General features: G+C 69.2%; 53 protein-coding genes and 1 tRNA gene (2 of these 54 running past the window's edge). 28 read left to right on the forward strand and 26 right to left on the reverse strand.

The features are described 5' to 3' along the window. The 8 genes from EBN03_RS08055 to EBN03_RS08090 form a co-directional block, all read left to right on the forward strand. Positions 1–991, forward strand: the 3' portion of a protein-coding gene (locus EBN03_RS08055) for an acyclic terpene utilization AtuA family protein (RefSeq protein WP_122187253.1). It extends 725 nt beyond the left edge of the window; only the last 991 of its 1,716 coding nucleotides appear in the window; the start codon falls outside the window, past its left edge; its stop codon occupies positions 989–991. 73 nt (positions 992–1,064) lie between these two features. Continuing rightward, entirely contained in the window at positions 1,065–2,213 is a 1,149-nt protein-coding gene (locus tag EBN03_RS08060) for an acyl-CoA dehydrogenase family protein (RefSeq protein ID WP_122187254.1), read from the forward strand. After that, positions 2,210–3,808, forward strand: a complete 1,599-nt coding sequence (locus tag EBN03_RS08065; protein ID WP_122187255.1) for an acyl-CoA carboxylase subunit beta — start codon at positions 2,210–2,212, stop codon at positions 3,806–3,808. The genes EBN03_RS08060 and EBN03_RS08065 overlap by 4 nt, the downstream gene beginning before the upstream one ends. Positions 3,809–3,816: 8 nt before the next feature. Beyond that, positions 3,817–5,826 (forward strand): acetyl/propionyl/methylcrotonyl-CoA carboxylase subunit alpha, encoded by a 2,010-nt coding sequence (locus EBN03_RS08070; protein WP_122187390.1) that lies wholly within the window; start codon positions 3,817–3,819, stop codon positions 5,824–5,826. Positions 5,827–5,829: 3 nt separating this feature from the next. Then, the gene (locus tag EBN03_RS08075; RefSeq protein ID WP_122187256.1) at positions 5,830–6,993 is read left to right on the forward strand and encodes an acyl-CoA dehydrogenase family protein; all 1,164 of its coding nucleotides are present in this window, start codon (positions 5,830–5,832) and stop codon (positions 6,991–6,993) included. Continuing rightward, positions 6,993–7,769, forward strand: a complete 777-nt coding sequence (locus EBN03_RS08080; protein ID WP_122187257.1) for an enoyl-CoA hydratase family protein — start codon at positions 6,993–6,995, stop codon at positions 7,767–7,769. The genes EBN03_RS08075 and EBN03_RS08080 overlap by 1 nt, the downstream gene beginning before the upstream one ends. A gap of 4 nt (positions 7,770–7,773) precedes the next feature. Further along, positions 7,774–8,388, forward strand: coding sequence for a TetR/AcrR family transcriptional regulator (locus tag EBN03_RS08085; RefSeq protein ID WP_122187258.1), 615 nt, complete (start codon positions 7,774–7,776; stop codon positions 8,386–8,388). Positions 8,389–8,436: 48 nt separating this feature from the next. Beyond that, positions 8,437–8,509: transfer RNA gene (locus tag EBN03_RS08090), tRNA-Glu, on the forward strand. An 89-nt stretch (positions 8,510–8,598) separates the two neighbouring features. Here the strand turns inward: EBN03_RS08090 and EBN03_RS34500 are convergent. The 7 genes from EBN03_RS34500 to EBN03_RS08120 form a co-directional block, all read right to left on the reverse strand. Then, positions 8,599–8,751 carry a hypothetical protein gene (locus tag EBN03_RS34500; RefSeq protein ID WP_199742660.1) on the reverse strand — a complete coding sequence of 51 codons (153 nt, stop codon included), beginning with the start codon at positions 8,749–8,751 and terminating at the stop codon, positions 8,599–8,601. A gap of 139 nt (positions 8,752–8,890) precedes the next feature. Next, positions 8,891–10,300: an amidase gene (locus tag EBN03_RS08095; RefSeq protein WP_122187259.1), complete on the reverse strand. Its 1,410-nt coding sequence runs from the start codon at positions 10,298–10,300 to the stop codon at positions 8,891–8,893. Between the two features lie 98 nt (positions 10,301–10,398). After that, the gene (locus tag EBN03_RS08100) at positions 10,399–12,486 is read right to left on the reverse strand and encodes an ArnT family glycosyltransferase (protein ID WP_122187391.1); all 2,088 of its coding nucleotides are present in this window, start codon (positions 12,484–12,486) and stop codon (positions 10,399–10,401) included. 127 nt (positions 12,487–12,613) lie between these two features. After that, a complete protein-coding gene (locus tag EBN03_RS08105; protein WP_122187260.1) occupies positions 12,614–13,897 on the reverse strand; it encodes a bifunctional glycosyltransferase family 2/GtrA family protein in 1,284 nt (427 codons plus the stop codon). Between the two features lie 76 nt (positions 13,898–13,973). After that, a complete protein-coding gene (gene thiD, locus EBN03_RS08110; RefSeq protein WP_122187261.1) occupies positions 13,974–14,822 on the reverse strand; it encodes a bifunctional hydroxymethylpyrimidine kinase/phosphomethylpyrimidine kinase in 849 nt (282 codons plus the stop codon). Between the two features lie 19 nt (positions 14,823–14,841). After that, positions 14,842–15,633 (reverse strand): hypothetical protein, encoded by a 792-nt coding sequence (locus EBN03_RS08115; RefSeq protein ID WP_147471490.1) that lies wholly within the window; start codon positions 15,631–15,633, stop codon positions 14,842–14,844. Between the two features lie 245 nt (positions 15,634–15,878). Further along, entirely contained in the window at positions 15,879–16,715 is an 837-nt protein-coding gene (locus EBN03_RS08120) for a hypothetical protein (protein WP_122187263.1), read from the reverse strand. 396 nt (positions 16,716–17,111) lie between these two features. On the opposite strand from EBN03_RS08120, the gene EBN03_RS08125 reads away from it, so the two are divergent. Beyond that, the gene (locus EBN03_RS08125) at positions 17,112–18,416 is read left to right on the forward strand and encodes a family 1 glycosylhydrolase (protein WP_122187264.1); all 1,305 of its coding nucleotides are present in this window, start codon (positions 17,112–17,114) and stop codon (positions 18,414–18,416) included. Positions 18,417–18,465: 49 nt separating this feature from the next. Here the strand turns inward: EBN03_RS08125 and EBN03_RS08130 are convergent, their stop codons facing one another. Next, entirely contained in the window at positions 18,466–20,427 is a 1,962-nt protein-coding gene (locus EBN03_RS08130; protein WP_199742661.1) for a glycoside hydrolase family 5 protein, read from the reverse strand. Between the two features lie 346 nt (positions 20,428–20,773). Here EBN03_RS08130 and EBN03_RS08135 point away from each other — a divergent pair, with 346 nt between their 5' ends. Next, positions 20,774–21,817 carry an AraC family transcriptional regulator gene (locus EBN03_RS08135; RefSeq protein ID WP_122187265.1) on the forward strand — a complete coding sequence of 348 codons (1,044 nt, stop codon included), beginning with the start codon at positions 20,774–20,776 and terminating at the stop codon, positions 21,815–21,817. Positions 21,818–21,847: 30 nt separating this feature from the next. Here EBN03_RS08135 and thiC read toward each other — a convergent pair whose 3' ends face one another. After that, on the reverse strand, positions 21,848–23,485 hold the full coding sequence (gene thiC / locus EBN03_RS08140; RefSeq protein WP_122187393.1) for a phosphomethylpyrimidine synthase ThiC: 1,638 nt from the start codon (positions 23,483–23,485) through the stop codon (positions 21,848–21,850). Between the two features lie 259 nt (positions 23,486–23,744). Here thiC and EBN03_RS08145 point away from each other — a divergent pair, with 259 nt between their 5' ends. Then, the gene (locus EBN03_RS08145) at positions 23,745–24,080 is read left to right on the forward strand and encodes a hypothetical protein (protein WP_122187266.1); all 336 of its coding nucleotides are present in this window, start codon (positions 23,745–23,747) and stop codon (positions 24,078–24,080) included. Between the two features lie 3 nt (positions 24,081–24,083). After that, the gene (locus EBN03_RS08150) at positions 24,084–24,380 is read left to right on the forward strand and encodes an antibiotic biosynthesis monooxygenase family protein (RefSeq protein WP_122187267.1); all 297 of its coding nucleotides are present in this window, start codon (positions 24,084–24,086) and stop codon (positions 24,378–24,380) included. A gap of 87 nt (positions 24,381–24,467) precedes the next feature. Here EBN03_RS08150 and fahA read toward each other — a convergent pair whose 3' ends face one another. The 3 genes from fahA to EBN03_RS08165 all read right to left on the reverse strand — a co-directional run bounded on the left by fahA (position 24,468) and on the right by EBN03_RS08165 (position 27,682). Further along, the gene (fahA, locus tag EBN03_RS08155) at positions 24,468–25,655 is read right to left on the reverse strand and encodes a fumarylacetoacetase (protein ID WP_233608236.1); all 1,188 of its coding nucleotides are present in this window, start codon (positions 25,653–25,655) and stop codon (positions 24,468–24,470) included. Positions 25,656–25,740: 85 nt separating this feature from the next. After that, complete coding sequence (locus tag EBN03_RS08160; RefSeq protein ID WP_122187268.1) at positions 25,741–26,952, reverse strand: homogentisate 1,2-dioxygenase; 1,212 nt, start codon at positions 26,950–26,952, stop codon at positions 25,741–25,743. A 103-nt stretch (positions 26,953–27,055) separates the two neighbouring features. Next, positions 27,056–27,682 carry a TetR/AcrR family transcriptional regulator gene (locus EBN03_RS08165; protein WP_122187269.1) on the reverse strand — a complete coding sequence of 209 codons (627 nt, stop codon included), beginning with the start codon at positions 27,680–27,682 and terminating at the stop codon, positions 27,056–27,058. 203 nt (positions 27,683–27,885) lie between these two features. Here EBN03_RS08165 and EBN03_RS08170 point away from each other — a divergent pair, with 203 nt between their 5' ends. Further along, positions 27,886–28,851: an oxygenase MpaB family protein gene (locus tag EBN03_RS08170; RefSeq protein WP_122187270.1), complete on the forward strand. Its 966-nt coding sequence runs from the start codon at positions 27,886–27,888 to the stop codon at positions 28,849–28,851. 92 nt (positions 28,852–28,943) lie between these two features. After that, a complete protein-coding gene (locus tag EBN03_RS08175; protein ID WP_122187271.1) occupies positions 28,944–30,770 on the forward strand; it encodes an acyl-CoA dehydrogenase in 1,827 nt (608 codons plus the stop codon). A gap of 43 nt (positions 30,771–30,813) precedes the next feature. On the opposite strand, the gene EBN03_RS08180 is transcribed toward EBN03_RS08175, so the two are convergent. From EBN03_RS08180 to EBN03_RS08190, 3 genes are read right to left on the reverse strand one after another with little or no spacing between them, the layout of a single operon-like run. Then, positions 30,814–31,629, reverse strand: coding sequence for an exodeoxyribonuclease III (locus tag EBN03_RS08180; protein ID WP_122187272.1), 816 nt, complete (start codon positions 31,627–31,629; stop codon positions 30,814–30,816). 27 nt (positions 31,630–31,656) lie between these two features. After that, positions 31,657–32,622, reverse strand: coding sequence for an N-acetylglutamate synthase, CG3035 family (locus tag EBN03_RS08185; protein WP_122187273.1), 966 nt, complete (start codon positions 32,620–32,622; stop codon positions 31,657–31,659). Beyond that, entirely contained in the window at positions 32,609–33,217 is a 609-nt protein-coding gene (locus EBN03_RS08190; protein ID WP_122187274.1) for a peptide deformylase, read from the reverse strand. Before EBN03_RS08190 ends, EBN03_RS08185 begins: the two co-directional genes overlap by 14 nt. 120 nt (positions 33,218–33,337) lie before the next feature. Between EBN03_RS08190 and EBN03_RS08195 the strand changes: the two genes are divergently transcribed. From EBN03_RS08195 to EBN03_RS08215, 5 genes are all read left to right on the forward strand, one after another. Beyond that, positions 33,338–33,649 (forward strand): DUF3263 domain-containing protein, encoded by a 312-nt coding sequence (locus EBN03_RS08195; protein ID WP_122187275.1) that lies wholly within the window; start codon positions 33,338–33,340, stop codon positions 33,647–33,649. Positions 33,650–33,702: 53 nt separating this feature from the next. After that, complete coding sequence (locus EBN03_RS08200) at positions 33,703–34,296, forward strand: LytR C-terminal domain-containing protein (RefSeq protein ID WP_122187276.1); 594 nt, start codon at positions 33,703–33,705, stop codon at positions 34,294–34,296. A 126-nt stretch (positions 34,297–34,422) separates the two neighbouring features. Beyond that, positions 34,423–35,103, forward strand: a complete 681-nt coding sequence (sodC, locus tag EBN03_RS08205; RefSeq protein WP_122187277.1) for a superoxide dismutase[Cu-Zn] — start codon at positions 34,423–34,425, stop codon at positions 35,101–35,103. A gap of 16 nt (positions 35,104–35,119) precedes the next feature. Next, positions 35,120–36,259: a glutamate--cysteine ligase gene (locus EBN03_RS08210; protein WP_122187278.1), complete on the forward strand. Its 1,140-nt coding sequence runs from the start codon at positions 35,120–35,122 to the stop codon at positions 36,257–36,259. Between the two features lie 80 nt (positions 36,260–36,339). Continuing rightward, positions 36,340–37,695, forward strand: coding sequence for a phosphatase PAP2 family protein (locus EBN03_RS08215; protein WP_122187279.1), 1,356 nt, complete (start codon positions 36,340–36,342; stop codon positions 37,693–37,695). A 59-nt stretch (positions 37,696–37,754) separates the two neighbouring features. Here EBN03_RS08215 and mnhG read toward each other — a convergent pair whose 3' ends face one another. From mnhG to EBN03_RS08265, 10 genes are all read right to left on the reverse strand, one after another. Next, a complete protein-coding gene (gene mnhG, locus EBN03_RS08220) occupies positions 37,755–38,096 on the reverse strand; it encodes a monovalent cation/H(+) antiporter subunit G (protein ID WP_233608237.1) in 342 nt (113 codons plus the stop codon). Next, positions 38,093–38,353: a monovalent cation/H+ antiporter complex subunit F gene (locus EBN03_RS08225; RefSeq protein ID WP_122187280.1), complete on the reverse strand. Its 261-nt coding sequence runs from the start codon at positions 38,351–38,353 to the stop codon at positions 38,093–38,095. The genes mnhG and EBN03_RS08225 overlap by 4 nt, the downstream gene beginning before the upstream one ends. Further along, positions 38,350–38,871, reverse strand: coding sequence for a Na+/H+ antiporter subunit E (locus EBN03_RS08230; protein WP_122187281.1), 522 nt, complete (start codon positions 38,869–38,871; stop codon positions 38,350–38,352). The genes EBN03_RS08225 and EBN03_RS08230 overlap by 4 nt, the downstream gene beginning before the upstream one ends. After that, positions 38,868–40,469 (reverse strand): Na+/H+ antiporter subunit D, encoded by a 1,602-nt coding sequence (locus tag EBN03_RS08235; protein WP_122187282.1) that lies wholly within the window; start codon positions 40,467–40,469, stop codon positions 38,868–38,870. The genes EBN03_RS08230 and EBN03_RS08235 overlap by 4 nt, the downstream gene beginning before the upstream one ends. Before the next feature lie 22 nt (positions 40,470–40,491). Next, positions 40,492–40,887, reverse strand: a complete 396-nt coding sequence (locus tag EBN03_RS08240) for a Na(+)/H(+) antiporter subunit C (protein WP_122187283.1) — start codon at positions 40,885–40,887, stop codon at positions 40,492–40,494. Then, the gene (locus EBN03_RS08245; RefSeq protein ID WP_122187284.1) at positions 40,884–43,697 is read right to left on the reverse strand and encodes a Na+/H+ antiporter subunit A; all 2,814 of its coding nucleotides are present in this window, start codon (positions 43,695–43,697) and stop codon (positions 40,884–40,886) included. The genes EBN03_RS08240 and EBN03_RS08245 overlap by 4 nt, the downstream gene beginning before the upstream one ends. Before the next feature lie 40 nt (positions 43,698–43,737). Then, on the reverse strand, positions 43,738–45,159 hold the full coding sequence (locus EBN03_RS08250; protein ID WP_122187285.1) for a glycosyltransferase family protein: 1,422 nt from the start codon (positions 45,157–45,159) through the stop codon (positions 43,738–43,740). 167 nt (positions 45,160–45,326) lie between these two features. Further along, entirely contained in the window at positions 45,327–47,516 is a 2,190-nt protein-coding gene (locus EBN03_RS08255) for an AAA family ATPase (RefSeq protein ID WP_122187286.1), read from the reverse strand. Positions 47,517–47,578: 62 nt separating this feature from the next. Next, on the reverse strand, positions 47,579–48,271 hold the full coding sequence (locus EBN03_RS08260; protein WP_122187287.1) for an SIMPL domain-containing protein: 693 nt from the start codon (positions 48,269–48,271) through the stop codon (positions 47,579–47,581). Between the two features lie 69 nt (positions 48,272–48,340). Further along, positions 48,341–48,790: an SRPBCC family protein gene (locus EBN03_RS08265; RefSeq protein ID WP_122187288.1), complete on the reverse strand. Its 450-nt coding sequence runs from the start codon at positions 48,788–48,790 to the stop codon at positions 48,341–48,343. A 106-nt stretch (positions 48,791–48,896) separates the two neighbouring features. Here EBN03_RS08265 and EBN03_RS08270 point away from each other — a divergent pair, with 106 nt between their 5' ends. The 7 genes from EBN03_RS08270 (at position 48,897) to EBN03_RS08305 (ending at position 55,391) form a co-directional block, all read left to right on the forward strand. Beyond that, positions 48,897–50,570: an FAD-dependent oxidoreductase gene (locus tag EBN03_RS08270; RefSeq protein WP_199742662.1), complete on the forward strand. Its 1,674-nt coding sequence runs from the start codon at positions 48,897–48,899 to the stop codon at positions 50,568–50,570. Positions 50,571–50,610: 40 nt separating this feature from the next. Next, positions 50,611–52,089, forward strand: coding sequence for an ATP-binding protein (locus EBN03_RS08275; RefSeq protein ID WP_122187290.1), 1,479 nt, complete (start codon positions 50,611–50,613; stop codon positions 52,087–52,089). 2 nt (positions 52,090–52,091) lie between these two features. Further along, complete coding sequence (locus EBN03_RS08280) at positions 52,092–52,460, forward strand: UBP-type zinc finger domain-containing protein (protein WP_122187291.1); 369 nt, start codon at positions 52,092–52,094, stop codon at positions 52,458–52,460. Positions 52,461–52,556: 96 nt separating this feature from the next. Continuing rightward, the gene (locus EBN03_RS08285; protein ID WP_122187292.1) at positions 52,557–53,273 is read left to right on the forward strand and encodes a phosphatidylserine decarboxylase; all 717 of its coding nucleotides are present in this window, start codon (positions 52,557–52,559) and stop codon (positions 53,271–53,273) included. Continuing rightward, positions 53,270–54,139, forward strand: coding sequence for a CDP-alcohol phosphatidyltransferase family protein (locus EBN03_RS08290; RefSeq protein WP_122187293.1), 870 nt, complete (start codon positions 53,270–53,272; stop codon positions 54,137–54,139). The genes EBN03_RS08285 and EBN03_RS08290 overlap by 4 nt, the downstream gene beginning before the upstream one ends. Before the next feature lie 21 nt (positions 54,140–54,160). Beyond that, entirely contained in the window at positions 54,161–54,580 is a 420-nt protein-coding gene (locus tag EBN03_RS33630) for a hypothetical protein (RefSeq protein WP_147471491.1), read from the forward strand. A 70-nt stretch (positions 54,581–54,650) separates the two neighbouring features. Next, positions 54,651–55,391: a Clp protease N-terminal domain-containing protein gene (locus EBN03_RS08305; RefSeq protein ID WP_122187296.1), complete on the forward strand. Its 741-nt coding sequence runs from the start codon at positions 54,651–54,653 to the stop codon at positions 55,389–55,391. A gap of 80 nt (positions 55,392–55,471) precedes the next feature. Here the strand turns inward: EBN03_RS08305 and EBN03_RS08310 are convergent, their stop codons facing one another. Then, entirely contained in the window at positions 55,472–56,314 is an 843-nt protein-coding gene (locus EBN03_RS08310; protein WP_122187396.1) for a methyltransferase domain-containing protein, read from the reverse strand. A gap of 94 nt (positions 56,315–56,408) precedes the next feature. Here EBN03_RS08310 and EBN03_RS08315 point away from each other — a divergent pair, with 94 nt between their 5' ends. Together EBN03_RS08315 and groL are read left to right on the forward strand one after the other, a co-directional pair. Then, positions 56,409–56,702, forward strand: coding sequence for a hypothetical protein (locus EBN03_RS08315; RefSeq protein ID WP_122187297.1), 294 nt, complete (start codon positions 56,409–56,411; stop codon positions 56,700–56,702). Positions 56,703–56,879: 177 nt separating this feature from the next. Then, positions 56,880–57,151 carry the 5' portion of a chaperonin GroEL gene (groL, locus tag EBN03_RS08320; RefSeq protein WP_122187298.1) on the forward strand. 1,351 nt of this gene lie beyond the right edge of the window, so the window shows 272 of its 1,623 coding nt (coding positions 1–272); the start codon lies at positions 56,880–56,882; its stop codon lies beyond the right edge, outside the window.

Genomic DNA, 57,151 nt, shown 5'->3' on the forward strand with positions numbered 1-57,151 from the left:
CGGCGCGGTCACCGTCGACACGGTCAGCGCCCAGCTGATGTACGAGATCCAGGGCGCCCGCTACGCCGGACCGGACGTGACCACCCGCCTGGACACCATCACGGTCACCCAGCAGGACACCGACCGGGTCCTGGTCTCCGGCGTCACCGGTGAGGCCCCGCCGCCGCAGCTCAAGGTGTCGCTGAACACCCTGGGCGGCTTCCGCAACGAGATGGAGTTCATCGTCACCGGTCTCGACATCGAGGCCAAGGCCGCGCTGGCCCGCCACCAGCTCGACGCCGGGCTCACCGTCCGCCCCGCCGAGATCGAATGGACCCTCGCGCGGCTGGACCGACCCGACGCCGACACCGAGGAGACCGCCAGCGCGCTGCTGCGCTGCGTGGTGCGCGACAGCGACCCGAAGAAGGTCGGTCGCGCCTTCTCCGCCACCGCGGTCGAATTGGCGCTGGCCAGCTACCCGGGCTTCACCTTCACCGCCCCGCCCGGCGACGGCGCGCCCTACGGTGTGTTCACCGCCGGTTACGTCGACGCCGCCGCGGTGCCGCATATCGCGGTCCTGCCGGACGGCACCCGCGCCGAGATCCCACCCGCGAGCGAGACACTGGCCCTCGCCGATGTACCGGAACCGGCACTGCCACAGGCATTTCCGGCCGGACCGACCACTCGGGCACCGCTGGGCCGGGTCGCGCTGGCGCGCAGCGGCGACAAGGGCGGCAACGCAAATATCGGCGTCTGGGTGCGTACCGACGACGAATTCCGCTGGCTCGTCGGTGCTTTGACCGTCGACCAGCTGAAAGTGCTACTGCCCGAGGCCGCGAAGCTCACCGTGCACCGGCACGTGCTACCCAACCTGCGGGCCGTCAACTTCATCATCGAAGGCCTGCTCGGTCAGGGCGTCGCCTATCAGGCGCGCTTCGATCCGCAGGCCAAGGGGCTCGGAGAATGGCTGCGGGCCCGCTACCTCGACATCCCGACGGAGTTTCTGGCATGAACGGTCAGAGCGCGCAGGCGGCAGCGCAGCGTAACCACGCAGCGCTCCCGTTCATGCCAAAGGAGATACAGCCATGAGTGTGTGGACCACCCCCGAACGGCAGGCGCTGCGGGCGACCGTGCGCGGATTCGTCGAGCGCGAGGTGCGGCCGTACCTCGACACCTGGGAGCGCGAAGGTGCGCTGCCGCGCGAATTGCACAAGAAGGCAGGCGAACTCGGCCTGCTCGGGATCGGCTTCCCCGAGTCGGCCGGCGGCTCGGGCGGTGACCTCGTCGACGCCACGATCGTCGCCGAGGAACTGCACCTCGCCTCCGGCTCCGGCGGGCTGTCGGCCTCGCTGTTCACCTGCGGTATCTCGGTGCCGCACATCATCGCGTCGGGCAACCAGGAGCAGATCGACCGCTGGGTGGCGCCCACGTTGTCCGGTGACCTGATCGGCTCGCTGGCCATCACCGAGCCGGGCGCCGGATCCGATGTCGGCCACCTCACCACCACCGCGGTGCGCGACGGCGACCACTACATCATCAACGGCGCCAAGACCTTCATCACCTCGTCGACCCGGGCCGACTTCGTCGTGACCGCGGCCCGCACCGGCGGCCCCGGTGCGGCGGGGATCTCGCTGATCATCGTGCCCACGGACACACCGGGATTCACGGTCACCCGCAAGCTGGAGAAGATGGGCTGGCTGTGCTCGGACACCGGCGAGCTGTCCTACGTGGACGTGCGGGTGCCGGTGACCAACTGCGTCGGCCCGGAGAACTCCGGATTCGCCCAGATCGCAGCGGCTTTCGTCACCGAGCGGGCCAGCCTCGCGGTGCAGGCGTACTCGCTCGCGCAGCGCGCGCTGGACCTGACCGTCGAATGGTGCCGCAACCGTGAGACCTTCGGCCGGCCGCTGATCTCCCGCCAGCACGTACAGATGACGCTCACCGATATGGCTCGCCGCGTGGACATCTCGCGCGTCTACACGCGAAACCTGGTGGAGCGGTACAGCGCCGGTGAACTGAACTTGATCGCCGAGGTCTGCTTCGCCAAGAACACCGCGGTGGAGAACGGCGAATGGGTGGCCAATCAGGCCGTACAGCTGCACGGCGGCATGGGCTACATGCGCGAATCCGAGGTCGAGCGCATCTATCGCGACATCCGCCTGGACGGCATCGGCGGTGGCGCCAACGAAATCCTGACCATGCTCGCGTCGAAACTCCTGGGGTATCAAGCATGACCGTCTTCAAGTCCACGCTCGATGCGTCGAGCCCGGAATATGTGGCGGCCGCGGAGGCCATGACCACCAAGCTCGCCGAGGTCGAGGCCGAATTCGCCAAGGCGATCGCCGGCGGTGGCCCGGACAAGGTGGCCCGGCACCACAAGCGCGGCAAGCTGACCGCGCGCGAGCGCATCGAACTGCTGCTCGACGAGGACAGCCCGTTCCTGGAGCTGTGCCCGCTCGCGGCCTGGGGCAGCGAATTCCAGGTCGGCGCTTCGACGATCGCCGGGATCGGCATCGTCGAGGGCGTCGAGTGCATGATCGTCGCGCCCGACCCCACCGTGCGCGGTGGTGCCTCCAACCCGTGGACGCTGCGCAAGCAGTTCCGGATCAACGACATCATCCGGGAGAACCGCCTGCCGGTGATCTCGCTGGTGGAGTCGGCCGGTGCCGACCTGCCCACGCAGAAGGAGGTCTTCATCCCCGGTGGGGCGATGTTCCGTGACCTCACCCAGGCATCGGCCGACGGAATCCCCACCATCGCACTCGTTTTCGGCAACTCGACCGCCGGTGGCGCGTACATCCCGGGCATGAGCGACTACGTCGTGATGGTCAAGGACGGCGCCAAGGTGTTCCTCGCGGGGCCGCCGCTGGTGAAGATGGCGACCGGTGAGGACTCCGACGACGAGACCCTCGGAGGCGCCGAGATGCACGCGCGCACTTCGGGTCTGGCCGACTACATGGCCGCCGACGAGCAGGACGCGATCCGGCTCGGCCGCTCGATCGTGCGCCGGCTGAACTGGAAGAAGCAGGGCCCCGAGCCGCGCGCCGAGGTGATCTCGCCGCTGTACGACCCCGAGGAACTGCTCGGCATCGTGCCCAGCGACCTGAAGATCCCGTTCGACCCGCGCGAGGTCATCGCCCGCGTCGTCGACGGCTCCGACTTCGACGAGTTCAAGCCGCTCTACGGTTCCAGCCTGGTCACCGGATGGGCCGAGCTGCACGGCTATCCGATCGGCATCCTCGCCAACGCGCGCGGCGTGCTGTTCTCCGAGGAGTCGCAGAAGGCCACCCAGTTCATCCAGCTGGCCAACAAGAAGAACGTGCCACTGCTGTTCCTGCACAACACCACCGGCTACATGGTCGGCAAGGAGTACGAGCAGAAGGGCATCATCAAGCACGGCGCCATGATGATCAACGCGGTCTCCAATTCGAAGGTGCCGCACATCTCGCTGATCATCGGTGCCTCCTACGGCGCCGGCCACTACGGCATGTGCGGTCGCGCCTACAATCCGCGCTTCCTGTTCGCTTGGCCCAGCGCGAAATCCGCGGTCATGGGCGGGGCGCAGCTGGCCGGTGTGATCACCATCGTGCAGCGCGCGGCCACCGAGGCGCGCGGCCTGCCGTTCGACGAGGCGGGCGCCGAGGCCATCCGGGCGATGGTCGAGGCACAGATCGAGGCCGAGTCGCTGCCGATGTTCCTGTCCGGTCGTGTGTACGACGACGGCATCATCGACCCCCGCGACACCCGCACCGTGTTGGGTATGGCGTTGTCCGCCATCCACAACGCACCGATCCAGGGCGCCGAGGGCTTCGGCGTCTTCCGAATGTGAGCCGCGAGATGATTACGAACGTCCTGGTCGCCAACCGCGGCGAGATCGCGCGGCGGGTCTTCGCGACCTGCCGTCGGATGGGTATCGCCACCACTGCCGTCTACTCCGACGCCGACGCGCAGTCGCCGCACGTCGGCGAGGCCGACGCGGCGATCCGCCTGCCCGGCAACACCCCCGCCGAGACCTACCTGCGGTCCGAGCTGATCATCGCCGCAGCGCATGCCGCCGGCGCCGACGCGATCCACCCCGGCTACGGATTCCTCTCGGAGAACGCCGAATTCGCGCGGGCCGTGCAGGAGGCGGGGCTGGTGTGGATCGGCCCGCCGGTCGCCGCCATCGAGCAGATGGGCTCGAAGGTGGAGTCCAAGAAGATGATGGACGCCGCCGGCGTACCGGTGCTGAAGGAACTGGACCCGGCCGAGGTCACCCCGGACCTGCTGCCGGTGCTGATCAAGGCGTCCGCCGGTGGCGGCGGGCGCGGTATGCGCGTGGTCCGCGATGTCGCCGAACTGGCCGGCCAGATCGAGGCCGCGCAGCGCGAGGCGCAGTCCGCGTTCGGCGACCCGACCGTGTTCTGCGAGCGGTATCTGGAGACCGGCCGCCACATCGAGGTCCAGGTCATGTCGGACCGGTTCGGCACGACGTGGGCTGTGGGCGAACGGGAATGCTCGATCCAGCGGCGGCACCAGAAGGTCGTCGAGGAGGCGCCGTCGCCGTTGGTGGAGAAGATCGACGGCATGCGGGACCGGTTGTTCGAGGCCGCTCGCCTGGCCGCCGGTGCCATCGGCTACGAGGGCGCGGGCACGGTCGAGTTCCTGGCCGACGAGAAGGGTGACTTCTTCTTCCTGGAGATGAATACCCGTCTGCAGGTGGAACATCCGGTAACCGAGCAGACCACCGGCCTGGACCTGGTCCGGCTGCAGTTGCAGGTCGCCGCCGGTCTGCCGCTGCCTCAGGCGCAGCCCGCGCAGCGCGGCCACTCGATCGAGGTCCGGCTCTACGCCGAGGACCCGGCGCAGGACTGGCAGCCGCAGTCCGGTCCGGTGCACCACATCGAGATCCCGTTCACCGCAGGTGAATTCACCGTACTGAACGAGGCCGGGGTGCGACTGGACTCCGGTGTCGCCGACGGTTCACAGGTCGGCGTCTTCTACGACCCGATGCTGGCGAAGGTCATCTCCTACGCCGACACTCGTGCCGAGGCCGCGCACCTGCTCGCAACGGCGTTGCGGCGGGCCAAGATCCACGGCCTGGTCGTCAACCGCGACCTGCTCGTCCGGGTGCTCGAGCACCCCGCGTTCCTGGCCGGCGACACCGACACCGCCTTCTTCGCCACCCACGGTCTGGAGAACCTCTCCGCACCACTGGTTTCCGCGGCCGACGAGCGACTGTCCGTCGTCGCGGGCGCCCTCGCCGACGCGGCCGCCAACGCCGCACGCAGCCGGATCGGCGGCCGATTCCCCAGTGGCTGGCGCAATCTCGCGTCCCAGCCGCAGATCAAGTCCTACGAGAGCCGGACATCGGGCACGCACGATGTGCGATACCGGTTCACTCGCAACGGGATTCAGGTCGAAGGGTTCGACGGGCTCGAGCTGCTCGAACTGTCTCCGGAAAAGGTCGTCCTCGGTGTGCCCGGCGCGCGCGGCACGGTGCGTCGGCAGTTCGAGGTCGCCCGCTACGGCGACCTGGTGTGCGTCGACTCGCCGCTCGGCCCGGTTGCCGTGCGCCGCCTGCCGCGGTTCACCGACCCCGCCGACCACGTCGCGGCCGGTTCGCTGCTGGCGCCCATGCCCGGCAGCGTGATCCGGCTCGGCGCCGCGGTCGGCGACCACGTCCAGCAGGGCCAGCCGATCCTGTGGCTGGAGGCCATGAAGATGGAGCACACCATCACCGCGCCCGCCACCGGCATCCTCACCGCCCTCAACGTCACCGCGGGACAGCAGGTCGAGGTCGGCGCGATCCTCGCCGTCGTCGACGACGAAAGTGCCGCAGCCGCAGCCGAATCGAACCAGGAGTAACCCATGACCGGCTTCATCGAAACCGAGGAACAGCAGGCGCTGCGGGCCGCGGTGGCCGCCCTGGCCGCCAAATACAGCTACCGCGACTATGTGCTGCCGCGCGCCCGCAAGGGCGAGCCGCTCACCGAATTGTGGGACGAGGCAGGCGCGCTCGGCTTCCTCGGTGTGAACCTGCCCGAGGAGTACGGCGGCGGTGGCGCCGGCATGTACGAGCTGGCGCTGGTGATGGAGGAACTGGCCGCGCAGGGCGCCGGGCTGCTGCTCATGGTGGTGTCCCCGGCCATCGTCGGCACCATCCTCACCAAGTACGGCACCGAGGCGCAGAAGCGGAAGTGGCTTCCGGGCCTGGCCGACGGCAGCTCCAAGCTGGTGTTCGGCATCACCGAACCCGACGCCGGCTCCAACTCGCACCAGATCACCACCACCGCGCGGCGCGACGGCGAGGACTGGATCCTCAACGGCCGCAAGATCTTCATCTCGGGGGTCGACCAGGCAGACGCGGTGCTCATCGTGTCCCGCACCGAGGACCACAAGACCGGCAAGCTGAAGCCGGCGCTGTTCCTGGTCCCGGTCGACGCTCCTGGGTTCCACAAGACCCAGCAGGAGATGGACATCATCGAGCCGGACCACCAGTTCACGCTGTTCCTCGACGATGTGCGGCTGCCGGCCGACGCCCTGGTCGGCGCCGAGGACGCCGCGATCGCGCAGCTGTTCGCGGGGCTCAACCCCGAACGCATCATGGGTGCCGCCATGGCGATCGGCCTGGGCCGCTACGCCATCGCGCAGGCCGTGGCGTACGCGAAGGAACGGCAGGTGTGGAAGTCGCCGATCGGTGCGCACCAAGGCATCTCGCATCCGCTGGCGCAGGTGAAGATCGAACTGGAACTGGCCAGCCTGATGCAGCGCAAGGCCGCCGCGCTGTACGACGCCGGGGACGAGTTCGGTGCCGCCGAGGCCGCGAACATGGCGAAATACGCTGCGGGCGAGGCGAGTATCAAGGCGCTCGACCAGGCCGTGCAGACCTTCGGCGGTTCCGGCCTCACCGCCGATGTGGGCCTGGCGTCCATGCTGGGTGCCGCGCGGATCTCGCGGATCGCGCCGGTGAGCCGGGAGATGATCCTCAACTTCGTCGCCCAGCATTCGCTCGGCCTGCCGAGGTCGTACTGATGACAGAGCCTTTCGTCCGGTACGAGGTGAGCGACGGGTTCGCCGTCCTCACCTTCGACTCGCCGCACAACCGCAATGCCATCTCGTCCCGGCTGGTGGCCGAACTGCTCGCCGGACTCGAGTCGGCGGCCGCCGACCCGCGGGTGCGGGGCGTGGTCCTCACGCACACCGGCACCACGTTCTGCGCCGGCGCGGACCTGAAGGAGGCCCTGGACGCCGATCCGGCCGCGGCCGCCGACACCCGCACCGGCTGGATGGTCGAGGTGCTGCGCCGCATCCTCGCCCTGCCCAAACCGGTGATCGCGCAGATCGACGGCAATGTGCGGGCCGGTGGCATGGGCATCGTGGCGGCCTGTGATCTGGTGGTGGCCGGGCGGGGCAGCAGTTTCGCGCTGACCGAGGCCCGGCTGGGCCTGGCGCCGTTCGTGATCTCGCTGACCCTGCTGCCGCGGCTCACCCCGCGTGCCGCGGCCCGGTACTTCCAGACCGGCGAGACGTTCGGTGCCGCGGAAGCCGAGCGGATCGGGCTGATCACGGTCGCGGCCGACGATCCGGCGGCCGAGGTGGCGCGGTTGCGGTCGCAGCTGCGGCTCGGTTCTCCGCAGGGGCTGGCCGAGAGCAAGCGGCTGGTCTCGGCGCCGATCCTGGCGTCCTTCGACGGTCGGGCCGAGGAACTGGCGAAGCGGTCCGGCAGCTTCTTCGGGACACCGGATGTGATCGAGGGCATGACCGCCTTCTTCCAAAAGCGGCCGCCGACCTGGGCACAGGCAGAATAAGCCCATGGCTACACCCCACGAACCCAAGCAGGACCGCAGCCGGGCCACCCGGCAGCGGCTGCTCGAGGCGACCATCGACTGCCTGGCCGAACACGGCTGGGCGGCCGCCACCGTGTCGGTGGTCGCCGAACGGGCCGGGGTGTCGCGCGGCGCGGCCCAACATCACTTCCCGACCCGCGAGGACCTGATCACGCAGGCCGTGGAGTACATGTTCGACACTCGCATGGATCAGGTGAAGGCCGAGGCGATGGCGCTCGGCCAGGTCGACCAGGGCGCCGCTCGCACCCTCGCGGTGGTGACCGCGCTGGTCGAGTCCTACTCCAGCCAGCTGTTCAAGGCCGCGTTGCAGGTGTGGACGCACGCCGCCGCCGACGAGGCCCTGCGGTCGCGGATCGTGCCCCTGGAAGCGAAGGTCGGCCGGGTCGCCCACCGGGTCGCGGTCGAAGCGCTCGGCGTCGACGATTCCGACCCGGTGGCCCACCACCTCGTCCAGGCCACCCTCGATCTGGCCCGCGGCCTGGGCCTGGCCGATGTCCTCACCGACGACTCGGCCCGCCGCAAGGAGATCGCCGAGCAGTGGGCCGCCACCCTCCATGTGGCGCTGACCACTCCTCGCTGAAACGATTTGGTCACCGCCTGGTTACCCCGTAGACTGATACCGCAACAAGGTCCCGTCGTCTAGCGGCCTAGGACGCCGCCCTCTCACGGCGGTAGCGAGGGTTCGAATCCCTTCGGGACTACTCAACGAGGCCCATGCTCATCGATGAGCATGGGCCTCGTTTCTTTTGCGCCGCCGATTCGGCTGTCCTGATCGGGAGCGCATCGTGTCTCACCAGCCGAATATCTCTGCCTGGTCGATGGATTCGTCGTCCCAGCGGGATTCGAGTTGGCGGCGTTCGAGTTCGGGGAGGTCGGGGGACCAGCCGCAGCGGCGCCAGAAGGTTTCGCGGTGGTTGTCGTCGAGGGGGCGCTCGTGGGTCATGAGCCAGGCTAGGGCGGAACCGGTTGCGGTTGAGGGTGGTTCGGGTGGGTGCGATATTCGGAGTCGGGGTGGTTTCGAATCGTGATGTGGTGGAGCCGGATCGCTGTCGGTGTGATGCGCCTGTGATTGGTCGTCGCGATCAGTCGGTCGTGGTGCGGATATCCGGGAACGGTCGGGCGGCTTCGAATTCGTAGGCCAGTTCCAGGAGGGTGCGTTCGCCGCCGGCGGGGGCGCAGAGCTGGATGGAGCCGGGGAGGCCGTTCGAGTTCAGCGCGTGGGGGAGGGCGATCGCGGGGCCGCCGCCGATGTTGTTGAGCGGGGTGAAGCCCACGTAGTCGACGAGGGCGGTGAACACGGTCTCGAAGGGCTGATCCGTGGCGAGCTTGCCGATCTGTGGCACCGGGTGCGACAGCGTCGGGGTGAGCAGGACGTCGAAGTCGGTGAAATGGCGCTCATAGATCGCAGTGCCGCCGCGCAGGCGGCGGATGGCGGGGATCAGGGAGAAGGGGTGGCGGGCCAGGTTCCCGGCGAGGCCTTTGGTGAACGGGTCGAGGCGGCGCGGATCGAAACCCGAGCCGTATCTGGCCGCGCAGGTCGCGCTCAGCACGATCGCGAACAGCGACCAGTACAGCTCGAAGTCGTCGATGAACCTGGGCTCGGCCTGGATTCGAGTCTCGGTGATCTCGTGGCCCTGCGCGGCGAGTACCGCGACCGCGGAGCCGACCACGGCGTCCACATCGGGATGGGCGCGCCGGCCGCGGACGTCGTCGCGGATGACACCGATCCGCAACCGGCGCGTGCCCGGCCCCTCGACCAGGCCGACCGGCCGCAGTCCCGGTGCGGCACGGAACTTCTCGGCCACGGCGAGATAGTGGGCGGTGTCGCGCACGGTCCGCGTGACCACCCCCTCGGCGACCAGGTTCACCGGAAGTGCCCGCGCGCCGGGCTGATCCAGCAGCCGGCAGCGCGTGGGCTTCAGCCCGACCAGCCCGGTGGCGGCGGCCGGGATACGGATCGAACCGCCGCCGTCGTTGGCGTGGGCGATCGGCACGGCCCCGGACGCGACCAGCGCCGCCGCACCACCGGAGGATGCACCCGCGGAATACTCTGTGTCCCAAGGGTTCCGGGTCGGAGGCCGGCCCGCCCACTCGGTGCTCGCGGTGAGCCCGAACTCCGGCATCGTCGACTTGCCCAATGCCACGAAACCCGCGGACAAGAACTGCGCGGCGGGCGGCCCGTCGGACTTCGACACCCGCGCCGTGATCGTCGCCGCCGAACCGTGCCGTGTAGGCATCCCGGCCACATCCGTGTTGTCCTTGACGAAAGTCGGCACCCCGGCGAACGGCCCGGCCGCGGCCGCCTGCCCCCGAGCCCGCTCGAAGGCCTCGAACGCGACCGCGTTGAGCTGCGGATTCACCTGCCGCACCCGCGCGATCGCGGCCTCCAGCACCTCCGCCCGGCTCACCTCTCCGGAACGGATGCGCGTGGCGACTCCGAGCGCGTCGAGATCGCCGAGCGCGTCGTCGATGAAGCAATGAACCCGGGCCACGATCCGTGCACCTCCTGCGAGCGGTCACCGGCCGACGGCTCGGCCTGGTTCAGCCCTACATGACTACCCCGCCGGGGCAGGGATCGCCAGTGCCTCGATCACTTCGGCTGCGTCAAGTCGTACAGCGTCACACCGTCGACGGTCTGCTCGCAGAAGTGCTCCTTCACCCACGTAGAGATCTGAGCGCTCGGCGAGTTCGGGTCACCACCCCGGCCGAATCCCTCCGGCATGCCGGGCGGGAGTTCGAGACCGCCGGGCGTGCCGAACATTCCGCCGGACACCACGTAGTAGTGGATCTTCCCGGCCGCAACGTACTGCTGGAACTGCTCGAGCGTGGGTGACGGGTCGCTGCCGTTGAAGCCACCGATCGGCATCACCGGCAGCCGGGTCGCCAGCTGGTATCCGGCGGCATTGTCGGAGCCGGTGGTGGCGGCGACCCAGGTGTAGGAAGCGCCGTCGCGGTCGAGCAGCGCCACCACCTGGTCGCTGGGGGTGCCGCCGCCGAACGGGCCGCCGAATCCGCCGGGTCCACGCTTGCCGTCGTGCTGGTTGCCCGGGGCGCCGGGCGCGCCCGGCCGGTTGCCGTGCTGTCCCGGCGCGCCGGGCCCGCCCGGACCGAACCCCATCTGCTCGGCCCATTCGGCCATGCCGGGCGGCAGTTTCCCGCCGCGCGGGAAGCCGAACCCACCGGGCACCATCGGGCCGGCGCTCGGGATGGCGCCGCCGTGCCCGGTGTTCAGCGTGTCCGCCGTGTAGGCGACCGGCCCGGCCAGCGCGACCGCGACCGCCGTGGCCGCGGTGACCGTCGCCAGCGGTCGCGGCAGCGGCATCAGCAGCGCCACGGTCGCCAGAATGCCCGCAACCAGCACCACCCAGCGCAGCCACGGCACGAAATCGCTGGTGCGGGACAACAACATCCACGCCGTGGCCGCGGTCGCGGCCAGGGTGACCGCGGCCGCGATCCGCGCCCACAGCCGGTCGCGGTGCTGCCACAGCAGCGTCGCGCCGATGCCGGTCAGCGCGGCGACCGCGGGCGCCAGTGCCACCGTGTAGTACTGGTGGAAGATGCCCTTCATGAAGCTGAAGGTCAGCCCGGTGACCACCAGCCAGCCACCCCACAGCACCAGTCCGGCGCGGCGCGGGTCGACGCGGGGTGCCTGGCCGTAGGCGATCAGACCCACGACCAGCAGGATCAGCGCGGCCGGCAGCAGCCAGGCGATCTGGCCGCCCTGCGCCGGCTGGAACAACCGGTCGATCCCGGGATCGCCCCAGGCCCCGGTCTGGCCGGCCTTCAGCGCACCGCCCCCGCCGCCCCCGCCGACACTGCCGGTCTCCTGACCGTTGAGCCGGCCCAGGCCGTTGTAACCCATGGTCAGTTCGAGGATCGAATTATGCTGCGAGCCGCCGAAATACGGCCGCGAACCGACCGGCCACAGCATGGCGACCGCGATCCACCATCCGGCACCCACCACGAGACCCGCTGCAGCGGCGAACAATTGCGCGACGCGCCGCAGCGGGCGCGCCCGCCCGGCGACCAGATAGGTCAGCGCGAGCGCCGGAACCACCAGCAGCACCTGCAATTGCTTGGCGAGGAAACCGAATCCGACGAACAGCCCGCACAGCGCCAGCCAGCGCAGCTGGGCGGCGGGGCTCGCGGTCAGGGCACGGGTCATGGCCCAGCAGGCCGCCAGCATGAGCAACACCAGCAGGGCGTCCGGGTTGTCGAACCGGAACATCAGGGCCGCAACCGGTGTCACGGCCAGCACCAGGCCGGCGAGCAGACCGGCGGCCGCCCCGTAGGTGCGGCGCACGGTCGCCCACAGCAGCGCGACCGAGCCGACACCTATCAGCACCTGCGGGACGAGCACACTCCAGCTCGACAGCCCGAACAGCCGGATCGACAACGCCATCGGCCACAGCGCGGCGGGCGTCTTGTCGACGGTGATCGAGTTCGCGGCATCCGAGGACCCGAAGAAGAAGGCCTTCCACGACACCGATCCGGCCTGGGCCGCCGCCGCGTAGAAGGAGTTCGCCCAGCCGGAGGCGTTCAGGTTCCACAGGTACGCACCCGCCGTGGCGATCAGCAGCACCGCCAGTGCGATCAGTTCGCGCGAGATCGGGCGGCGGCGAACGGTTTCGGCGGTGGTCGCGGTGGGCGGCACGGCCTCGGACAGTACTGTGGTCATGGCGTCCTGCTCGGGATGCTCGGGGCGGCGGGGCCGCGAAGGTCGGGACAGGTAACAGTCGCAGACGAACAACAGGGCGGGGTCAGCGCATTCGCACCGATCCCGCCCTGGATCAGTCGGCCGAGGTTCAAGCCATCCGGTCCGCGCCGGCGTCGCGGAACACCCAGCGCAGACCGACGAACCGGCACAGGGTGGCCACCAGGTTGGCGATCACCAGGACCACCAGTTCCACATGGACCATCGCGTCGGGCGCCCAGCGGTGCAGCGCGAACAGTGAACCGCTGGTCAGCAGCCAGGCGAACATGAAGATCGCCAGGCCCTGCAGCTGATGCGAGACCACGTTCCGCGTGCCGCGCACCCCGAAGGTGAAGGCGCGGTTGGCCGCGGTGTTGCCGATCGCGGTGATCAGCAGCGAGAGGAAGTTGGCGGCTTGCGCGCCCGCCCATGGTTGCAGCAGCAGGTACAGCACCATGTAGGTCAGCGTCGAGACCACACCGATGATGCCGAAGCGGACCGCCTGGCCGACCATGCCCAGCGGCACACCTTCGACCAGCGGTTCGCGGCCGATGGCGGCCCGTAGCTCGTTGATCGGCAGTGACCCGGTGGTGAAGGCGCGGCCCAGCCGCCACACGCCGAGCAGGTCCTTGCGGGCGGTGTCGATGATGTCGACGGTCGAGTCCGGGTCGTCGATCCAGTCCACCGGCACCTCGTGGATGCGCAGGCCGGATCGTTCGGCGAGTACGAGAAGTTCGGTGTCGAAGAACCATTCGCCGTCCTCGACCAGCGGCAGCAGTTGCCGGGCTACGTCGGTGCGCATGGCCTTGAATCCGCATTGCGCGTCGGAGAACCGGGCTTGCAGCGAGGCGCGCAGGATCAAGTTGTAGCAGCGCGAGATGATTTCGCGCTTGGGACCGCGGACGACCCGGGAGGATTTGGCCAGCCGGGTGCCGATCGCGAGGTCCGAGTGCCCGGACACCAGCGGCGCGATCAGCGGCAGCAGCCCGTTGAGATCGGTGGACAGGTCGACGTCCATGTAGGCGACGACCTGGGCCTGCGACTCCTGCCATACGGTGCGCAGTGCGCGGCCGCGGCCCTTGCGGTCGAGGTGGACGACCCGGACTCCGCTCAGCTCGGCCGCCAGTTCCTTGGCGATCTCGAGGGTGCGGTCGGTGGAAGCGTTGTCCGCGATCACGATTCGCGCCGAGAACGGGAAGCCGTTGCCGAGGAAGTCGTGTAACCGGCGCACGCAGCCGGCGAGGTCGTTCTGCTCGTTGTAGACGGGGACGACGACCTCGAGCACCGGGTTGCGGGCCGGGTCGAAGGTCGGGGCGGGCAGGGCCGAGTCGGCGGGGTTCGCCGCACGCTGCGCCGACGCGGGTGTCACCTGGGAAGCCGTCGCTGTGTCGGTCATGTCACTACTGTCGATCCGCTGCCTATATCGGAGCTGCGGCGGAGCTGGGAGATGCCTGGGAGCGACGGACCGGTGGTCACGAACGTTCGTGCAGCCGCCACAGCGGGGACACCGGGCCGTGGCCCGCGCCCAGGTCGTAGGCCGCTTTCAGGCTGCGCAGCGTCCATTCCTTGGCGAATGCGACGGCTTCGGGTACGGGATAATTGTGAGCTAAAGCACATGCGATGGCGGCCGCCAGCGTGTCGCCGCCGCCGTGGTCGTTGCCGGTGTCGACCCGCGCGGCGGTGAGTTCGAGGAAGGTGTCGCCGTCGAACAGCAGATCGGTGCTGACTTTCGCCGAGCGGAGATGGCCGCCCTTGACGATCACCCAGCGCGGCCCGAGGGCGTGCAGCGCCTCGGCCGCCGTGCGGGCGGTGTGGTCGTCGACCACGTCGATGCCGGTGAACAGCCGTACCTCGTCCAGGTTGGGCGTGAGCACGGTGGCGAGTGGAAACAGGGTGTGCCGCATGGTGTCTCGCGCCTCTTCGTGCAGCAGGGCGTCGCCGTGCATCGAGGCCGCGACCGGGTCGACCACGAGCGGGACGGCGCTGTCGCCACCGATCCCGACCTCCCGGCAGGTCCGCGCCACCGCGTCGATGATCGCGCTGGACGCCAGCATTCCGGTCTTGACCGCCCCGACCCCGATATCGTCGGTGACGCACCGGATCTGGCCGGCGACGAGCTCGGCGGGGATCTCATGGAAGCCGTTGACGCCCAGCGTGTTCTGCACGGTGACCGCAGTGACCGCCACGCAGGCGTGAACGCCGAGCAGTGCCATGGTACGGGTGTCGGCTTGGATGCCGGCCCCACCGCCGGAGTCGGTACCGGCGATGGTCAGGACGCGAACCGGGGTTTCGCCGGGATTCGGCAGCGCGAGCAACTCCATCCCGGCAACCCTAGTGGCGTCAGACGATGCCGACACCTACCGGCTGCAGGTCCGGTAGCAGGCCGCTACCCGGCCGCCACCAGTAGCAGTGCGGGCTGACGCCGGCGCCGGCGTCGAACAGCTCGGTGGTGGCGGTGCGCATGTCGAACAGCATCTCGTGCACGTCGTTCTGGCCGAGCGGGTAGACCAGCAGGTATTCCGGCAGCGGGAACGACACCACGGCGCCGTGCGCCAGGATCTCGGGGTCGACGTGGGCGGCCAGGTCGTGGATGGTGGCGCCGACGTAGCGGTGCGGGCCGGTGACCACGGTGACGGTGCCGTACCCCAGCTCCTGGGTGCTGACGGTGTGGATCTCGCCGGACAGCGACTGCGCGACGGCGGCGGCGAAGATCTCGTCGGTGCTGCCGTCGAGTTCGCCGTGGGCGAGCAGCTGTGGGCCCTCGGGCAGGTCGATGACGACGGCCTCGCTCAGGCCCGGCGCCAGGCGGCGGGTGACGATCGAGTCGGCACGGTCGGCGAGGGATTCCTCGGCGTACATGCGGACGCGCAGGATGTGGGAGTCGAAATCCATCGGCAGTGTCCCCGCGGCGAGCTGGGCAAGCGTCGCGGCTACCCGTCGCCGCGCCGCGGCGGCCAGTTCGACCCCGGTCAGCGACAGCGTCTCACCCAGCCAGGGGCGCAGGTCGAATCGGTAGCTGCCGTCGGCCGTGAACAGGGTCGCGCCGGCGTCCCCACGCTGGGTCATCCGCACCCCGTGCACCGAAAAGGCCTGGCGCAGAACGCTATTTGCCGTATCGAAGTCGTTCGGCATCGCAGTTCCACCTCCCCCGGATTTGCACGATCATCTTGCAAGCGTAACTCGGCCCAATGGGCCGGAGTTTGTATTGTCGATCACCAACCATACGGGTAAGGCCAACTCTCGCAATGCTCTTAGGAACTTCTTATCGTTCTCATCGAGTTGTGCCACGCCGGGCACGATGTCCATTTTCTGAATACTCGGAATCGAGTCCTAAATATTGCAACAGGTTCCAGATTCCGGAAAGGCGAGCAGATCCGCTAGGCACCCCATTGCTCCATCACCGGACGCAGGTCGGGCACCAGGCCGCTGCGCAATGCGGCGCTCTCCGGCAGCTGCTCGTAGCGGCTCGGGCGCCACCAATAGCACTGCGGGCTGATCCGCTCCGAACCGTTGTCGAACAGCTCAGTGGCCGCGCAGCGCAGGTCGTAGAGCGAACGCATCGCGTCGCACTGGCCGATCGGGTAGATCAGCAGATACTGCGGCAGTGGCATCGCGACCAGGGCCCCGAACGGGTTCTCGGCGGCGGGGACGTGGCGGCTCAGCCGGTGCAGCTGGGCGCCGACGTAGCGGTGTGCGCCGCCGATGACGGTGAGCGTGCCGTAGTCGAGGTCCTGGGTGCTGGTCGAGCAGTCCTCGCCGGTGATGGACTGGGCGATCGCGGCGCCGAACAGGTCGTCCGCGTCGGCATCCAGCTCGCCGGTCAGCGCCACCTCGGCGCCCTCGGGGCGGTCGACGACCACGGCCTGGACCAGGCCGGGCGCCAGCGGGCGGGTCTGCCAGCGGGCGCCGCGGCCGGCCACCACCTCGTCGGGGAAGATCTGGACCCGCAGGAACATGGTGTCGAAATCGACCGGTACCCGCTGCTCGTGCAGCTGCCGGACGGCCTGGTCGGCGTAGCGTCCGGCGTGACCGGCCAGCTCGGTCAGCGGTAGCTCGGCGGTCTCGGTCAGCCAGGGGCCCAGGTCGATGCGCTTGCCGCCGCGCGGCGAGAAGACCGTCGCGGCGTCCTCGTCGTTGCGGACCATCTGGTAGCCCCGGGTGGAGAAGGCCTGCGAGAGGGCCTCGTGCGCACTTCCGGACGTATTGTTCGACATCTGTCACCTCCCAGATCCCCGTGCTGGTCTTTCCAATGTAGCCGAGCCTGATGAGGAAAGATCCCAATCTTCATGCGATTAGGGGGATTAGGGGGAGGTGGGGTCTATGGGAATTTGAAATATCGATGTTTTCGATTTTCCGCACGGTTCCGACCTGGGCAAGAAAAAGGGAAATATGTCCGGAATATTCGGCCGAAAAGCGATGATCGGCCGGGTGGAAACCACCGATAACCGGTCGGATGCCGCCGAGATCGCCGCGAACCCGGGAAGGGTCTGCCGAGGCCCGCGGGGTGGCGGTGGCGAAACGCACACATTTGGACGTTTGACCAGTAAGCTGCCGAAGGTAGCAATGCGCGGCGGTGAGCCGTGCCCGAACGTCGTCGGAGAACCCGGTCCATGAACAGACCCGCACGCCTGTGTCTCGCCCTGCTGTCGGCCGCCGCCATCGCGTCGGGCACCACCGGCCCCGCCGCGGCCGCCCCCGCGGAGCTGCCGTCCCTCGGGCCCGACTTCCAATGGGGCGTGGCCATGTCCGGATTCCAGTCCGAAGGGCATGCGCCGGACAGCAATTGGAGCCGGTACGCCAACTCCGGACAGGCCCACGACACCTACCGTGACTCGGTCGACTTCTACGACCGCTACGCCGAGGACATCGACCTGGCGGCGGGCCTGGGTGTCAAGGTGTACCGGCTCAGCATCGAATGGGCGCGGGTCCAGCCGCAGCCCGGCGTATGGGACGACCGCGACTTCGCCTTCTACGACGCCGTCATCGCCAAGATCCGGGCCGCCGGCCTGCGACCCATGCTGACCCTCGACCACTGGGTGATCCCCGGCTGGGAAGCCGACCGTGGCGGCTGGAAGAACCAGGACATGGTCACCGACTGGCTGGCCAACATGCGGCGGGTCGTCGACCGCTACGCCGCCGACGATCCGATGTGGGTCACCATCAACGAGCCGATGGGCTATGTGGCGCAATCGATTCAGATCGGCGACATCGGAATCGGGGACGCCGTACCGATGTTCGACCGGCTGGTGCAGGCCCACGACACCATCTACGACTACATCCACGAGCGCCAGCCCGGCGCCCGGGTGACCAGCAACATCGCGCAGTACCCGGTGATCCAGAACCTGACCGACCTGCTGTTCGCCGACCGGGTTCGCGACAAGCTCGACTACCTGGGCCTCGACTTCTATTACGGTACGTCGCTCCAGAATCCGCCGACCACCGACCTGCTCGGCAGCGAGCTGTGGAAGAACGCCATCGAACCCGAGGGCATCTACTACGACCTGCGCAACTACAGCGAGAAGTACGGGCTGCCCATCTACGTGGTGGAGAACGGACTCCCGACCGGTGACGCCGCGCCTCGCCCCGACGGCTACGACCGCGCGGATCACTTGCGCGACACCGTGTATTGGCTGCAGCGCGCGAAGGCCGACGGCATCGACGTGATCGGCTACAACTACTGGAGCCTGACCGACAACTACGAGTGGGGCAGCTACTCCAACCGCTTCGGCCTCTACACCGTCGACGTGCGCAACGACCCGAGCCTGACCCGCGTCCCGACCGACGGGGTCGACGCCTACCGCGAGATCACCGCGAACAACGGAGTGCCGCACGACTATCGGCCCACCCGTCAGCCCGCGGTGTGCTCGATCGTGGTGTGGACGCAGAGCTGCGTCCGGCCGGTCACCGTGCCGTAGCGGGTCCAATCCGGTTCGTTCCCCGGGAACGAACCGGACCGCTGCCCGGCTAGCTCATCGACCGGCAGTAGATCGCGTCCGGGTGTCCGTAGCGAAGGTTGGCCCAGGAGAACGCGATTCCGGCCAGGTACTCGTTGCTATTGCACTGGCCCTTGTAGTAGCCGACCGCGTAGTCGCCGCCCTCACCCGAGGCCGGGCGATTGTCGCCGCGGTCGTCCCACACGGTACGTCCGTTGCCGGCCAAGGGAATTCGCGCCGGTGCGCACAGGATGCTGTTCACCGCGTCGCCGTGCAGGCTGTACCCGATCATGAATTGCCCGGTCGCACACTGATATTTGGTGAAGCCGGACGCCCAGTCCGTGGTCACGTGCTCGGACGCGACCCGGGTCGCGGTCGTGCCGGGCGTCCAGAGGTTGCCGGCCGTCGCGTCCGTGCACAGCCCGCCCTGGCCGCGGTCGCTGATGCCGATCATGCGCTGGTCGTCGGGGCAGACCAGTTTGCGCGCGCCGGAGTCCCAGTCCGCCGCGGCCCGCAGCGACTCGTTGTCGTCGGCGTGGATCCCGTTGAGCATGGACCAGGTTCGTGTCGGCGGAACCTGCCCGGTGACGCCGGTCGCGGCCAGCAGTCGCTGCAGCTGCGGGCCCCGCCAGTCGTCCGGATCGAGCACGCTGCGCACGGAACCGTCGGTGTCGAAGCGCAGCAGTCCCCACTGGTTGCCCTGATCCAGATGCTGGAATCCGACCAGCGGCCAGTAGGCGAATTCGAGGTCTCGTGAGATCAGATAGTCGACCATGTGGCCGAACCACGCCTGGTCGGCCGCGGTGCCGTCCTTCCCGACCCCGAACTCGCTCACCCACACCGGCGCGGTGAAGTGCCGGTCCGGGGTGGTGGCGACATAACCGGCGAGCTGATCCATCGAGGCGAACAGATCGGTGGGGGACATGTCCCGGAAACGGGGATCGTGGGTCTCACCGCCGCTGATGCCGGTGCCGCCGGTGTTGTTCGGGCCGATGTAGCCGTAGAAGTGGGCCGAGTAGACCAGCTTGTGGGAACGGGTCAGCGTGACCGACAGGTTCTGCACCGGTTTCAGCATGGGCCGCTCGTGCGGTGTGATGTCGGTGGGGATGCCGATCCAGTTGAGGCCCTCGATCATGATGAGCAGATTCGGGTTGGCGGAGCTCACGATTCGGTCTCCGGCCTGGCGGGCGGCCGCCTCCCAGTCGTGGACGTCACCCAGTCCCCAGTTCGGGTCGTCCCAGGTGTCCCGGCGGACCTCGTTGCGCAGGTCCGCACCGATCACCCCGGGGTTGTCCTTGTAGCGCGCGGCCATCGTCGCCCAGTCGGCGACCCAGGTGGCGGTGTCCTGCCCGGAGTTCCAGCGTTCGTTGCCGTCGACCGCGCAGCACCAGCGGGTGGTCGTGGTGTGGTTGTTGAGGATGACGCCCAGGCCGGCGTCGGTGAGCGCGGTGACCGCCCGGTCGTACACCTGCAGCGGGGTCAGGCCGTTCAGGGACGGATTGGCGGTGAGGCCCTGCACCGGGCGGGTGTCGGTGATCATCTGGTTGGAGAAGGGCAGCCGGATGCTGTTCAGGCCGAGGGCGCGGAAGTCCTGGACCATCTGGTTCAGCGGCACCCGGTCGAGCCCGAGCGGCGCGCGGTGCCCGACCTCCGACGCGAAGTTGTTCGCGGGTTGTTCGTCGTCGCCGCTGCCGGTCCAGGTTCCGCTGGCGCCGTGCCAATTACCGGATTTCAGATGCACGCGATTACCGGCGGCATCGACGATGTAGCGGCCGACCGTGCTGAGTGGCCCCTTCAGGGCTGGGGTGTCGGCCTGCGCGGTAGGTGTGAAGTGTGTCGCCGGCACCACCGATAATCCGATGATCATGGCGATTACGGCCAATATTCTGGTCATCTGTTCTTCCTCGTTCTCCTCGGTGCCGCCGCGTTCCGTCGTGTGCTCGACCTGGAACCGGGGGCACGCCATGCGAATCCGGTGAGCCCGTTTCCGCATGTCGGAGCATGGTAAGACGACCGGATGCGGCGTATCGGCAATGTGCGGTAAATGGAATCGACCGCTGGATGAATTGGATTGTCCGGGGGGGGTGTGTTCGACCGTGCACGGGGGTCGATCGCGACAATCGGGCGGATCTTGCTCTTATTCGAGATCGTGAAATTACAATCGCGACAACTTATTCGACTCGTGCTGTGTGCGGGTGTGCCGTAACGAATTCGGCAGGCGGCACGTGGCGATGGGATCTTTCGCGGCGAACTCGTCCGCCCGCGGCGCCGTTACCGTTACCATGACCCGGTCATATGACCAGGATGCGGCAGAGCGGCCGCGGGAGCCGGTGTGACTCGTGAACGAACTGAACCACTGGAGATCTCGGGCCCCCGACCTGGAGGCCGCGACGATTCCGCCGGTCGTGATCCTGGGACTGGTCGAAGCCGCACAACGCCACTCGGTGGACACCGAGCCGTGGTTCACCGGAACCGCCGTCACGCCGGGCCGATTGACCCTGCCCGAGACCCGGCTCTCCTACCGGCAGGTCGCGGTGATCGTGAAACGCGCGCTGCGCGCACTGCCGGACGGGCCGCTCGGCATCGCCGTGGGCAGCCGCGACGCCGTCGTATCCTGGGGCCTGCTGGGCTTCGCCTGTCGCGCCAGCGCGACCGCGGCCGACGCACTGGATGTCGCCATGAGCCTGCACCAGGCCTCGGGCAGCGTGCTGGACTACCACCTCGAACACGGCCCGGAACAGTTCGCCGTCCGGCTCGAGATGCGCAGTCCCGACCCGGAATTGCTGCCGTTCCTGTGCGAGGAGGGCGCCAGTTCGATCGTCACGCTACTGCGGGCGGTCTTCGGCGCCGGTGCCTCGCCCGCCGGGCTGGAATTCGCCTACCCGCGCCCGGCGCACGCCGGGGCGTACGACCGCTACTTCCGCTGCCCGGTGACCTTCGCCGCCGCGCAGACCAGAGTGGTCTTCGACCGGGAACTGCTGAGCCGGCCGCTGCCCACCTGGAATCCCGCGCAGCTCACCATGGCCCTGGACGCGGTGAAACATCTGGCCCGGCCCGCCACGCTCCGGCCGGACATCGTCACCGCCGTGGAAGATGTACTGCGCGAACACCTTCGGCGGCCCGTGACGGTCGCCGTGGTCGCCGGGCGGCTGGGAATCGGCGAGCGCACCCTGCAGCGCCGGCTGACCCGGGCCGGCGTCCGCTTCGGCGATCTGCGCGACCGCCTGCGGCAACAGCACGCGACCACACTGCTGCGCGATTCGAGCCTGCCGATCGGTGCCATCGCCGGCGAGGTGGGCTTCAGCGACACCCGGGAATTCCGCCGGGCCTATCTGCGCTGGACCGGGCGCACCCCCAGCGCGCAGCGTGCCGCCGCGACCTGAACGGTCCACGGCGGCACGCTGTTCCGCGATCTACACCACGGGCAGGTAGACCTGGTTGCCCTTCTCGGCGAACTCGGCCGACTTCTCGGCCATGCCCTCCTGGACGGCCGCGGCCTCGCGGATGTCGGCCGAGATGCGCATCGAGCAGAACTTCGGCCCGCACATCGAGCAGAAGTGCGCGGTCTTCGCGGGCTCGGCCGGCAGCGTCTCGTCGTGGTAGGACCGCGCGGTGTCGGGGTCCAGCGAGAGCGCGAACTGGTCGTGCCAGCGGAACTCGAAGCGCGCCTTGGACAGTGCGTCGTCGCGCTCCTGGGCCCGGGGGTGTCCCTTGCCCAGGTCTGCTGCGTGCGCGGCGATCTTGTAGCTGATCACGCCGACCTTCACGTCGTCGCGGTTGGGCAGACCCAGGTGCTCCTTGGGGGTGACGTAGCAGAGCATCGCGGTACCGGCCTGGCCGATGATGGCCGCGCCGATCGCCGAGGTGATGTGGTCGTACGCGGGCGCGATGTCGGTGGCCAGCGGGCCGAGGGTGTAGAACGGCGCTTCCTCGCACCATTCCTCTTCCAGCCGAACGTTTTCCACGATCTTGTGCATCGGCACGTGGCCGGGGCCCTCGATCATCACCTGCACGCCATGGGATTTCGCGATCTTCGTCAGCTCGCCGAGGGTCTTCAGCTCGGCGAACTGGGCCTCGTCGTTGGCGTCGGCGATCGAGCCGGGGCGCAGGCCGTCACCCAGGGAGAAGGTGACGTCGTACTTCGCCAGGATCTCGCAGAGTTCCTCGAAGTGCGTGTACAGGAACGACTCCTGGTGATGCGCCAGACACCAGGCCGCCATGATCGAACCACCGCGCGAGACGATGCCGGTGACGCGCTTGGCGGTCAGCGGCACATAGCGCAGCAGCACACCGGCGTGCACGGTCATGTAGTCGACGCCCTGTTCGGCCTGCTCGATCACGGTGTCGCGGTACAGCTCCCAGGTGAGCTTGGTCGGGTCGCCGTTCACCTTCTCCAGCGCCTGGTAGATCGGCACGGTGCCGACCGGGACGGGGGAGTTGCGCAGGATCCACTCGCGGGTCTCGTGGATGTTCTTGCCGGTGGACAGATCCATGATGTTGTCGGCGCCCCAGCGGGTGGCCCACACCATCTTCTCCACTTCCTCGGCGATCGAGGAGGTCACTGCGGAGTTGCCGATATTGGCGTTGATCTTGACCGCGAACTTCTTGCCGATGATCATCGGCTCGGACTCGGGGTGGTTGTGGTTGGCGGGGATGACGGCGCGGCCGGCCGCGACCTCCGCACGCACGAGTTCGGGGTCCACGCCCTCGCGGGCGGCGATGAAGTGCATCTCGGTGGTGACGATGCCCTGGCGGGCCCAGTTCAGCTGGGTGCGCGGACCGGGGACGTCGGGCTTGGTCCAGGTGTCGCGCAGTCGCGGCAGGCCGGCCTCGAGGTCGATGACCGCGGCGTCGTCGGTGTACGGGCCGGAGGTGTCGTACACGTCGAAGATCTCGCCGTTGGTCTGGACGATCCGGCGGACCGGGATGCGCAGCGTGACGGGTTCGCCGCCACTCTCCACCCGGACCTCCTGGTAGTGCTTGACGCTGCCCTGGATGGGGCCGGTGGTGACGGTGTTCACCGGCTGCGCCTGCTCATCGGTTGCGGTCATCGCGATCCTCCCTACGCCGGCATTACCCGGTCAGGTTCGTACGGTCGACGGCCCTGATCCGCCCGTATCGGGCTAGCCGTCCTCTCAGCCCGCTGGTGCGAGCCCCCGTTGGCAGAAATTCTCCCAGGTCGAGGGTACATTCGTGACCTGCGTCACGTCGGCGGACCGAGGGTGGTCGGCCGAAACCGGCGGTCGCGACATGACGGGTGCGAATTGCCGGATAATTGCTCATCACTCTGACATGTTCGACAATGCGCCTATGACGACCATCACACCGCATCGCATCGCCGAGCGCCACAACCACACGCACGGCCCGGGCTGCGGCCACGAAGCCATCGTGCACGGCGACCACGTCGACTACCTGCACGACGGCCATGCCCACCACGAGCACCTCACCGAGGCCGGCGTCCACTACGACGAATGCCATACCTGCACCTGCCCGCACTGCACCGACTCGTGCGCGAACTGCACCTGCGCGGACTGTTCCTGCGACACCTGCAACCACGCCGTCTGCTCTTGTGAGCACTGCTCCGACAGCTGCAACAACTGCACCTGCGCCGACTGCACCTGCGCCACCTGCGCCCACGCGTCCTGACCGATGGACAGCTATTCGCTCGGCATCTGGACGGTGACCCCGGGCCGGGAAGCGGAGTTCGTCCGGGCCTGGCGAGAAATGGCCGAACGCACGGCCGACGGCTTCCCACTCGGCCACGCGACTCTCCTGCGCGACGACGACCAGCCCAACGTCTTCATCAGCTTCGGCCCCTGGCGCTCCACCGCCGAGATCCAGCGCTGGCGCGAATCTGTCCTGTTCAAGTACGGCGCCGGCACGATCCGCCCGCTGCTCCAGAGCTTCACCCCGCACACCCTGACCGTCGCGGCAACCGTCGAATAACCGGCAGCCGCGTCACGGCGAGCCAGGTGACGCGGCGACCCCACCGCGGAATTGTCGGTGGCGTATTGGGTGCCCGCGCCGGGAGGTTCACTCGGCGGCAGGTCGGATCAAGCCCCGGACCTCACCGAGCGTGAGCGGAGTCCCGTCGAGGCCCGGGGCGGTGGCGGTGATGACGACCTCGTCGCCGTCGGCCAGGAAGGTGCGGGGTTCGCCGGCGACGGTGACGGGTTCGGTTCCGCCAGAGGTCAATTCGATGAAGGAGCCGACCTGGTCGCGGGTGGGGCCGGAGACGGTGCCGGAGGCGAACAGGTCGCCGGGGCGGGTGGCGGCGCCGTTGCAGGTCAGGTGGGCGAGCATCTGCGCGGGGGACCAGTACATCCGGGCGTAGGGCGGGTGCGACACCGTCGTGTCGTTCCAGCGCACGGACATGGTGACGTCCAGGCCCGTGGGTTGTTGTTCCCGCAGGTAGTGCAGTGGTTCCGGGTGCTGGGCGGGCAGCGGGACCTGGGCGTCCCGCAGGGCCGCCAGCGGGGTCACCCAGGCCGCCATGCTGGTCGCGAAGGACTTGCCCAGGAACGGGCCCAGCGGCTGATATTCCCAGGCCTGGATGTCGCGGGCCGACCAGTCGTTGACCAGGGCGACACCGAAGACGTGGGCGGCGAAGTCGTCGACCGGGATGGGGGCGCCGAACTGGGAACCGACACCGACCACGAAGCCCAGTTCGGCCTCGATGTCCAAACGTTGGGACGGGCCGAAAGCGGGTGCGCCGGAAGGGGTTCGGCGCTGGCCCCGCGGGCGTCGGATCTCGGTGCCCGACACCACGATCGTGCCGGCCCGCCCGTGGTAGCCGACCGGCAGATGCCGCCAGTTCGGCAGCAGCGGGTCGCCGTCGGGCCGGAACAACCGGCCGAGGTTGGTGGCGTGATCGATGCTCGCGTAGAAGTCGACGTAATCACCCACGGCTACCGGCAGTTTCAGGTGCACGGCGGACAGCGGGTACACCGCTTCGGTGGGGAGCGGCCCGGCGCAGAGCGCGCGAATCGCATGCCGGCAGACCCGCCAGCGCCCCGGGCCCTGCGCCAGGAAGTGATTCAGGGTCGGCTGCGCGAAGGTCGAATCACCCAGCAGCACCGCGAGATCGAGGACGTAGTCGCCCAGGCGGACGCCCACGCGATAGTCCCGGCCCAGCGGTGCGAACACGCCGTAGGGCAGATGGTGGACCCCGAATCCGGAATTCGCCGGCACCTCGATCAGCACCGTGTCGGACTCTGTCACCGCCACCTCCGTCGGGTCGTGCGCTGCGTCCGGGTACGCGACGCCCGGGCGCCGCGGCCGCAAGCCGTTGTCCGGCCGGTAGAACTCATATCCGGGTGACCCCGTCCGGCCCGCGCCCGGACCAGGTCCAGGCGTATTCGGGGTCCTCGCAAGCCGATCCGCCTTCGCCCAGGCTCAGCGGGCGGAACGTGTCGATCATTACGGCGAGTTCGTCGAAGAACTCGGTGCCGATGCTGCGTTCGTAGGCGCCCGGCTGCGGGCCGTGCGCGTAACCACCGGGGTGCACCGATACCGAGCCCTGCCCGATACCGGACCCTTTGCGGGCGGCGTAGTCGCCGCCGCAGTAGAACAGCACCTCGTCGGAGTCGACATTGGAGTGGTAGTAGGGCACCGGGATGGACAGCGGGTGGTAGTCGACCTTGCGCGGAACGAAGTCGCACACCACGAAATTCGTGCCCTCGAAGACCTGGTGTACCGGCGGTGGCTGGTGGATGCGTCCCGTGATCGGCTCGAAGTCGGCGATATTGAAGGTGAAGGGATAGAGGCAGCCGTCCCAGCCGACCACGTCGAACGGGTGGGTGGCGAAGACGTGGCGCGTGCCGCGGATCTCGCGGCCCGGGCGGTGTTTCACCAGAACCTCGACGTCGGTGCCCGTTTCGGCGATGGTCTCGGCCGGTGCGTGCAGATCCCGCTCGCAGTACGGCGCGTTCTCCAGGAACTGGCCGAACCGGGACAGGTACCGCTTCGGCGGGTTGATGTGCAGCGTGGCCTCGATGATCAACGCGCGCAACGGTTCCGGGCCGTTCGGCCGCCAGCGGTGGATGGTGGTGCGCGGCAGCAGCACATGATCGCCGGTGCGCACGGGCAGGCTCCCGAACACGGTGTCGACGGTGCCGCTCCCGGCCTCCACGTAGACGAGTTCGTCGCCGATGGCGTTGCGGTACAGCGGGGACGGTCGCTGTGCCACTACATAGGACAGCCGGACGTCGTCGTTGCCGAGGATCAGCCGGCGACCGGTGACGACGTCGGTGTCGGCCGCCACGGATCCGGGGAACAGGTTGTGCAGCCGCAGATGCCGGTGGCGCAGTGGATGATTCGGGGTGAGCCGTTGATCGGGCAGAGTCCAGTCCGTGGCGTCGACGATCGCAGGCGGCAGTCCGCGGTGGTACAGCAGCGCGGAGTCGCCGGTGAAGCCCTCCTCGCCCATCAGCTCCTCGTAGTAGAGCCCGCCCGCGGCGTCGCGATGCTGCGTATGCCGTTTGGGCGGCACCGTGCCGAGCCGCCGATAGAACGCCATCTCAGCCTCCCGCCAGGCCGCCGGTCGGAAACGATCGCTGTTGCCTCAATCGTAGCCAGTCGGGCCTGCCCGCGGCGCCGCGAAATGCCGCTCGCCGGCCCCGTCAGGCGCCGCGCAGCGCGCGGTAGGTCGCGGCACCGACGAAGGCGCCCAGGTCTTCCGGCGTCCACACCTGCGGCTCGGCCAGCAGCGTGCGGACCGCGCCCTCGCCGGCCGACACCCATTGCTCGACCATGGCGGGCAGTTTGCGTTCGGCGTCCGCCGTGCCCCACGCCGCCAGGGTGGGCCGCAGCCGCCGGGTGCACAGGTCGACGGCCATGGTGCGGCCGCGCCCGAATCGGTCGGCGAGGGCGGGGTCGGGATTGCCGTAGATCAGGCGCCAGGAGTCCGGGCGGGCGGCGACCGTGGTCAGCAGGGTCTGGAAGCCTTCGACGAACACCTGCTCGTCGGCCTCGACGCGGCGGCGGGGCAGCACCACGAAGGCGCTGTCGATCAGGTAGTTCTCTTCCCGGGTGAGCAGGGCGTCGAGCAACTCGACTCGGTCGGCGAAGCACGAGTACACGACCGGACGGGTGACCTGCAGCGAATCCGCGACGGCGGCGACGGTGACCGCGCCGATGCCGTGTTCGACCGCGATCCGCAGCGCCGCGTCGAGGACCTGCGGCCGGCGCCGCTCGGGCCCGAGATGGCGGGCCCGCTGCCGGGGCGGTACCGCCGATTTCGAAGCCATCGGCCCACGATATCAGGCCCGACCGGGGCGTCCTCGGCTTCCGGCGGCATGCGTGACCTGCGCCACCGCGCTATTGCTACATCAGTGTAGGAAAATGCTACATTGACGAAGGAAGACCGTTCGGTCGATTCCGGGCCACCCCGGAAGCCGCGGTCGGTCATCCTGGAAACAGACCCATCGGTGGTCGTGCAAAGGAGCACAACATGACCGTTCGACCGGCCCGTCCGCAGTTCGACGCGCCCGCCCGCACCATCCGGGAGGTCGACTACGGCTTCTTCGGCCCGGGCTCACCCACCTGGAAGGTGTGGACCGCCCCGACGGCCTTGATCGGCTTTCAGCGCGCGGTGGTCCTGGAACACTTCGACCCCGACCTGACCGCGGCGGTCGCCGACGTGAACGGCATCTACGCCGATCCCAAGGGCCGGCTCGACCACACCTTCGCCTACTTCCTCATCGCGGCGGTCGCCGACAGCCGGATGGCGACCGAGGCCTCCGAGCGGCTGATGAAGGTGCACGCGCAGGCCACCGGTATCGAACCGGTGACCGGCCGCCGCTATAGCGCCAACAACCCGGCGTCCCAGTTGTGGATCCACGTCACCGGCTGGCACTCCGTGCTCAAGTGCTACGAGACCTACGGTCCCGGACCGCTCACCCCGGCCGAGGAGCGGCGCTACTGGGCCGAATGCGTGATCGCGGCCGAACTGCAGACCTGCAAGCCGTCCGACGTGCCCACCAGCCGCGCCGAGGTCCGGGAGTACTTCGCGGCCGTGCGGCCCGGCCTGTGCGTCACCGAGCGCGCCCGCCGCGCCATGCACTATCTGCTACACACCCCGCGCGACCGGGGTCTGCGGCTGTGGGCCGGCAGTCATCTGGTGGCACCGGCGGCCGTCGCGACACTGCCCGAATGGATGCGGGTACTCGGCGGATTCGACCAGCCCGCGACCCTGGACCGCGCCTACCGCCCGGTGACCGCCTTGGCCGCACGGCTGGCCGCCGCACCCGACCGGCTGACCGCGCTGGCCGGATCCGCGATCGGGCCGACGACCGGGCGCCTGCTGCGCGAGCACTTCGCCGCCGGTACACCGGCGAATCCGCAGGTCGTGACCCCGGAGGCGGGTCGCGAACGGTGGGGCCGGGGTGCGGCACCTCACGTGGCGAATCACGCGTAATGGCCACCCCGGTCCTACGCTTGCGTAGGTAAGCGATCGTGCGGCACCCTGCCCGGGATCGAGAAGTTGGCGCTGTACAAGGAGTCTGGCCGTTGACGCACTACAAGGCGAATCTTCGGGACATCGAATTCACCCTGTTCGAGGTTCAGGGTCTGGGCGCGCTACTCGACGCGGGCGCTTTCGGGGACCTGGACTCGGATACCGTCCGCAGCATGCTCGCCGAAGCGCTGCGGCTGGCCCAGGGGCCGGTCGCGGAGTCGTTCGCGGACGCCGACCGCAACCCGGTCACCTTCGACCCGGCGACCCATTCGGCCGTTGTGCCGGAGTCGATGAAGCGCACGGTCGAGGCGGTCAACGAGGCCGGCTGGTCCGCGCTCGGCCTGCCCGAGGAGATGGGTGGCGTCCGCGCACCGGCCTCGCTCATGTGGGCGATCCAGGAGATGCTGATCGCGGCCAACAACGCGGCCGTCTTCTTCAACATGGGTCCGCTCATGCACTCGGTGCTGTTCTCGCAGGGCACCGAGGAGCAGCAGCGCTGGGCGGCGTACGCGTGGGAGAACCGTTGGGGCGGAACCATGGTGCTGACCGAGCCGGACGCCGGCTCCGACGTCGGCGCGGGGCGCACCAAGGCGATCAAGCAGGAGGACGGCTCCTGGCACATCGAGGGCGTGAAGCGTTTCATCTCCGGTGGTGACGTCGGCGATACCGCCGCGAACATCATCCACCTGACCCTCGCCCGCCCGGAGGGCGCCGGCCCCGGCACCAAGGGCCTGTCGCTGTTCGCGGTGCCGAAGTTCCTGTTCGATTCGCAGACAATGGAACTGGGCGAGCGCAACGGCGTCTACGTCACCAACCTCGAGCACAAGATGGGCATCAAGTCCTCGCCCACCTGCGAGCTCACCTTCGGTGCCGACCACCCGGCCGTGGGCTACCTGGTCGGTGAGGTGCACAACGGGATCGCCCAGATGTTCAAGGTGATCGAGTACGCGCGCATGACCGTCGGCGTGATGTCGGCCGGCACGCTGTCGACCGGATACCTGAACGCGCTGGAGTACGCCAAGACTCGCGTGCAGGGCTCGGACCTGACCCGGATGACGGACAAGGCGGCGCCGCGCGTCACGATCACCCACCACCCGGACGTGCGCCGCAGCCTGATGCTGCAGAAGTCCTACTCGGAGGGCCTGCGCGCGCTGTACCTGCTGTGCGCGGCGTTCCAGACCCCGGAGGTGGCGCAGGCCGCCTACGGTGCCGACGCCGAACTGGCCGAGCGGGTCAACGATCTGCTGTTGCCGATCGTCAAGGGTGTGGGTTCCGAACGGGCCTACGAGACGCTGGCCGAGTCGCTGCAGACCTTCGGCGGTTCGGGCTACCTGCAGGACTACCCGGTCGAGCAGTACATCCGCGACGTCAAGATCGACTCGCTGTACGAAGGCACCACCGCGATCCAAGCGCAGGACTTCTTCTTCCGGAAGATCGTGCGGGACAAGGGAATCGCGCTGGCGCACGTGGCCGGCCTGATCCAGAAGTGCATCGACACCGATGTGCGCGAACTCAAGGCCGAACGGGAGCTGCTGGCCACCGCGCTGAGCGACGTCCAGGCCATGGCCGCCACGCTGACCGGGCACCTGATGGCCGCGCAGAACGACCCGAAGGAGCTGTACAAGGTCGGGCTGGGTTCGGTCCGGTTCCTCTATGCCACCGGCGATCTCGTCATCGCGTGGCAGCTGCTCGAACAGTCCCGGATCGCGCTGGCCGCCCTGGCCGGCGACGTGTCGGAGGCCGACCGCAACTTCTACACCGGCAAGGTGGCGGTCGCGTCCTGGTTCGCGAAGAACAAGCTGCCCTTGCTGACCGGCGTCCGCGCGGTGCTGGGCAACCTGGACAACGACATCATGGAGCTGGCCGAAGCCGCCTTCTGAGGCGGATGCGAGTGCGGCCCGGGACAATTCGGGCCGCACCGCGTCAGTCGGTGAACTCGGCGACGACGGGGGCGTGGTCGGAAGCGCCCTTGCCCTTACGTTCTTCGCGATCGACTCCGGCGTCCTTCACCCGCGCCGCCAGTGCGGGTGAGGCCAGGACGAAGTCGATCCGCATCCCCTCCCGGCGCGGGAAACGCAGCTGGGTGTAGTCCCAATACGTATAGACGCCGGGCCCGGGCGCGTACGGGCGCATCACGTCCGTGTAGCCGGCGGCGGTGACGGCGGCGAAGGCGTCCCGTTCCGGCTGCGACACATGGGTTTTGCCGACGAAGAACTCCGGCGACCACACGTCGTCATCGGTGGGTGCGATGTTCCAGTCCCCGACCAGCGCGATCTGCGCGTCGGGATCGGTTGCCAGCCACTGGGTTCCGGCCCGGCGCAGGGCCGCGAGCCATTCCAGCTTGTAGGTGTAGTGCGGGTCGGCGAGCGCGCGCCCGTTGGGCACGTACAGGCTCCACACCCGCACCCCGCCACAGGTGGCGCCGATCGCGCGCGCCTCGACCGTGGGCACCGACAGCAGGGATTCGCCCGCGTCCTTGTCGAAGCCGGGTTGGTCCGGGAAGCTGTCCGCCACATCCTCGATCCCGATCCGCGAGGCGATCGCGACGCCGTTCCACTGGTTGTAGCCGGTGTGCACGACCTCGTAGCCGGCCGCCTCGAAGGCCTCGGCCGGGAACTGCTCGTCGCGGCACTTGGTCTCCTGGATGGCGAGCACATCCACGTCGGACCGGTCCAGCCAGGCCACGACCCGGTCGATCCGGGACCGGATCGAGTTCACGTTCCACGTCGCCAGCCGCATGCCGGCCTCCTTACCCGCGCGCGCAACTCATTCCGGTGCGCAGTAGCGATAGCGATGGTGATCGAGGAAGCCGAGTTCCCGGTACAGCGAGAGCGCGGCTTCGTTGCCCGCGGCGACCTGGACGTAGGCGTGCGTGGCCCCGCGATTGTGACCCCACCGGATGAGCTCCGCGCACACCAGGGCACCCAGTCCGTGCCGGCGGTGCGGTGCGGCGACCGCGATGCAGGACAGGCCGACCCACGTCCGCTCGTCGCCCGAGCCGGTGATCGCGCCGCGGCCGATCGCCAGTGGAGACGGCAATCCCAGTGTGGCGAAACCGACTTCGCCGTCGAGCACGGCGGTCAGCACCGCCGGGTCGGGTGGCGGCGGCAGCGGCGCGGGGGCGTCCTCACCGGCGAATCGGTGCAGCTCCAGCCACTCCCGGTTCGGCTCGGCGTCGACCCGGACCATCGGCGGACCCTGCGGCAGTACGAAATTCTCGATGTCGAGGCCCAGGACCACGGTCTCGCCCCAGGTCCGCCAGCCCGGCGGCGGCGGTGCGAGTCGATCGGGCAGCCGCAGCTGCACCGGCAGACCGTGATCGGTGTACCAGCGTCCGATCCGGTGCAGGGTGTCGTGCGAGAGATCGGCCGGTGCGCCCGGGGCACCCAGTGGCACAGCGGAATTGGCGCGCCGGGTGTAGCCGGCCCCGGCGTGCAGCAGCCAGCCGTCGATCCATTCGTGCGCGGTCCCGGGCCAGCCGGCGGCCGCCGCGAGTTCCAGTGCCCGGATCTCGCCGGTTCGAATCGGCCTGGGCCCCAAGGGTTTCACGGCGACCACGGTACCGTCGGGAATCACCACGGTAGCGCCCTCGGCGGTACGGACGGTGACCGGATCGATCGCGGTCAACTCGCCGATCACATCGGTGAAGCGGAGCTCGGATCCGGCGGGCAACCGGTAACGCACCACGACCCTCCGGCCGAGCGGAATATCGCTGAGCTCAGTCGATGTCATCGTCGTCGTGGCCGAACGGATCCGGCACCTCACCCGGCATCCAGCTCAGACCCGGCTTGCCCCAGCCGTTGTGCTTGATCGCCCGCTTGGCCGCTCGGGCATTACGCCCGATCAGCCGGTCGGTGTACACGAACCCGTCGAGGTGATCGACCTCGTGCTGCAGCATGCGCGCGAAGAAGCCGGTGGCCTCCAGGGTGACCGGCTCGCCCTTCTCGTCGGTGCCGGTGACCCGGGCCCAGTCGGCGCGGCCGGTCGGGAACTGCTCGCCGGGCAGCGACAGGCAGCCCTCTTCGTCGTCGTCGGGATCCGGCATGGTCTCGGGGATCTCGGAGGTCTCCAGCACCGGGTTGACCACGCAGCCGCGGCGGCGCACGCGCTTGTCGCGGCTGCGCCCGGCGGTCTCGTCGGGGCAGTCGTAGACGAAGATCCGCAGCGACACGCCCACCTGGTTGGCCGCCAGACCAGCGCCGTTCGACTCGTCGAGGGTGTCGTACATATCGGCGATCAGCTCGGCGACGTCCTCGAGCTTTGTGACCGGTGCACACGGATTGTGCAGTACCGGATCGCCGAGGATGCGGATGGGGAGAACGGCCATGGTCGCAGAGTTTACGCGGGCCCGGAGGGTGATCCGGCACACGCACTCGCCCGGCGGGCACGTGCCCGACACGCCGGAACGCGGATCTCGGCGGCGCGGCGTTCGTGGTTCAATGAGCGAATGGACAGCGCAGCGGCCCGAAATCTGTCCGAAGCCCCGATGCCGGACACGGATTCCGTCCCCGGTCTGAGCCGGCGCGAGCTCGACATCCTCGATTTCGAACGAAAGTGGTGGAAGTACGCGGGCGCCAAGGAAGAAGCGATCCGCGAACTGTTCGACCTGTCGGCCACCCGCTACTACCAGGTGCTCAACACGGTGGTCGACAAGCCCGAGGCACTGGCAGCCGATCCGATGCTGGTGAAGCGCCTGCGCCGATTGCGGGCGAGTCGCCAGAAGTCCAGGGCGGCGCGCAAAATGGGCTTCCAGGTGTGAGGGGCAGCCGCACTGGGACGCCGTCGTTCCCGGTTTACGGTTAGGCTCGCCTGGTGAGCAACCCGAATCCACCCGCCGGTGGACCGCCGCTGCGAGCCCTGGCGATGACGCTGATCGCACTGGCCATCGTTTTCGCTGGTATCGGTGCGATGTCGCTGTCGAGTTCGTCGTCGGGCGACTCGTCGCAGCCGTCGACCAGCACCACCACGGCCGTCTCCTCGACGACCGGCGCCGCGCGTACCTCGGCGAACCCGCTCACCGGCGCACCGAGCCCCGACGCGGCAGCACTGCCCACCGCGAGTTCACCGGCCGCCACCACCACGACCTCCGCCGCGGCGACCACCTCGAAGGCGCCCGCCGGCGCCCTCGACAAGTCGACGCCGGTGCGGGTGCTCAACAACAGCACGGTGCAGGGACTCGCCAACGACACGGCGAACAAGCTGGACACCGACGGCTGGAGCGATGTGAGCTCCGGGAACTATTCGGCCGACGTGCTGCCGAAATCAGCTGTGTACTACGGCAATACCCCGGGCGAGCAGGCGGCCGCCCAGGCGATCGCGCAGACGCTGGGTCTCACCGCCGCGCCGCGCTTCCCCGGAATCGCGGATCAGCCGCCGGGCGTGATCGTCATTCTCACCGGTAATTGAAGTCGCACGAAGACTTACCGAATCCCGGACACGGAGTCCGAACCGGGCTCTGGCAAGATCTCCAGCGGAACGAATCTGTCCCACCTGGTGTACTCGTAAACTCGGTACTCGTAAAGGAGTTCCCCGATGGCCCCGTCCACAACTCGTCGCCCGTCCTGGCGGACTGTCACTCCGGTGTTGGCGCTCGCGGTTTTCGGTCTCGCGGCCTGCAGCAACAGCCAGGAGTCCAGCTCGGTGAAGGGCACCACTCCCGCCGTCTGGACCGGTGGGGCGGCCCCCGCGGGCACCACCTCGAGCGAGGCCGGCGCCCCGGCCGGTGAGTCGCTCACCGCGCCGCTGAAGGACGCCGCCGGCGCCGAGGTCGGCACCGCCACCTTCACCAAGTCCGGCAGCCACCTCGAGCTGACCGTCGACGCGCACGGCCTCAAGCCCGGCTTCCACGGCCTGCACATCCACACGGTGGGCAAGTGCGAGGCCAACTCGGTCGCCCCGTCCGGCGGCGCGCCCGGTGACTTCCTGTCCGCCGGTGGCCATCTGCAGACCGGTGACGCCAACGCCAAGCCCGCCAGCGGCGACCTGACCTCGCTCGAGGTCCGCTCCGACGGTAGCGCCAAGCTGGTGACCAGCACCGACTCCGTGTCGCTGGACGACATCAAGGGCAAGGCCCTGATCATCCACGCCAACGCCGACGACTTCGGCAACATCCCCACCCGCTACACCCAGCCGGGTGGCGCGACGGGTCCGGACGCCGACTCCATGGCCACCGGCGACGCCGGCCCCCGGGTCGCCTGCGGAGTCATCGGCTAGAACGCAAAGGTGGGGCATGGGCGGTATTCGGACAGTAGCCTGGAACAACTCGCCCCGCCCCACGCTCGGCGTGGAGTGGGAGGTCGCGCTCGTCGACCGGGACACCCGCGATCTCTCCAGCACCGCGTCGGCGATCCTCGACGAGGTCGGTGAGCTGCGGGCCGCCGACGGGCGGCCGATGGTCACCAAGGAGTTGCTGCGCAACACCGTCGAATTGGTGAGCGGGGTGCACGACACCGCCGGCGAGGCGGTCGACGAGCTGGTCGGCGCCATGGACGTCGTGCGCCGGGCCGCGGACCCGCTCGGGGTCGATCTGTTCTGTGCGGGCACGCATCCGTTCGCGCAGTGGTCGACCCAGCAGCTGACCCGCAGCCCGCACTACGACGAGCTCATCGAGCGCACCCAGTGGTGGGGCCGCCAGATGCTGATCTGGGGTGTCCACGTGCACGTGGGAATCTCGCACCGGGAGAAGGTCTTTCCGATCCTGAACTCGCTGCTGCTGTCCTATCCGCATCTGCTGGCGCTCTCGGCGTCCTCGCCGATGTGGGCCGGGATCGACACCGGGTACGCGAGCAACCGGGCGATGATGTTCCAGCAGCTGCCCACCGCCGGCCTGCCGTTCCAGTTCGAGGCGTGGGGCGATTTCGAGGACTATGTCCACGATCAGCTCAAGACCGGGGTGTTCGAGCAGCTCGGCGGGATGCACTGGGATATCCGGCCGGCACCCAAGTGGGGCACGATCGAGGTCCGGGTCTGCGACGGAACACCAAGTCGCGCAGAGCTTTCCGCGCTCGCGGCCTTGATCCACTGCCTGGTGGTGGACCTGGACCGGCGGCTGGAGGCCGGGGAGCGGCTGCCGACGATGCCGCCGTGGCACGTGCAGGAGAACAAGTGGCGGGCCGCCCGCTACGGCCTGGACGCGATCGTCATCACCGACGCGGCCGGCAACGAACGGCTGGTCACCGACGACCTCACCGATCTGCTGAACCGGCTGGAACCGACCGCCGCCCGGCTGGGGTGCGCGGCGGAGCTGGCCGCGGTCGCCGACATCCCGGTCCGGGGCGCGTCCTATCAACGGCAGCGCCGCGTCGCGGCGGAATCGGACGGCGATCTGGTCGCCGTCGTCGACTCCGTGGTGAGTGAACTGGAGGCCTGACCTCCGCAAATGTTCGCCTGGGGTTTCTCGCCACCACCTGGTGAGAAGGGCGACGTTCATCGCGTGTTTACTATGGTCGAATGCTCCTCGACGACCCGCGCTCCAGCTTCGGCGGTGCACCTCACCGTCGGCGGTACGCGGTTCCGTCCCGCCGGGCCCTGCGCTCGATCGGTTTCGCCGCTGTCCCGCTGTTCCTGATCACGCTGCAGATCGTGGCCTCCCGCAACAACTTCGAAGGTCCGCTGGAGACGCTCTGGCACGACTACACCGGGGTCCCGAAGTCCTTCTCCACCGCCTGGGCGGCACTGCTGCTGACCCTGGTCGGGCTGACCTGGCGTTACCGCGCACTGGTATTCGGGGCAGCGGTGCTCCTCGACGCGGTCTACGCCGGAGTCCGGGTACTGCTGGGCGGCCGATTCGTTCTGGGTAACGGCCCGGTCGTGGCGATCACCGGGCTGGTGCTGCTGGCCTGGCTGGGCTGGGAAGGCAAGAAGCGGGCCGACGCGCTGCACGCGGCCGCCCTCGGCGCGCTGCTGATTCTGGCCACCATGGTCGGCGACGTCTGGCTGCGCATCACCGTGCTGGCCGGTCCCAGCGTCCAGGACCGCTACGTCGTGCTCGCCGACCACGCCTTCGGTGAGCCGTCCTGGATCATGGGCCGCGTACTGGCCGCGGCGCCGGCGCTCGCGTCGGTACTGCACTGGGTCTACCTCGAACTGCCGTTCGGCGCCGGACTCGTCGCCATCTGGCAGCTGCGCAACGTCGTCACCAGCGACCGGTGGCCCTCGCACTACATCGTGCGGACCTTCCTGGTGCTCGGCCTGGTCGGGCCGATCTGCTACGTGCTGTTCCCCGTCGTCGGGCCGATCTTCGCCTACGGCAGCTTCGGACACCAGTTCTCGCTCGGCGACTACTGGCCGCACACCGTCCCGCCGCTGGACCACAACCCCGGCTCGATGCCGTTCGACAACATCACCCCGCGCAACTGCATGCCGTCCATGCACACCGCGTGGGCGACGAGTGTCTTCCTGCACTCGCGCCGCGCCGCCGACGGCAGCCTGGCACCCCGGTGGTTGCGCTGGCTCGGCGCGTTCTGGCTCGCCGCGACCCTCGGCGCCACCCTCGGCTTCGGCTACCACTACGGCACCGACCTGGTCGCCGGGTTCGTACTCTGCCTGGCCCTGGAGAGCGCGCTGCGCGAACCCGAACGCGGCTGGGACCGTACCCGAGCCGGGCTCGTCGCGGGCGGTGCGGCACTGCTGGCCGTGCTGCTGCTGTCCTACCGGTACGGCGCGGAGTGGATGGCCGCGCACCCGTTGCCCGCCGGGCTGATGGCGATCGGCGCGGTCGCGATGTACGCGCGGATGTTCTGGGCCACCTGGTTCCCGGCGCCCGCGCTGATCGGCCGGGCCGACCCGGTGCCGGTCCGCAGCTGATCGCAGTCGCGGCGTAAGACGTTCGGCCGCCCCGTTTTCCGCGCCCGGCGGGCCGGGCCTCAGAGGTCGTCCTCGCGTTCGTGGTACAGCATCAGGCCTTCGTTGCGGCGCTCCTCGCGATAGGCGGTGCGGCCGATCAGATGGGCGATGGCCGGCGCGGTCGCCAGCGTGAACAAGCCGGTCAACACCAGCATCCACACGTCGCGGTGGCCGCGCAGCAGGACCGACGCGCCCAGCAGCACCAGGATCAGCCCGACCACTTGCGGTTTCGTGGCCGCGTGCATCCGAGACAGGGTGTCGGGGAAGCGGACCAGCCCCAGCGACGCGGTCAGCGACAGGAAGCTGCCCACCAGCAGCAGCGTCGCCGCCAGGAACCGCAACGCGGCGTCGAGCGCGCTCACCGATCGTCCCGCACCCGGAAGCGGGACACGGCCGCCGAGCCGAGGAACCCGACCAGCGCCAGCGCCACCACCCCCGGCAGCACAGTCGTGTTGTCGCTGAAGGCCGCCCACACCGTGAGCCCCGACGCCGACAGCGCGACCAGCGAGTCCACCGCCACCACCCGGTCCAGGGTGCCGGGCCCGGCCAGCGCCCGGTAGCTGGTCAGCACCGCCGCCGCGACCAGCATGACGGCCGCGATCGCGGTGACCACGGTCATGTGTCCTCCTGCCATTCGTTCGGCCGCTCGAACGCCGAGATCAACAGCCGTTCCAGCCGGCGCGTCGTGCGATAGAAGTAGTCCACCGATTCGTCGCTGCTCACGTCGAGCACGTGCACCCACAGGGTCGAGGTGTCCCGATCCAGTTCCAGCACCATCGTTCCCGGGATCAGGTTCAGCACGTCCGCGCACAGCACCAGCACCATCGGTGAGCGGATCGTCATCCGCACCCGCAGCACCCCCGACACCGGCGCCCCCGCCGGGCGGACCGAGAACCAGGCGACCTGAAAACTGGATTCCAGTGCGTAATAGGTGCTCACGATGACCAGCCACAACAGCGACAGCGGGTGCAGCCGACCGTGGATCGACACCCGCGGCAGTGGCAGCAACATCGTGATCAGAGCCGCGATCACCAGTCCGGCAACCATATTGGCCACACTGAAATCGCTCCACAGCACCGTGTACACCAGCGCCAGCCACAGCAGCACACCCAGCCGGACCAGCCGGTCCCGGTTCACCGGCCCGCTCCCAGCACGGTGCCGATGTAGCCGTCGCGATCGGTGAGATCGGCGGCCGCCCGCTCGGCGATCCCGAGCAGCGGTCCCGCGAACACCGCCATCGCCAGCCCCACCCCGATCAGCGCGACCGTCGGCACCAGCATCAGCAGCGGAATCCGGCCCGGATGCGGGCGCTCGGAGAACAGCACGTCCTCGGCCGACTCGTCGATCAGGGCCGACGGCGCCGCATCGGACAGTGTGCCCTCCGGGGCCTGTAACCGCGGCCGCCAGAACGCCTTCGACCACACCCGGGCCATCGCGTACAGGGTCAGCAGGCTGGTCACCACCGCACCCGCCACCAGCACCCAGGCCAGGACACTGCCCGCCTTCGCGCCCGCCTGCAGCAGCGCCACCTTGCCGATGAATCCCGAGAACGGTGGAATACCACCGAGATTCAACGCCGGAATACCGAACAGCAGGGCCAGTACGGGTGTGGTCCGCAGCAGCCCGCCGAGCCGGTCCAGCGACGCCGACCCGGCCTGCCGTTCGATCAGGCCCACCACCAGGAACAGCGTGGTCTGCACCAGAATGTGGTGGGCCACATAGAAGACCGTGCCCACCAGCCCCGCCGCGGTACCCAGCCCGACCCCGAACATGAGATATCCGATGTGGCTGACCAGGGTGAACGACAACAGCCGCTTGATATCGCTCTGCGCGATGGCGCCCAGGATGCCGACCAGCATGGTGAGCAGACCGCAGATCAGCAGGATCGTGTCGAAGCGTCCCTCCGGGAACAGCAGGGTCCGGGTCCGGACGATCGCGTACACACCGACTTTGGTGAGCAAGCCGGCGAACACCGCGGTCACCGGCGCCGGCGCGGTCGGATAGGAGTCCGGCAGCCAGTTCGACAGCGGGAACACCGCGGCCTTGATCCCGAACGCCACCAGCAGCACCGCGAAGATGGCGCTGCGCACCCCGGTGGGCAGTTGCGGTGTGCGCGTTGCCATATCGGCCAGGTTCAGCGTGCCGGTCGCGGCGTAGGCGAGCGCGATGCCGATCAGGAAGATCAGCGACGACACCATCGACACCATCACGTACGACACCCCGGCCCGCACCCGCTCCGCGCTCGCGCCCAGCGTCAGCAGCACGAACGAGGCGGCCAACAGCACCTCGAACCCGACGAACAGATTGAACAGGTCACCGGCCAGGAAGGTGATCGAAACCCCGGCGCTCAGTACCAGATACGTGGGCTGGAAGATCGAGGTCGGCTGCCGTTCGGTGCCGTCGGAGATACCCTGCCCGACCGCGTACACGAGCACCGCGAGCAGCACGATCGCCGACACCAGCAGCATCGCCGCCGCCAGTCGGTCCACCACCAGCGTGATCCCGATCGGAGTGTGGATCCCGCCCACCTGCACCACCAGCGTGCCGTGCCGGTCCACCCGGACCAGCAGCAGCGCCGTCACCGCGACCACCGCCGACAGCGCGGCCACCGACACCGTCTGCTGGAACCGGGGACGCCGGCCCACGATGAGCGTGGTGGCGGCGGTGAGCATCGGGATCAGCACCGGCAGCGGGACCAACACCGCCGGGGCGAAGGATTCGGTGGTGAGGCTCATCGCTGCGCCTCGCTTCGTCCGCTCATTGTTCCGGGTCCTCGCCCTCGCGCTTGGCCGCGACTTTCACGTCCTCGGGGTCGTCCTCGACCTGTTCGGAGGTGGTCAACCAGTAGGCCCGGTAGGCCAGCGCCAGGATGAACGCCGACAGGCCCATGGTGATCACGATCGAGGTGAGCACCATCGCCTGCGCCAGCGGATCGGCCATCGTCGAATGCGCCTTGTCGCTCTCCCCGAGGATCGGCGGCCGCCCGGCCGGGCCCGCGACGGTGACGATCAGCAGATTGAGCCCGTTGCCGATCAGGATGAGCCCCAACAGCATCTTCGACACGACCCGTTCCAGAACCAGGTACACCCCGGCCGTGACGAGCCCGAAAATCAGGACCAGCAGCGTGATGTCGGAGCTCTCGGTGAAGTTCATCGCACCTTTTCCTCGGTGTCGAGGCGGGCGCCGAGGCTGCGCAGCACGTCCAGCACCAGGCCCAGCACGATCAGGTAGACACCGAGATCGAACAGGGTGGCGGTCACCAGATGGATCTCGCCGAGCACCGGCAGATGCAGCTCGATCACCGCCGACGACAGTGGCGGCGCGCCCAACACCAGTGAGCCGGTGGCGGTTCCGGCGGCCAGCAGCAGACCGGCGCCGAGCAGATGCCCGGCGTCCACCGGCAGCGCCTCGGCCAGCTCGTAGCGGCCGCCCGCGAGATACCGCAGCACCAGCGCGAGTCCGGCGGTCAGCCCGCCCGCGAAACCGCCGCCGGGGGCGTTGTGGCCGGAGAAGAAGAAGTACACCGACAGCACCATGATGGTCGGGAACAGCAGCCGGGTGGTCATGGCCAGCACCATCGAGCGTTCGCCGCGCGGGACCAGCGCGGCCGCCGACAGCCAGTAGTCCGAGGCCGGGTTCGGGTCGTAGCCCGGCGCGTCCGCCACCCGCGGCAGCGTGCCGAACCGGCGGTTGCGGAACATCAGCGACGCGACGCCGGTGGCGGCGACGACCAGGACCGAGATCTCACCGAAGGTGTCCCAGGCCCGGATGTCGACCAGCAGCACGTTCACCGAGTTCTTGCCCCCCAATGCCTGTGCGGCACTGGGGATCCGGTGCCAGATCGGCTCGGTCGAGCGGGCGGCCGTGGCGAAGGCGGCGAGGACGCAGACCGACAGCCCGACGCCGACCGCCAGCAGCGACCGGTAGAGCTTGCCCGTGGCCTGGCGCGACGGCTCCACCTCGGCCGGGAACTTGCGCAGCACCAGCACGAAGATCACCAAAGTCAGTGTCTCGACCAGGAATTGGGTCAGCGCCAGATCGGGTGCGCCGTGCAGCGCGAAGATCACACCGCAGCCGTACCCGGTGACCCCGACCAGCAGCACCGCCGCGAGCCGGTTGCGCATGATCGTGGCGCCGAACGCCATCGACAGCATGATGCCGCCGATCACCACCTCGAACGGAGACTCCCACGGCCGCATCCGGATCGGGACTCGCTCGGCGGTGAACAGCATCGCCGGCGGCAGCACCACGAGCGTGGTCAGGATCAGCGCCTGGGTCAGCGGCAGCGAACCGCGCTGGGTGGCCCGGGTCATGCGCAGCGACAATTGGTCCATCGCGCGCACGGTCGCGTCGTAGGCGCGGTCGGCGTTACCCAGGCGCGGCGTGGCGGATTCACCGATCCGGTCCCGGATGTCGAACAGGATCAGCCCGCAGCCGATGATCACCAGGGTCAGGGTCAGCGGCACCCCGAAACCGTGCCAGGGACGTAAATGCCCGGTCAGCTCGCCGGGCAGCGTCTCCGCGTACGGCCGCAGATACCGGTCCAAGGTGAGCGCGGCCGGACCGGCCACCAGACTCGCGACCGCGAGCACCGCCGGTGAGGACAGGAACGCCGCCGACGGCGGATGCCAGTGGGACGGCGGCTCGGGTGTGCCGTCGGCGGCCCGCCGGGTTCCGAAGGCGCCCCACAGGAATCGGGCACTGTAGGCCAGGGTCAGGATCGAACCCGCCGCCACGCCGGTGATCAGGACCAGCCGCACCGGCTCGGACAGGTTGGGTGCGTCCAGGATCGCCGCCAGAGCGCTCTCCTTGACCACGAAACCGAACAGCGGCGGAATCCCGGCCATACTCAGCGCGGCCAGTCCCGCGACCACCGCCAGCACCGGCGCCTGCCGCCCGATTCCGGAGAGCCGCCGCAGATCCCGGGTGCCGGCGCTGTGGTCGACGATGCCGACCACCATGAACAGCGCGCCCTTGAACAGCGCGTGCGCGATCACCATGCTCACCCCGGCCAGGCCCGCGTCCGGGGTGCCGATCCCGACCAGCGTCATCATGAAACCCAGCTGGCTGACCGTGCCGAACGCCAGCACCAGTTTCAGATCGTGCACCTGCAGCGCGCGCAGCCCCGCCAAGATCATCGACAGCAGGCCCAGCCCGAGCACCATCGGATGCCACGGCGGCGACACCGCGAACGTGGGCGCGAGCCGGGCCACCAGGTACACACCGGCTTTCACCATCGCCGCGGCGTGCAGATACGCCGACACCGGGGTGGGCGCGGCCATCGCGCCCGGCAGCCAGAAGTGCAGCGGGACGATCGCGGACTTGGCGAGCGCGCCGATCAGGATCAGCACCAGCGCCACCGTCGTGCTCAGGTTCTGCGGGTTGGCCGTCGCCAGCAGCGTCGACAGCCGGTAGGTGTTGTACTGCTCGCCGAGCACCACGATGCCGACCAGCATGGCCAGCCCGCCGGCGCCGGTGACGAGCAGCGCCTGCAACGCGGCGCGCCGCCCGGGCAGCAGGTCCGCGTGATGGCCGACCAGCAGGAAGGACAGGACGGTCGTCGCCTCCCAGAAGGTATAGAGCAGCAACGTGTTGTCGCTGATCACCAGCCCGAACATGGCCCCGGCGAAGGCCACCATGTATCCGGCGAAGATGCCCAGCCGCTGCCGGTCCTGGTCGTCGGAGAAGTAGGCCGCGCAATAGATCAGGACCAGGGTGCCGATGCCGAGGATCAGGGTCGACATGATCGAGGAGAGATCGTCGAAGCGGACGTCGAAATCGAGGTGTATGCCTGGCGCCCAGGCGATTTCGACGCGCTGCCGGGAATTCCAATGCGTCAGAACCCAGATCAGGCCGCCGAGGGGGACCAGCGCCACCGGATAGAAGCCGTGGCGTCCCAGTGCGCGTACGCAGGCCGGCGCGAGCAAGGCGGCCAGCGCGTGTGCGAGCAGGATGGGCAGCAAACGGCACTCCGACGACTCTGCGGCGTGTAAGGACTCGATCCTACGTGTCGGACTCGCCGGTTTCGGCCAACGGATCTATGGTGTCGGCCATTGCCGAGCCGTCGTGGGTATCACCGCTATCGGCCGGCGACCCCGCGTCGGGAGCGGGTGGTTCGGTTGCCGCGGGCGCGGATTCGGGCCGCAGCCGATACAGCACGGCCAGCCCTAGCATGCAGCCGATCGTGAGCACGAGCCCGGCCACGTGCGGGGTCGCCGACCGCATCGGCGGCATCGGGTACAGCATCCAGCGGCCGTTGGTCACGGTGACCGTGCCGAAGTCGGGCATCAGCAACTCGTTGCGCAGCGCCATGATCGCGGTCGGCGCGAAGATCACGACGGTTCCCACCACCCAGCTCGACGGGTTCTGTGGCCGGAAGCTGCCGAAGCACAGCCCGCCGATCAGCGCGATCGCGGCGGCGACCACGCTCGGGTGCAGCACCCCGGTGACATTGTCGGCGCAGTAGGCGATGCCGTACACGGCCGCCAGGATCATCCCGGCGAAGGCGGTGAACGGCAGCGGCCGGAAGAATCCGGCCAGCACGCCGACCGCCACCATCGCCATGAGCAGGGCCGCCAGCGGCCGGCCGACCTGTTGCGGGACCAACCCGGCCGAGACGGCCGCGAGCGCGGTGGTCATCAGCAACAGCGCGCCGTCGCGATCGGGCATGAGCAGGGCGGCCACCCAGGACGCGACCAGGGTCGCGCCGACCACCAGGACCATATCGGCGACGTCGTCGCCGCGCGGCGCCAGCCACAGCGAACCGACCAGCGCGGCGGTGACCACCACGACGCCGGCCAGCAGCGGCCGGATCGGCAGGTCCGGCGCCTGGGTGTCGCCGGTGACCCGGCGGCGGTCGATCACCGCGCAGATCAGGACCAGGACGAGGACGACGCGCAGCCACAGGATGGGCGGCAGGTTGCCGTGCCTCCAGAACTCGAGTTCGTTTGCGCCCAGAACCACGGCATTGTGCGCGACGGGCAGTGTCGATCCGACGATGATGGCGCCGGCCGCGCCGAGCGACCAGCCGAGGATCTGCGGCCGGTCCCGCACCGCGGCGACCGCGACCGCACCGAGCAGCACGCCGCCGCCGACCGCGTCCAGGAAGTTGACCGTGGCCATGGTCGAGGTCACGGTGGTGTGGGCGGTGATCGAGTGGTCGATATAGAGGAGGCCGATTCCGGCCAGTGCCGCGACCCAGGCCGAGATCAAGCGGGGCATGACGGCGGTGACCACCGCGACGATGACCGCGGTGACGGCGCCGGTCGCGATCGCCTTGGGCAGGCTGGACGAGAGCAGGTTGACCTGCATGACCGAGCTGCCGGGAGACCAGTCGTAGTTCACCGGGAGCATCACTGTCAGCCCGGCGACCATGGTCGCCAGGCAGGTCGTGATCGATTCCAGCGCAACGCCGAACCTCCGCACCCAGAGCAAAGTACCGGTGCGGCCGGGTCGCGGGGGCTCGACGTGCCGATTGCGGGCATATTGCTCGCAGGGGGCAATTCGCCGTCCGATTCCCCGTTTCGCGTCGGGTTCAGCGTGTCGCGCGCGCCCGGTTCAGCGCGCCGACCGCGCCGGGTCGGCGGACTCGGTCAGCGCGTCTCACGCCGTTCGGCGTAGAGCCGCAGGGCCTCGACCTGGGCGGCGTCCAGCGACGGCCGGACCGCGGCGCGGGCGGTCGCGAGATCCGCGCCGGTGACGGTGGCGGCGTCCACGTCCCGCCGCATCGCCGCCAACGCGGCCTCGCGGAGCAGGGCCGCGCAGTCGGCCGCCGAATAGCCGTCGAGCTCTTCGGCCACGGCCGGCAGTTCGATGTCGGCGCCCAACGGGACCGCGCGGCTCGCGGTGCGCAGGATCTCGGCGCGCGCGGCGGCGTCCGGCGGCGGCACGAACACCAGCCGCTCCAGGCGGCCCGGGCGCAGCAGCGCCGGGTCGACCAGCTCGGGACGGTTGGTGGCAGCGACCACCACCACGTCACGCAGCGGCTCCACGCCGTCGAGTTCGGTGAGCAGCGCGGCCACCACCCGGTCGCCGACGCCGGAGTCGTTGCTCTGCCCGCGGCGCGGCGCGAGGGCGTCGATCTCGTCCAGGAAGATCAGTGAAGGCGCCGAATCCCTTGCCCGCTGGAACAATTCGCGGACCGCGCGCTCGGAGGAACCGACCCACTTGTCCATCAGTTCGGCGCCCTTGACCGCGTGCACGCTGAGCTGCCCACTGCCGGCCAGAGCCCGGACCAGGAAGGTCTTACCGCAGCCCGGCGGGCCGTAGAGCAGGACGCCGCGCGGCGGGTCGATCCCCAAGCGGGCGAACGAATCCGGGTGGCGCAGCGGCCACAGCACCGCCTCGGTGAGCGCTTGCTTGGTCTCGGCCATATCGCCGACGTCGTCCAGCGACAGGCTGCCGATCGCCAATTCCTCGGTGCCCGAACGCGACAGCGGGCGGATCACCTGCAGTGCCCCGGACAGGTCGGCCTGCGTCAGGGCCGGGTCCGCCCGATCGTGGTTGACCCGCGCGGCCGCCCGCATGGCGGCCTCCCGGCGCAGTGCCGCCAAGTCCGACACCACGAAACCCGGTGTGCGCGCGGCGATATCGTCGAGATCCAGATCCTCGGTCGGGACCTTGCGCAGCAGCTCGGCGAGCAGGGCCTTACGCACCGCGGCGGTCGGCAGGGTCAGCGCCACCTCGCGATCGCACAGTTCCGGCGCCCGCAACCGTGCGTCGAGGGCGGACGGATGCGCGGTGGTCGCCACGAACGCGACGCCCGGGGTGGCCACGGCGGCCCGCAACTGGTCCAGGATCAGGGTGGCGACCGGTTCCGGCTCGCTCGGCAGCAGGGCGTCGATATCGGTGATGAGCAGGACTCCGCCTGCGCCGGAACAGATATCGGCCACCGCCAGCCCGATCGCGCGCAGCCGGTTGCCCGCCTCCGTGGCACCCGCGGACGGCCCGTCCAGCTCCACGAGCCGCCGCGCCCCGATCACCGCCCGGGCCAGGGTCGCCTTGCCGGCGCCGGCGGGACCGGTGATCAGAACACCGAGATGTGGTGGGGCGCCGAGAGTTCGGAGCAGATCCGGCTCGTCGAGCGCGAGGCTGAGCCACTCGGTGAGCTTCGCGACCTGCGCCTGCACCCCGACCAGTTCGGCCGGCGCCACCGCCTCGGGCCGCGCGGGCCGCACCGCCGCGGGTGCCGCCGCCTCGGGCGGAGCATCCGCGGCGGCGCCGGCCACCGCCGGACCCCACACCACCGCGCTGTTCGGCTGCACACTGACCGGGCCCGGCGCCGGATCGGTCGCGGTGACGGTGAGCAGCTCGGAGGTCCAGGCGATCCCGAAAGTCCGCGACAGCGCCTGGGTGGCGGCCGCCGAACTGGTTCCCGGGCCCAGATCGCGCGGCAGCAGCGAGACGGTGTCGCCGACGCTGACCACCTTGCCCAGCAAGGCTTGCCGCAGCGTCTCCGGCGGGATGGTGGCGGCCGCGTGCGCCGAACCGGTGACCGACAGCTGCCGCGCGCCCTGCACCGTCACCGGCGCGACGGTGACGGTGGCGTTCTCCCGGACCCCGGCATTGGACAGCGTGACGTCGTCGAGCAGCACCGCGCCGGCGGGCGTGTCCGCCGGTGCGATACCGGCCACCGCCGCGGTCCGCCGGGCGCCGAGCACCGCGATCCCGTCCCACTCGCGCAGACCCAAGGCGGCCAGCGCTTCCGGATGCAACCGGACCACACCCCGGCGGGCATCGGCGGCGGAGAAGTTGAGCCGGGCGGTCAGCGACAGTTCAGGCACTCGATCATTGTGCGCCAGAGTCGCTCGCCGGCAGAGACCGCGCAGCACAGCCGCACAGCGATCTAGCCGAGGCTCCAGGTCGCGGTCACGGTGAACGACACCGTCTGGGTGCCGGGCTCGAGCGGGATCTCCGGCATCGCCTGCATGCCGCGCGGCGCCGGCGCCGGACCCGACGACGGCGCCTCGTTGATCGACTTCACGTCCCGCAGTTTCAACCCGGCCAGGCCCGCGTACTGCTCGGCGCGGCTCTTGGCGTCGGCGAAGGCGCGCGAACGGGCGTCGGACAGCAGCTTGGTGTCGTCCTCGATCGCATACGACACGTTGTGGATCCGGACATCGTTGCCGCCCGCCGTCACCGCCGCGCCCAGCACGCTGGACGCCTTGCCCAGATCGCGGATCGTCGCCCGCACGGTGTTGGTGGCGCGGAAACCGGTGACGGCCCGATCCGGTCCGGTTTCCGACTGCAACGTGACCTCGGTGGTACGGATATCGGCGCGCTGCACCCCGGCCGCGACCATCGCGTCGGTGACCGCCTTCGACGCGGTGTTCGCGGCGGCGATCGCGCCCGACACGTCCGCACCGGTCACCTCCACCCCGAGGTCGGCGTCGAGGGTGTCCGGCGCGCCCTGCACCTGGCCCGTCCCCACCACGGTGACCTCCCGGCTCGACGATTCCGCCGGAGTGTCGCTACCGCAGCCGGCCATCAGCGCCGCCAGGCCCACCAACCCGGCGACCGTACCTGTGAGTTGTCGCATACCCGCGAAAATACGGGGGCCCGGCTCGGAACGGCGGTAACCGAGGTCAGCGCGTCAGCGCGGTGCCGATCAGCGTTCGGCCGCGGCCTTCAGCCGGCCGAGGGTCTCGTTCATGCCGAGGACCAGGTCGGCCTCGAAGCGCTGCTCGCCGCCGAGGAACTTCTCGATCAGCACCTGGACCGGCTTGGCGACCCCGGTGGGAATGTCGCGGCGCTCGACGACCCGCGTGCCGTTCTCGATGGCTTCCAGGGTGAACGACCAGATCGTGGTGTTCTCGTTCATCCGGAAGGACAGCTGCCGGTTCGGCTCGTAGGCCAGGATCTTGGCGGTGGTCGGGTAGTACTTCCAGCCCACCTTGTTGAGGTTGACCGTCCAGGTGCCGGCCTTCGGCGCGCCCAGCGGCTGCATCTTCAGCGTGGTCGGGCTCAGCTCCTGCATCCGGGCCAGATCGCCGAGCACTCCCCACACCTGCTCGGGCGTGGCGTGGATGTCGATGGTCGCTTCGAGGGGGCTGGGCATCGTCGCCTCCGGGTATCCAGAACTGCTGCCGTGCAGTGGTCGGCTCGATCCTATCGGGGCGATCCGGGAACGGAGAATGTCAGTGAAACGCGCAATACTCGTAAGCGTGACCGCACCGACCGCAACCAAGCCCGCCATTCTCAGCGTGGACGACGATCCGGCCGTGTCCCGGGCGGTGGTTCGCGACCTGAGGCGCCGGTACGGCGGCGACTACCGGATCCTGCGCGCCGAGTCGGGTGCCTCGGCGCTCGAGGTGCTCGGTGAGCTCAAGTTGCGCGGCCAGTCGGTCGCGGTACTGATCGCCGACTACCGGATGCCCGGCATGGACGGCATCGAATTCCTCGAGCAGGCCATGGATCTGCACCCCTATGCGCGCCGGGTGCTGCTCACCGCCTACGCCGACACCAATGCCGCCATCGAGGCCATCAACGTGGTCGATCTGGACCACTATCTGCTCAAGCCGTGGGACCCGCCGGAGGAGAAGCTGTATCCGGTGCTCGACGCGCTGCTCGAGTCGTGGCGCGGTGACGAGCGCCGGCCGGTGCTGGAGACCCGGGTGGTCGGCCACCAGTGGTCGGCGCGCTGTTCCGAGGTGCGGGAGTTCCTGGCCCGCAACCAGCTGCCCTACCGCTGGTATCCGATGGACGAGCCGGAGGGCGCGAGTCTGCTCAAGGCCGCCGGCGCCGAACCGGAACAGTGTCCCGTCCTCATCGACGCCACCGGCCGCACGGTATTCGAGCCCAGCGACGCCGAACTGGCCGAGTTCGTGGGCCTGCAGACCGCGCCCAGCGGCGAGTTCTACGACCTGATCGTGATCGGCGGCGGTCCGGCCGGGCTGGGTGCGGCCGTATACGGCGCCTCCGAGGGGCTGCGCACGGTGCTGGTCGAGCGCACCGCCACCGGCGGGCAGGCCGGGCAGAGTTCTCGGATCGAGAACTACCTGGGCTTCCCGGACGGGCTGTCCGGGGCGCAGCTGGCCGACCGGGCGCGGCGGCAGGCGGTGAAGTTCGGTGCCGAGCTGATCACCGGCCGGTCGGTGGTGGGCCTGGAGGCGTGCGGGGCGGCACGCGTGGTGCGCTTCGCCGACGGCGGCCACATCGCCGCGCACTCGGTGCTCATCGCGACGGGCGTCGAGTACCGCCGCCACCCGGCACCGGGAATCGACGAATTCACCGGTTGCGGTGTGTATTACGGCTCCGCGATGACCGCGGCCGGGGAGTGCGCCGACCGCGACGTGTACGTGGTCGGGGGCGCGAATTCGGCCGGGCAGGCGGCGGTCTTCCTCTCCCGTACCGCGCGCTCGGTGCACATTCTGGTGCGAGGCGAGTCGCTCACCGCGTCGATGTCGCACTATCTGATCGAGCAGATCGACAAGATCCCGAACATCGTGGTGCACACCAGGACCGAGGTCGTGGCCGCTGACGGCGACGGCCACCTGGAGCGAATCGTGCTGCGCGACAACGCGTCCGGTGTGGAGGAGAAGGTCGAGACGGAACGGCTGTTCCTGTTCATCGGCGCGGCGCCCGAGACCGACTGGCTCGACGGAGTGGTCGTGCGCGACGACGACGGCTTCGTCGTCGCCGGGCCGGATCTCATGGTGGCGGGTGCGCTGCCGCCGGGCTGGGAACTGGCGCGTCCGCCGCAGCACCTGGAATCCAGCGTGCCGGGCGTGTTCGTGGCCGGAGACGTGCGCTCCGAATCGGCGAAGCGGGTGGCGTCGGCGGTCGGCGAGGGCGCCATGGCCGTCATGCTCGTGCACCGCTACATCGCCAAACAGTAAGCATTCGAAGGTTTTTCGCCGTAGCGAAGGGAGTCCGATAGTGGGCGTCGAGAGACTGGTCTGTGACCCCGAAGAGCTGCGCACGCTGTTCCTGTTCGAGCATCTCGACGACGAACAGCTCGCGTGGTTGTGTCGCGACGGCCACGTCGAATACCACGAGGCCGGCCCGGTTTTCGCCGAGGGCCAGCCGGCCACCTGCTTCTACGTGCTCATGGACGGCGAGGTGGTCCTGACCAAGAACTCCGCTGGTCAGGAGGTCGAGATGGTGCGTACCGATCATCGCGGCGCCTACTTCGGCGCCTGGTCCTCCTACCTCGGTGACCGCGTCGACCAGCACTACACGTCCAGTGCGTCGGTGACCGGGCGGAGCATGTTGTTCGTGCTACCGGCCGAGGTCTTCGCGACCATGATCCGGGAATGGTTCCCGATGGCGGTCCATCTGCTGGAGGGGATCTTCTTCGGCAACCGCAACTCCGCGCAGATCCTGGGCGAGCGGGAGCGGCTGCTGGCGTTGGGCTCGCTGTCGGCGGGCCTGACCCACGAGCTGAACAATCCGGCCGCGGCGGCGGTGCGGGCCACCGCGGCGCTGCAGGAGCGGGTGCGCGGCATGCGGTCCAAGCTGAAGATGATGGCGGCCGGCAAGTTCGACTCCGCTGTGCTGCAGGTGATGGTCGAACTGCAGGAGGAGGCGGCCCAGCAGGTCGGCAAGGCGCCGGAGCTGGCGCCGCTCGAGGCCGCCGACCGCGAGGACCGGATCGCGGACTGGCTCGACGATCACGGCATCGCCAATGGCTGGGATCTGGCGCCCAACTTCGTCCAAGCCGGCTTCGACACCGACTGGCTGGAGAAGGTGGTGGCCGCGCTGGAGAACTGCGACCAGCACGTGCTGGAGGGCGCGATCCGCTGGCTGGGCTACACCGTCGAGACCGAGCTCCTGCTCGGCGAGATCACCGACTCGACCAACCGGATCTCCTCGCTGGTCGGTGCGGCCAAACAGTATTCGCAGATGGACCGGGCGCCGTTCCAGGTGGTGGACATCCACGAACTGCTGGACAGCACCCTTGTGATGCTCGCCCGAAAGATCGGTGACGGTATCCGGGTGGTCAAGGAGTACGACCACAGCTTGCCCGAAGTTCCTTGTTACGCAGCGGAATTGAATCAGGTGTGGACGAACCTGATCGACAACGCGGTCAGCGCGATGGGCGGTTCGGGTACCTTGACCGTCCGTACCTATCGCGAGAACGACTGTGCCGCAGTGGAAATCTGCGACAGCGGCCCCGGTGTCCCGGAGGAGATCCGCGGCCGGATCTTCGAGCCGTTCTTCACCACCAAACCGGTGGGCGAGGGCACGGGCCTGGGCCTGGACATCTCGTTCCGGATCGTGGTCCGCAAGCACGGCGGCGACATCCGGGTGCAGTCCGTGCCCGGCGACACCCGCTTCATCGTGCGGTTGCCGCTGGAACACCCGGCCGAAGCCGCAGCCCCAACCGACGCACCAGCGACGATCGAAGGGATCTGATCATGTCAGCCAGTGGCAGCACCGAACCGATCGAAGGTATCGACCCGAACGTTCCGCCCAGCGGCACCGGGTGCGTGGAATGCGAAGCGGCCCGAGGCTGGTGGGTACATCTGCGCCGCTGTGCGCAATGTGGCCACGTCGGATGCTGCGACACCTCACCCGAACAGCACGCCAGCAAGCATTTCGCGGCGGCGGGCCACCCGTTCATCCAGAGTTTCGAGCCCGGTGAGGACTGGTACTGGGACTTCCGCTCCGAGGAGATGTACGAGGGCGGCCCCGAACTCGCCGCCCCGCACTCGCACCCGGCCGACCAGCCGGTTCCCGGTCCGCACGGCCGGGTGCCGCGTGACTGGCAGGACCACATCCACTAGGCTGCGCACCCCGAGCTCGGCCGCGCCGCTTCCCGTAAGGTGTGTGCGCGGCCACCTGTGGCCGTCGAATCGACTGTCTGCACGAAAGAGGAGCCTGTGGCCCGCCGTCCCACCCCGCCCGGCACGCCCGATCGCACCGGTGCCGGTCATGTCGTGGACCTGGTCCGCGACGCCGTTCCGCCGCTGCACCCCGCCGGCCTGCCCTTCGTGGCGGCGCCGCTGGCGTTGGCGCTGATCGGGCGGAAGCGGACGTGGCTACGCCGGGCCGGTCTGGGCGCGGCCCTGGCCTCGGCCGCGTTCTTCCGGCACCCGAACCGGGTGCCGCCGACCCGTCCGGGCGTCGTGGTGGCTCCGGCGGACGGCACCATCGCGCTGGTCGACTACGCGGTGCCGCCGGCCGAACTGGGCCTGGGTGAGGTGGAGCTGCCCCGGGTGAGCATCTTCCTGTCGGTGCTGGACGTGCACGTGCAGCGGGTGCCGGTGTCGGGCATCGTGCGACAGGTCTCCTACCAGGCCGGCCAGTTCAAGTCGGCGGACCTGCCGGAGGCGTCGGCGGTCAACGAGCGCAACTCCATGGTGCTCGAGACGATCGACGGTCACCGCGTGACCGTCGTGCAGATCGCCGGTCTGCTGGCCCGCCGCATCGTGTGTGACGCGTCTGCGGGTGACCAGCTGGTCATCGGGGACACCTACGGGCTGATCCGGTTCGGTTCGCGGGTCGACACCTATCTGCCGCTCGGTTCGCGCCTGCTGGTCGAGCCGGGACAGCGGACCATCGGCGCGGAGACCGTCCTGGCCGAACTGCCGTCATGATCGGTGAGTCGCTCGACGGCAGGCGCCGCCGAACGGTCCTGCTGCTACCCAGCGTCGTCACGATCCTGGCGCTGTGTGCGGGATTGTCGGCGGTGAAGTTCGCGCTGGACAACTCCCTGCAGCTGGCGCTGGCGATGATCGGCGCCGCCGCGGTGTTCGACACGCTGGACGGGCGGCTGGCCCGCATGCTCGACGCCACCACCAAGATCGGCGCCGAACTGGACTCGCTCTCGGATGCCATCTCCTTCGGTGTGGCGCCCGCGCTCGTGCTGTATGTGACGCTGCTGAACCAGGATTCGGCCGGCTGGATCATCGCGCTGATCTATACGGTCAGCCTGGTGTTGCGGCTGGCCCGGTTCAACACCCTGATGGACGACGATTCCCGCCCGGATTGGGAGCGGGAGTACTTCGTGGGTGTGCCCGCTCCGGCGGCCGCGCTGATCGCGCTGCTGCCGATCGCGGTGCGCGCGCAGTTCGGGGTCGGCTGGTGGAGCAATGTCGCCGTGGTGTCGGTGTGGGTGGTCTTCGCCGCGCTGTTGGCGGTGAGCACGGTCCCGACGCTGGCCATGAAGTCGGTATCGGTGCGGCCGCAGGCGGCGCCGATCCTGCTGGTGCTGGTCGCGCTGGCGGCCGCGGCGCTGATCACCTTCCCGCTGATTCTGCTCATGGTGCTGGTCGTGCTGTATCTGCTGCACATCCCGTACGCCTGGCGGCAGGCGCGCTGGACCGCGGCTCGGCCCGAGACCTGGCATCACAAGCCCGCGGAACGCCGTGCCCAGCGGCGGGCGTCCCGGCGGCGTCCCGCTGTGCTGACTTCGTCCGCTCGTCTCCGTTTGCGCCGGCCCGGTAGTGGCCGCAGCCGATAGAACTACGAGGAATACGACTCGATGACACGATTCTCGGCCGCCGCGGTCGCCGCGGGCCTGTTGATCTGCGCTCTGTCCGCCTGTTCGGGTAACTCCGGTTCCGATGCCAGCGGGCTGCGCCGAAACGATCCGACCTCGGTGTCGGTGACCTCGTCGACCCGGGCGCCGGTCACCCAGACCTCGACGGCCGCGGATCCGACCACGACGGCGGCGGCCGCGACGAGTTCGGCGCCGGAGTCGGCGTCGGCGACGTTGTGCAAGGACTTCCGCAATCTGGATCCGGCCGCGGCGATCGATCTGATCACGCGGATCCTGCGTGAGCATCCGGGCTCGAAGTTCGACGCCAATCCGAGTGCGGCGATCGCGACCGCGAAGCTGGCGTGTATGTCGTCGTCGTACGCCGACACTTCGGTGGCGTCGGCGGCGGGGATCACCCAGTAGCCGAAGTGGGCGGGGAAATATCGTCAACCAACCGTTGACGAATGGGATTGAGTCAACCTAGAGTTGACGCATGACGAATACGGTACGCCTCGACGACCTGATCGAGGGAATCAAGAAGGCCCGCCCCGACGACGCACTCCTGCAGCTCTCCGACGCCGTGGTGGCGGCCGGGCATCTCGACGACGTCGCCGATCACCTGATCGGCCACTTCGTGGACCAGGCCCGCCGCTCCGGCGCCTCCTGGACCGAGATCGGACAGAGCATGGGCGTCACCAAGCAGGCGGCGCAGAAGCGCTTCGTGCCCAAGGATCCGGGCGACGCGTCCGCGCTCGACCCCAACGCCGGGTTCGCGCGGTTCACGCCGCGGGCCCGCAACGCGGTCGTGGAATCGATGAAGAGCGCGCACGCCGCGCGCAATGCCGAGATCCAGCCCGAGCACCTGATCGTCGGTCTGCTGGCCGAGCCGCAGGGCCTGGCGGCGCTGGCCATCGCCGGTAAGGGGATCGACCTGGAGGCCGTCCGGCAGGCCGCGACCGCCGCCTTCGGCCCGCAGGCCGACGAGCTGCCCGCGCTCATCCCGTACTCGGCCGCGTCCCGCAAGGTGCTGGAGCTGACCTTCCGGGAGGCGCTGCGGCTCGGACACAACTACGTCGGCACCGAGCACATCCTGCTGGCCCTGTTGGAGCACGAGGACGGCAACGGGGTGCTGTCCGGCCTCGGCCTGCGCAAGAACGAACTGGAGGGCGAGCTCGCGCGGCTGCTGACCTCGGCCACGCTCCCGCCCGAAGCCGCGCAGCCGAAGCAGATCTGACCGGACCCACCGTCACCTCGAGCGCGGGCGCCCGCATCGAGGTGACCTCGGCGGATATCGCGCCGGCGCGCCCGGCGATATCAGCCCGCCGTCCGGGCCACGGTGAAGACCCGGCGGTACGGCAGCCAGGTGCTGCCGTCGGGCCGGCGCGGGTAGGCGGCGGCCAGCAGCGGCGCGAGTTCAGCGGTGAACCGGGCCCACTCGGCGTCGTCGAGCGCGTCGCGGACCGGTCGCAGCGCCGTGCCCGACACCCAGGTGAGCACCGGGTTCTCACCGCTGAGCCGCTGGATGTAGGTGGTCTCCCAGGCGTCGACCTCGGCTCCGGCGTCGGACAGCACGTTCGCGTACCCGATCGGGTCGAGGACGCTGTCGGGCTGCAGGATTCCCGCGCGGTGCCGGCTCGCCGTGCGCGGGGGGCCTGCGTGGTCACGCTCCGCTACCGCCTCCGGCCCCTGACCGCGCACGGCGGCGAGCCGGTCCCGCCATTCGGGCCGGTCGGCGAGGTCCTGGATGCACCGATGCGAGGGGGAGTCGAAGGCGCTGGGGACCTGGATAGCGATCCAGGCGCCGCCCGGCAGCTCGCGCGCCCACCGCGTGAGCAGCTCGGCGTGGTCGGGCACCCAGTGCAGGACGGCATTGGAGACGACCACGTCGGTGTCGGCCGCGGGCTTCCAATCGCGAACGTCGAGCAGTTCCGCCTGGATGCCGCGGGCACGGGCGGCGGTGACCATCGCGGGATCGTTGTCCGATGCCTCGACGATCGCCTCGGGCCAGCGGTCGGCGAGGGTTCCGGTGAGGTGACCGGGCCCACAGCCGAGGTCCACGACACGCCGAGGGTGTTCTGCCCGGATGCGCGCGACGAGCTCGAAGAAGGGACGGGCCCGGTGGTTGTCGAACGCCAGATACTGCACGGGATCCCACATCTTCGACTCCAAACTGGTCATAAAAAACCGTACGCTCGTATTTAACCGCTCGCCCGAGGCGGTCGATCCGGTCTCGCCCGTCTACGATGATTCCATGGCGGATGACCTGGACTCCGACCTAATCGGGGGAGAGCTGCGCGACGACCTGCTTCGCGCACTCACTTATGTCTCGACCGAGTCCGGACCTGACGGTAGTTACATCGTGAACGGCGACCTCCCCCCTGAGGTAGCGCCGCCGTTCATCCGTGCCATTTTGCGGATCGAGGCAGAGCTGCTGCTGCACGACGCCGAGCAGGTGGCCCTGGGCAAGGGGGAGCCGCGCACGCAGGAGGAGCGCCGGACCGACGCCTTCCTGGCGCTGGCCCTGCGAGTGACCGATCGTGGCTGAACCACGGCCGGGGATCGACCTTGCACTCGGGTGAGGTGAGTGCTAGAAATGGACCTGGCACTCCACACCTGTGAGTGCTAGGTCGGGACGGTGAGGCCGGTAGAGCCGGTCGTCCGTCGCGGGCACCGAGCCTGGCCAGAACGTGTCAATCCCCTGAATCTGGAGGATCACAACGCAATGGCCAAGACAATTGCGTACGACGAAGAGGCGCGCCGCGGCCTCGAGCGGGGCCTCAACGCCCTGGCCGACGCTGTCAAGGTGACCCTGGGCCCCAAGGGCCGCAATGTCGTGCTGGAGAAGAAGTGGGGCGCCCCCACCATCACCAACGACGGTGTCTCCATCGCCAAGGAGATCGAGCTCGAGGACCCGTACGAGAAGATCGGCGCGGAGCTCGTCAAGGAAGTTGCCAAGAAGACCGACGACGTCGCGGGTGACGGCACCACCACCGC

It is taken from the genome of Nocardia stercoris (assembly GCF_003696265.1).
GTDB classification, from domain to species: domain Bacteria; phylum Actinomycetota; class Actinomycetes; order Mycobacteriales; family Mycobacteriaceae; genus Nocardia; species Nocardia stercoris.

Excerpts from the sequence above, each read along its gene's own strand:
- EBN03_RS08060 (WP_122187254.1), top strand. The coding sequence starts at position 1,065 with ATGAGTGTGTGGACCACCCCCGAACGGCAGGCGCTGCGGGCGACCGTG.
- EBN03_RS08065 (WP_122187255.1), top strand. The coding sequence starts at position 2,210 with ATGACCGTCTTCAAGTCCACGCTCGATGCGTCGAGCCCGGAATATGTG.
- EBN03_RS08070 (WP_122187390.1), top strand. The coding sequence starts at position 3,817 with ATGATTACGAACGTCCTGGTCGCCAACCGCGGCGAGATCGCGCGGCGG.
- EBN03_RS08075 (WP_122187256.1), top strand. The coding sequence starts at position 5,830 with ATGACCGGCTTCATCGAAACCGAGGAACAGCAGGCGCTGCGGGCCGCG.
- EBN03_RS08080 (WP_122187257.1), top strand. The coding sequence starts at position 6,993 with ATGACAGAGCCTTTCGTCCGGTACGAGGTGAGCGACGGGTTCGCCGTC.
- EBN03_RS08085 (WP_122187258.1), top strand. The coding sequence starts at position 7,774 with ATGGCTACACCCCACGAACCCAAGCAGGACCGCAGCCGGGCCACCCGG.
- EBN03_RS34500 (WP_199742660.1), bottom strand. The coding sequence starts at position 8,751 with ATGACCCACGAGCGCCCCCTCGACGACAACCACCGCGAAACCTTCTGG.
- EBN03_RS08100 (WP_122187391.1), bottom strand. The coding sequence starts at position 12,486 with ATGACCACAGTACTGTCCGAGGCCGTGCCGCCCACCGCGACCACCGCC.
- EBN03_RS08105 (WP_122187260.1), bottom strand. The coding sequence starts at position 13,897 with ATGACCGACACAGCGACGGCTTCCCAGGTGACACCCGCGTCGGCGCAG.
- thiD (WP_122187261.1), bottom strand. The coding sequence starts at position 14,822 with ATGGAGTTGCTCGCGCTGCCGAATCCCGGCGAAACCCCGGTTCGCGTC.
- EBN03_RS08115 (WP_147471490.1), bottom strand. The coding sequence starts at position 15,633 with ATGCCGAACGACTTCGATACGGCAAATAGCGTTCTGCGCCAGGCCTTT.
- EBN03_RS08120 (WP_122187263.1), bottom strand. The coding sequence starts at position 16,715 with ATGTCGAACAATACGTCCGGAAGTGCGCACGAGGCCCTCTCGCAGGCC.
- EBN03_RS08125 (WP_122187264.1), top strand. The coding sequence starts at position 17,112 with ATGAACAGACCCGCACGCCTGTGTCTCGCCCTGCTGTCGGCCGCCGCC.
- EBN03_RS08130 (WP_199742661.1), bottom strand. The coding sequence starts at position 20,427 with ATGCGGAAACGGGCTCACCGGATTCGCATGGCGTGCCCCCGGTTCCAG.
- thiC (WP_122187393.1), bottom strand. The coding sequence starts at position 23,485 with ATGACCGCAACCGATGAGCAGGCGCAGCCGGTGAACACCGTCACCACC.
- EBN03_RS08145 (WP_122187266.1), top strand. The coding sequence starts at position 23,745 with ATGACGACCATCACACCGCATCGCATCGCCGAGCGCCACAACCACACG.
- EBN03_RS08150 (WP_122187267.1), top strand. The coding sequence starts at position 24,084 with ATGGACAGCTATTCGCTCGGCATCTGGACGGTGACCCCGGGCCGGGAA.
- EBN03_RS08160 (WP_122187268.1), bottom strand. The coding sequence starts at position 26,952 with ATGGCGTTCTATCGGCGGCTCGGCACGGTGCCGCCCAAACGGCATACG.
- EBN03_RS08165 (WP_122187269.1), bottom strand. The coding sequence starts at position 27,682 with ATGGCTTCGAAATCGGCGGTACCGCCCCGGCAGCGGGCCCGCCATCTC.
- EBN03_RS08170 (WP_122187270.1), top strand. The coding sequence starts at position 27,886 with ATGACCGTTCGACCGGCCCGTCCGCAGTTCGACGCGCCCGCCCGCACC.
- EBN03_RS08180 (WP_122187272.1), bottom strand. The coding sequence starts at position 31,629 with ATGCGGCTGGCGACGTGGAACGTGAACTCGATCCGGTCCCGGATCGAC.
- EBN03_RS08185 (WP_122187273.1), bottom strand. The coding sequence starts at position 32,622 with ATGACATCGACTGAGCTCAGCGATATTCCGCTCGGCCGGAGGGTCGTG.
- EBN03_RS08190 (WP_122187274.1), bottom strand. The coding sequence starts at position 33,217 with ATGGCCGTTCTCCCCATCCGCATCCTCGGCGATCCGGTACTGCACAAT.
- EBN03_RS08195 (WP_122187275.1), top strand. The coding sequence starts at position 33,338 with ATGGACAGCGCAGCGGCCCGAAATCTGTCCGAAGCCCCGATGCCGGAC.
- sodC (WP_122187277.1), top strand. The coding sequence starts at position 34,423 with ATGGCCCCGTCCACAACTCGTCGCCCGTCCTGGCGGACTGTCACTCCG.
- EBN03_RS08210 (WP_122187278.1), top strand. The coding sequence starts at position 35,120 with ATGGGCGGTATTCGGACAGTAGCCTGGAACAACTCGCCCCGCCCCACG.
- EBN03_RS08215 (WP_122187279.1), top strand. The coding sequence starts at position 36,340 with ATGCTCCTCGACGACCCGCGCTCCAGCTTCGGCGGTGCACCTCACCGT.
- EBN03_RS08225 (WP_122187280.1), bottom strand. The coding sequence starts at position 38,353 with ATGACCGTGGTCACCGCGATCGCGGCCGTCATGCTGGTCGCGGCGGCG.
- EBN03_RS08235 (WP_122187282.1), bottom strand. The coding sequence starts at position 40,469 with ATGAGCCTCACCACCGAATCCTTCGCCCCGGCGGTGTTGGTCCCGCTG.
- EBN03_RS08240 (WP_122187283.1), bottom strand. The coding sequence starts at position 40,887 with ATGAACTTCACCGAGAGCTCCGACATCACGCTGCTGGTCCTGATTTTC.
- EBN03_RS08260 (WP_122187287.1), bottom strand. The coding sequence starts at position 48,271 with ATGCGACAACTCACAGGTACGGTCGCCGGGTTGGTGGGCCTGGCGGCG.
- EBN03_RS08265 (WP_122187288.1), bottom strand. The coding sequence starts at position 48,790 with ATGCCCAGCCCCCTCGAAGCGACCATCGACATCCACGCCACGCCCGAG.
- EBN03_RS08280 (WP_122187291.1), top strand. The coding sequence starts at position 52,092 with ATGTCAGCCAGTGGCAGCACCGAACCGATCGAAGGTATCGACCCGAAC.
- EBN03_RS08290 (WP_122187293.1), top strand. The coding sequence starts at position 53,270 with ATGATCGGTGAGTCGCTCGACGGCAGGCGCCGCCGAACGGTCCTGCTG.
- EBN03_RS33630 (WP_147471491.1), top strand. The coding sequence starts at position 54,161 with ATGACACGATTCTCGGCCGCCGCGGTCGCCGCGGGCCTGTTGATCTGC.
- EBN03_RS08305 (WP_122187296.1), top strand. The coding sequence starts at position 54,651 with ATGACGAATACGGTACGCCTCGACGACCTGATCGAGGGAATCAAGAAG.
- EBN03_RS08310 (WP_122187396.1), bottom strand. The coding sequence starts at position 56,314 with ATGTGGGATCCCGTGCAGTATCTGGCGTTCGACAACCACCGGGCCCGT.
- EBN03_RS08315 (WP_122187297.1), top strand. The coding sequence starts at position 56,409 with ATGGCGGATGACCTGGACTCCGACCTAATCGGGGGAGAGCTGCGCGAC.